The sequence below is a fragment of the Pseudomonas sp. HMSC063H08 genome, assembly GCF_001813645.1.
GTDB classification, from domain to species: Bacteria; Pseudomonadota; Gammaproteobacteria; order Pseudomonadales; family Pseudomonadaceae; genus Pseudomonas; species Pseudomonas aeruginosa.
In genome coordinates this window covers 348,172-391,519 of the sequence record NZ_KV813429.1, presented here as the reverse complement: position 1 = coordinate 391,519, position 43,348 = coordinate 348,172, and the positions used below count along the sequence as shown (strand labels likewise).

Here is a 43,348-nt window from a genome sequence, read left to right as displayed (position 1 = left end):
GGTCGACGGTTCGATCCCGTCTAGCTCCACCACATTCCAAGGCCAGCATCGCTGGCCTTACTTTTCGAAGGTTTCATTGTCCCCTTCGTCTAGTGGCCTAGGACACCGCCCTTTCACGGCGGTAACAGGGGTTCGAGTCCCCTAGGGGACGCCACTTTTTCCCGCTCTGCGGGGCTCTATAGGGCCATTCCGAATTGGAATGGCCCTTTTGTTTTTTCCCTTTTCGAATTTCCTGACAGACGGTCCGGCCGTACGCTTGCCGATTTTTATTATGCATATAATATTTCACTCATAATATTTTCGGAGATCGTCATGAGCGACAAGAAAACCCAGACCCGTGCCCGCATCCTCGGTGCCGCCACCCAGGCCCTGCTCGAGCGGGGCGCCGTCGAGCCTAGCGTCGGGGAAGTGATGGGCGCGGCGGGGCTCACCGTCGGCGGCTTCTATGCCCACTTCCAGAGCAAGGATGCGCTGATGCTCGAGGCGTTCGAGCAATTGCTCGGCAAGCGCCGCGAACTGCTCGGTGAACTCGACCCCGGATTGTCGGGAAAGGAGCGTCGGGCCTTGGCGGCCGCTTTCTACCTGTCGCGCAAGCATCGGGACGCACAGGTCGACGCCGGTTGTCCGCTGCCGGCGACCCTCGCCGAGGTGGCGCGCCTGCCGGAGGGGTTTCGCGAGGTCTTGAGCAGGCATGTCGAGATCATGGTCGCCAGCCTGGCGGAAAGTCCCGAGGAAACCGACGTCGCCCTGGCCGACCTGGTGTTGATGATTGGCGGTTTGGCGCTGGCCCGGGCATTGGGGCCGGGCGAGCTGTCCGACCGGGTTCTGCGTGCCGCCAAGCAGGCGGTGAACTGAGGAGGTACGAGATGAGCAGCCTGACCTGGATTCGCGGTTTCAACGGGACGATCGGCCGCATCGCGCCGCGTTGGACGGCCGAGCGTATGCGTCGGGCGTTCATGATGCCTGGCGAGTGGCCGCCGAAGGATTGGGAGCTGCCGCTGCTGGCCAGCTCGGAGCGCGTCACTCTGCGCTTCGGGCTGTCGGTGTTGCGCTGGGGCGAGGGGCCGGCAGTCCTGCTGCTGCATGGCTGGGCCGGCAGGCCGACACAGTTCGCCCATCTGATCGAGCAACTGGTCGGCGCGGGTTATTCGGTGTATGCCCTCGATGCGCCGGCCCATGGCCGCTCGCCGGGCAGGGAGGCGAACGTGGTGCTGTTCGCCCACGCCTTGCTGGAGGCCGCTGGCGAGTTGCCGCCGCTGCGTGCGGTGGTCGGTCATTCCCTGGGTGGCGCGGCGGCGTTGCTGGCGGCCCAGATGGGGCTGCGCAGCGAAGCGCTGGTGACGGTCTCGGCGCCGTCGCGGATTCTCGAACAGTTGCGCCTGTTCGCTCGTTTCGTCGGTTTGCCGGCCCTGGCTCGCTCGCATTTCATCCGCCTGGTCGAGCGTCAGGCGGGCATATCCGCGGCGTGCCTGGATGTGGCGCGCTACCGTCTGGAAATGCCCGGACTGGTGGTGCATGCCGACGACGACCCGCGCGTAGCGGTGGAAAATGCCGAGCGCATCCATGCCGCCTGGCCGGCCAGTCGCTTGCTGCGCCTGCCGGGCGGCGGCCACCACCGACTGCTCGGCGAGCGCAGGCTGAGCGAGTCGCTGCTGGCGCTGCTCGAGGAGCGTCCGGCGATGCGCGCTTGCCGGCGCGTGGAAAAGACGGCGAGCGCTTCCTGAGGCGCGTAGCAGAGGGGTTGTCGTTGTCCTGACCTCGGTTCTTCGGTAAAAAGCGCTGTGGCCCGCGCGGAGCGATCCGGCGGGGCGAGCCGTTTCGAATCGAGGAATGCCCATGACATTGCCGCTGGATCGGGTCCTGCTGCAGGCCAGCCCGGTATTGCCGGTGCTGGTGATCGAGGACGTGGCGCTGGCGCCCGACCTGGCGCGCGCGTTGTATGCGGGCGGCGTCACGGTGCTGGAAGTGACGCTGCGCACGCCGCAGGCGCTGGACGCGATCGCCGCCATCCATCGCGAGGTGCCCGAGGTCCTGCTGGGGGCGGGTACCCTGATTCACACCGAGCAGTTTCTCGAGGCACGCGACGCGGGCGCGCAGTTCGCCGTCAGCCCCGGATGCACGCCGCGCCTTGCCGCCGCCGCGGAGGATGCCGGCCTGCCATACCTGCCCGGGGTGATGACGCCTTCGGAAGTGTTGCTGGCGCTGGAGTACGGTTATCGCTCGCTGAAGCTGTTCCCGGCCGATGGCACTGCCAGCGTGAAAATGCTGAAAAGCCTGAAGGGGCCGTTCACCGGCATCCGCTTCTGCCCGACCGGCGGGGTCAACCTGGACAACCTGCTGAATTTCCTCCGCCTGCCCAATGTCGCCTGTGTCGGCGGCACCTGGCTGGCGCCGCCGAGCCTGATCCGGGCGCGGGCCTGGGATCAGATCACACAACTGGCCAGGGAAGCGCGCGAACTGGCCGGCAGCCTGGAGCAGCATTGATGAATTGGGACTACGCCGATCCGTTCGTGATCGACCTCAGGGTCCTCGCCGAGGACATCGACGGGCTCGGCCACGCGAACAACGCCGTCTACGTCAGTTGGTTGGAGCGCTGCGCCTGGCGCCACTCGCAGCGGCTGGGCCTGGACCTGGCCGAGTACCGCCGGCTGGACCGGGCGATGGCGGTGCTGCGCCACGAGATCGACTACCTGGCCGCGGCCTACGAGGGCGACGAACTGCAACTGGCGACCTGGATCGTCGAGTCCGACCAGCGCCTGCGGATGAACCGGCGCTTCCAGTTGGTACGCCCGGCGGATGGCGCCACGCTGCTGCGGGCGCAGACCACCTTCGTCTGCATCGAACTGTCCAGCGGCAAGCCGAAGCGGATGCCGGCGGAGTTCATCGACGGCTATGGCCAGGCTCTGCTAGCCGGGGCCTGACCCGTCGCGCGTCGGCCGGCAGGCATTCGCACTTTGTTCCGGGCGGCGGATTCTCTAGAATCCGCCGCCTGTCATTTTCGAGGTAGTGGTTCGTGCAAATCGCCCTGGCGCCGATGGAAGGTCTGGTGGATGAAATCCTCCGCGACGTGTTGACCCGCGTCGGCGGCATCGATTGGTGCGTCACCGAATTCATCCGCATCACCGATCGCTTGCTGCCGGCCACGGCTTTCCACAAGCTGGCGCCGGAGCTGCGCGACGGCAGCCGGACCCGCGCCGGGACGCCGATGCGTGTGCAGTTGCTCGGCTCCGATCCTGCGTGCCTGGCGGATAACGCCGCGTTCGCCTGTGAGCTGGGCGCCCCGGTGATCGACCTGAACTTCGGTTGTCCGGCCAAGACCGTGAACCGCTCGCGCGGCGGCGCGGTATTGCTCAAGGAGCCGGAGCTGATGCACGACATCGTCGCCGCCGTGCGTCGCGCGGTGCCGAGCGAGATTGCGGTGACCTCGAAGATGCGCCTGGGCTACGACAGTCCCGACGGCGCCCTGGATTGTGCGCGGGCCCTGGCCGACGGCGGCTCGGCCCATATAGTGGTGCATGCCCGGACCAAGGTCGATGGCTACAGGCCGCCGGCGCACTGGGAATGGGTGGCGCGGGTGGCCGAGGTGGTGCGCGTGCCGGTGTTCGCCAATGGCGAGGTGTGGACGCTCGACGACTACCTGCGTTGTCGCGAGGTCAGCGGGGTGGAGGACATCATGCTCGGTCGCGGCCTGGTCTCGCGTCCTGGCCTGGCTCGGCAGATCGCCGCCTGGCGCGATGGCGGCGAAATCCGCGAGATGCCCTGGAGCGAGCTGTTGCCGCTGCTGCGCGACTTCTGGCTACAGGCCCGGCGCAAGCTCGCCCCGCGCTATGCCCCGGGCCGTCTCAAGCAGTGGCTGGGCATGCTCACGCGCACCTATCCCGAAGCCGTCGAGCTGTTCGCGCGGATTCGCCGGGAAAGCGATTGCGAAACCATCGACCGGCTGTTGCAGGTGTCGTTCAGCCAGGCGGCCTAGCTTGCGTAGCAGGCCTAGCGGCCGCCGCTGACATCGATGAAGGTGCCGGTGCTGTAGCTGGCTTCGTCCGACGCCAGCCAGAGAATCGCCCGCGCGACTTCCTCCGCCGTGCCGCCGCGTCCTAGCGGTATGCCGCCCTTCAGGCGTTCGATACGGCCGGGCTCGCCGCCGCTGGCGTGGATCTCGGTATCGATCAGTCCGGGCCGCACCGCGTTGACCCGGATACCCTCCGCCGCCACTTCCCTGGCCAGCCCGATGGTCATGCTGTCGATGGCGCCCTTGGCGGCGGCATAGTCGATGTATTCGTTGGGCGATCCCAGCCGCGAGGCCATCGAGGATACGTTGACGATGCTGCCGCCGCGCCCGCCGTGGCGGGTCGACAGGCGCTTCACCGCCTCGCGGGCGCAGAGGAAGCTGCCGGTCACGTTGGTCGCGAATACCCTGTGCAGGCGCGCCGCGTCGATGTTTTCCAGGCGCGTCTGCGCTTCCAGCACGCCGGCGTTGTTGACCAGCACATCGAGGCGGCCGAAACGTTCGTCGATGGCGGCGAACAGCCGCTCGACATCGCCTTCCTCGGCTACGTCGGCCGCCACCGCCAGGGCTTCGCCGCCCTGGCGCTCGATGCGCTGGCGCAGCGCTTCGGCGGCCTCGCGGTTGCGCAGATAGTTGAGGACGACCGCATAGCCGCGTTCGGCGGCGAGCAGAGCGGTGGCGGCGCCGATGCCGCGGCTGGCTCCGGTGATCAGCATGACGTTGCGCATGATGATGCTCCCCAGGTCAGTAGCGAGTGAAGGTCAGGTAGTCGGCGTCCCAGCCCAGGCCCTGCCAGAACAGGTTGGACAGCGGCGCGTCAAGGGCCGATTGCGCGCGGATCAGGCCGGCGCCGCGCGAACGCAGGGCCTCCTCGGCACTGCCCACCAGTTCCCGGGCCAGGCCCTGGCGGCGGGCCTGCGGCAATACATAGAGCTCTGCGATCTCTCCGACCCGTGCCTGACCGTCCTCGATCTGCCACAGGTGGGCGAGGATGAAACCGCGGGGATGCTGCTGGGCCTCCGCCAGCCAGAGTAAGCGGTTGCGCGAGGCGGCCAGGAGCAGTGCCTGGATCGCCTGTTGGTCGCCGGCATCCAGGGTTTCCCCGGCTTCGCGGACATTGGCTTGCCAGAGCGCGGCCACCGCGGGGACGTCGTCGGCGCTGGCCAGGCGAACCCGGTGTTGCTCTGGCGTCGCATCGAGCTCCTGGCCGACCCGCAGCAGGTTGCCGTCGGGATCGACCAGGGCGAATTCGCGCATGCCCCAGGGCTGGTCTTCCAGGGCCGTGATGCGTGGAATCCCCTGGCCGCCTAGGCCGAGGGCCGCGGCCTGGCGATGCAGCGCCTGGGCGTCCTCCAGGCGCAGGTAGGCAGCGCTACAATTGGTCTTCGGTTCGAGCGCTTCGAACAGCGACAGGTGCAGCTCCAGGGCGCCGCGCTGGAGGATGGCGTAGGTCGGATAGCGAGCGCCAAGGTGGAAGCCGAGGGACTGGTAGAAGGCGCTGGCGCTGTCCAGATCGCGGCAGGGGAAGGTCGGGATTGCGCGTTCCATGGCGACGGTTCTCGAAAGGATGAGTTTCGATCTGAGCACGACGAACGGTCGTTCTCAAGGCTCTTGAAATACTTCCGACGATCCCTATCTAGTTCGTGCGGGATGCCGAAGACGGGTTCCGCATCAGAGTACTTGCTGATAATTCAGGAGATTCGCAATGAGCAACGCTTTTTCCCTCGCCCCGCTGTTCCGTCATTCCGTAGGCTTCGATCGCTTCAACGATCTGTTCGAGTCGGCCCTGCGCAATGAGGCCGGGAGTACCTACCCGCCCTACAACGTCGAAAAGCACGGTGACGACGAGTATCGCATCGTCATCGCCGCCGCCGGCTTCCAGGAAGAAGACCTGGACCTGCAGGTCGAGCGCGGCGTGCTGACCGTCAGTGGCGGCAAGCGCGAGAAGTCCACGGACAACGTGACCTACCTGCACCAGGGCATCGCCCAGCGCGCCTTCAAGCTGTCGTTCCGCCTCGCCGACCATATCGAGGTCAAGGCGGCTTCGCTGGCCAACGGCCTGCTGAACATCGACCTGGTCCGGCTGGTTCCGGAAGAAGCCAAGCCGAAGCGTATCGCCATCAATGGCCAGCGCCCGGCACTGGACAACCAGTAACCGTCAGCGGTGATCGAAAAAAGGCGCCTTCGGGCGCCTTTTTTCATTTCGTTGCGCTATCGGCCCGGGGCTCTGTCGGTTTGCCGTCAGGCACCTCGTCCAGCAGGACGTCGAGGTCGACGGCGGCCGCCATCGCTCGGTTGCCTTCGTCGCTGGGGTGCAGATGGTCGCCGGAGTCGTAGCGCGCGGCGAGCCGCGACGGCTGCTCCGGATCGCGCAATGCCGCGTCGAAGTCGATCACCGCATCGAAGGCGCCGGCATGACGGATCCACTCGTTAACCTGCCTGCGCAGGGCTTCCTTGGCGGGCTGGTAATAATCGCTCAACGGCGTGCCGGGCAGTGCGCCCTCGAACGGCGTGAGGGTCGCGCCGACGACCCGGATACCCCGGTTGTGCGCCTGTTCGATCAATTGCCGGTAGCCGGCGATCAGCGCTTCCAGGGTGGGCGGTGCGGCATTCCGGGCGAAAGCGGTACCGGGCCAGGCAATGTCGTTGATGCCGAGCATCACCACCATGCTGCTTGCGCCTGGCTGGGCCAGTACGTCGCGGTCCAGACGTGCCAGCGCGCTCGCGCCCATGCCGTCGCTCAGCAGGCGGGCGCCGGAAATCCCCGCATTGACCACGGCGACGCCATGCGGGGCCAGGCGTTCGGCGAGGAAGTCCGGCCAACGGCTGTTCCGGTCGAGGCTGGCGCTGGCTCCGTCGGTGATCGAGTCGCCGAGCGTCACCAGCGTCCGCGTTGCCGTTTCGGTTTCGACCAGGATACCTGTCAACAGCAGGCGCGCGGTGGTGCTCTGGCTGTCCGCCGCGTCCAGCCGCAATGCGTGGCTTTGGGTCTGCTCGCCGGCGACGATCCAGCCCGTCTGGCGGCCGTCCCAGTGGAAGGTTTCCATGGGCGTGGCGGCCGGCAGGTAGAGACTCACCAGCACCTGCGAGAGCGCGGCCACCGGCATCGCCACTGGATCGCTGAGTAGCGTGGCGCCGGGCGCGATGGTCGCCGTCCGGCGTCCGCCAAAGGTCACGTCATGCAGGCTGCCGGTGGCGACCGCGGCGCGCTCGGAACCCGGTTTGGCCAGGGTGGCCCGGCCGATCCGGATCGGGCGCTTTCCATAGGTATTTGCCAGGACGATGCGCACGCGCGTTCCTCCCAGGCTGATTCGCGCCAATTGCCGCACCGTCTGGTCGTGCAGTTCGGCTGGCACGTTGCTGGGAAACAGGAAGTCCTCAGCCCAGACCGGCTGCGGGCTGGCCTGCCAGCTGGCGGTCCAGGAAGCGGCCGGCGCGGCGCAGGCGTACAACAGGCTCGTCGCGAGCGCGAAAGCCCGGGTTGCGCTGGAGGTCGCGGCGGGAAGTCTTTCGATGGGTCGTTTCATGTCGTTGAATTCAGTGGTTATCCTGTAGCTGATGATGAATTCAAAGATTTAAGGGAAATAGACCATCGCGGGGAACATCATTTATGAAGCGAAATCATCAGGCAGGGCGCCATGGCCCGGCTTGAAGTCAACCGTTCCGGCGAACTGGAGGTGTTTGCCCGGGTCGTCGAGTCGGGGGGCTTTTCCGCAGCCGCTCGAGGTTGCGGCATGACGCCCTCGGCAGTCAGCAAGCTGATCACCCGGCTCGAACAGCGCCTGGGAACCCGCTTGCTGAACCGCTCCACCCGTCAATTGCAACTGACGCCCGAGGGATGCGCGTTCTACGAGCGCGGGGTGCGTATCCTGGCCGACCTGGAGGAAGCCGAGCGGTGTGCGAGCGAAAACGCGGCGCCGCGCGGGCGCTTGCGAGTCAACGCCAACGTGCCTTTCGGACATCACTTCCTGCTGCCGCTGGTGCCCGAGTTCCTCGCGCAGCATCCCGAGGTGACGCTGGATATCGTGCTGACCGATGAGGTCGTCGACATCCTCGAGCAGCGCACCGACGTGGCCGTGCGCGCGGGGCCGCTGAAAAGCTCGAGCCTGGTGGCGCGCAAGCTGGGGAGCACGCGCATGCTGATCGTCGGTGCGCCGGCCTACCTGGCCCGGCATGGCATGCCGGCCACGCCGCAGGCGCTGCTGGGGCACAACCGCCTCGGCGCCAACTATGTGCGAACGCGCTCCGGCTGGCCGCTACGGGACGCCGGCGAGGAACTCGTGGTGCCGTTGTCGGGCAACGCCCAGGCCAGCGATGGCGAGGCGCTGCGCCGTCTGGCCGTGGCCGGCCTGGGCCTGGCGCGGCTGGCCGCGTTCCAGGTGCGCGAGGACATAGCCGCCGGTCGCCTGATTCCCGTGCTCGAGGCATACAACCCGGGCGACCTGGAGGAAGTCCACGCCGTCTACGTCGGCCAGGGCGGCTATCTGCCGCTGCGCGTGCGGGCGTTCCTGGACTTTCTGGCGGAGCGCGTCGATATGAGCCAGGGTTGATCGCAGTGCTACATGAATACGCCGATTCCGCGGCCGAAAGCTTTTCTTCCTAGCGCTTCAGTAACAGGAGGCAATCCAGATGAGCGATGACATCCAGCGTTACCCCAGCAGCCTGCCGTTTCCCTTTTCCCGCGCGGTGCGGGCCGGCGGCTTCCTGTTTCTTTCCGGACAGGTGCCGATGAGTCCGACCGGCGAGGTGGTACGTGGCGATATCCAGACCCAGACCGAAGCGGTGATGGCACGCATCGGCGAGACCCTGGAGAGCTGTGGCGCGCGTTTCGACCAACTGGTGAAGGTCACCGTCTGGCTGTCGGACATGGCCCACTTCGCCGGTTTCAACGAGGTCTACCAGCGTCATGTGCAGGGGGCCTTGCCGGTACGCTCGACGGTGACCGCCGGGCTGGCGCTGGGGGTCGACGTGGAGGTCGAGGTGCAGGCGTGGGTCGGCGAGGGCTGAGTCGCGAGGGCATTGGCATGCAGGTCGGGTGAGCGCTGGCCGCGGACGGCGAAGAGGGAAGGGCCTACCCGTGGCGTCCGACCTGAATCGCTTCAGGCCGCTGGAGTGCCGTTGCCGAATGCCTGTTCGTCGAGCAGGCGCATGAAGGCGCGCGCGGCGTTCGACAGGGTCCGCTCGGTGTGCAGGATGTAGCCGAGCTGGCGGCTGAGCTGGATGTCCTGTAGCGGCAGGCGCACCACCTGGTCGTCGAGCATGGTCCGCGGCAGCACGCTCCAGGCCAGGCCGATGGAGACCATCATCTTGATGGTCTCCAGGTAGTTGGTGCTCATGGCGATGTTCGGCGTCAGCCCTTCGGCTTCGAACATGCGCCGCACGATGTGGTGGGTGAAGGTGTTGCCGCCGGGGAATACCGCGGGGTGCTTGGCGACGTCGGCGAGGAACACCGTGCCCTGTCGGGCCAGCGGGTGCTCCGGGGCGGCGACGAAGTCCAGCGGGTCGTCCCACACCGGGACTGCGCGCACCGGTTCGGCGGTTTCCGGGGCCAGGGTGATCACCGCCAGCTCCGCACGGCCATGAAGGATCTCCTCGTAGGCCACTTCCGAATCCAGGAACTGGATATCCAGCGCCACCTGCGGATGCGCCCGGGTGAAGGCGCGCAGCAGCGGCGGCAGGCGATGCAGGCCGATGTGGTGGCTGGTGGCCAGGACCAGCCGGCCGCTGACCTCGCCGGTGAGGTTGTTCAGCGCCCGGCGGGTGTCGTCGAGCACGTTGAGCAACTGGTAGGCGCGCGGCAGCAGGGCGCGCCCGGCCTCGGTGAGGTTGACCTCGCGGCCGACCCGGTCGAACAGCCGGGCATTGAGCTGCTGTTCGAGGGCGGCGATGCGCTTGCTCACCGCCGGTTGGGTCAGGTGCAGGCGCTCGCCGGCCTCGGAGAAGCTGCCGGTCTCGGCAATGGCGATGAAGGTGTTGAGGCTGTTCAGGTCCATTGCGGGCCTCCGCTGGTTTCGGCTGCCCGGAGCTTAGCGCCAATGGATTCCTGTTGGGAATGCTTTGGATGAAAAATATGAATTTGAGTTATTCGTAGACAAGCCATAGGATCATCCTCACAAGCCCTGTGGGCATAGAAATGAGCTGATGAGGAAATCCCGATGGCCGGCAAGACCCTCTACGACAAACTCTGGGACATGCACCTGGTCAAGCAGCGCGACGACGGTTCGGCGCTGATCTATATCGACCGCCATATCCTGCACGAAGTGACCTCGCCGCAGGCCTTCGAGGGTCTTCGCCTGGCCGGGCGCAAGCCGTGGCGGATCGACGCCAACATTGCCACCCCGGACCACAACGTGCCGACCACCCGCACCGAGCGCAAGGGCGGCATCGCCGCCATCGCCGACGAGGTCTCGCGCCTGCAGGTGCAGACCCTCGACGAGAACTGCGATGACTTCGGCATCACCGAATTCAAGATGAACGACGTGCGCCAGGGCATCGTCCATGTGGTCGGTCCGGAGCAGGGCGCGACCCTCCCGGGGATGACCGTGGTCTGCGGCGACTCGCACACTTCCACCCACGGCGCCTTCGGCGCGCTGGCCCACGGCATCGGCACTTCCGAGGTCGAGCATGTGCTGGCGACCCAGTGCCTGGTGGCGAAGAAGATGAAGAACATGCTGGTCAAGGTCGAAGGCAGGCTGCCGGCCGGCGTCACGGCGAAGGATATCGTCCTCGCGGTGATCGGCAGGATCGGCACCGCCGGCGGCAACGGCCACGCCATCGAGTTCGCCGGCAGCGCCATCCGCGACCTGTCCATCGAAGGGCGGATGACCATCTGCAACATGTCGATCGAGGCGGGCGCCCGCGTCGGCCTGGTCGCCGTCGACCAGAAGACCATCGACTACGTGAAGGGCCGGCCCTTCGCGCCGAGCGCCGAGCAATGGGACCAGGCCGTCGCCTGCTGGCAGGGGCTGGTGTCGGACGCCGATGCCCGCTTCGATACCGTGGTCGAGCTGGACGCCGCGCAGATCAAGCCGCAGGTCAGCTGGGGCACGTCGCCGGAAATGGTCCTGGCCGTGGACCAGAACGTGCCGGACCCGGCCCGCGAGAGCGACCCGATCAAGCGCGGTTCGATCGAGCGCGCCTTGAAGTACATGGGCCTGCGGCCGAACCAGGCGATCACCGACATCCAGCTGGACCGGGTATTCATCGGTTCCTGCACCAACTCGCGGATCGAGGACCTGCGTGCCGCCGCCGAAGTGGCCAGGGGCCGCAAGGTCGCCGCGACCATCAAGCAGGCGCTGGTGGTGCCGGGTTCCGGGTTGGTCAAGGAGCAGGCCGAGAAGGAAGGCCTGGACCGGATCTTCATCGAGGCCGGCTTCGAATGGCGCGAGCCGGGCTGTTCCATGTGCCTGGCGATGAACCCGGACCGGCTGGAGAGCGGCGAACACTGCGCCTCGACCTCCAACCGCAACTTCGAGGGCCGTCAGGGCGCCGGTGGCCGTACCCACTTGGTCAGCCCGGCGATGGCCGCCGCCGCAGCCGTCAACGGCCGCTTCATCGATGTCCGCGAATTGCTCGCCTGAGGAGAACCGAGATGAAACCCTATACCCAGACGACCGGTCTCGTCGCTCCGCTGGATCGCGCCAACGTCGATACCGATCAGATCATTCCCAAGCAATTCCTCAAGTCGATCAAGCGCACCGGCTTCGGCCCCAACCTGTTCGACGAATGGCGCTACCTGGATGTCGGGCAGCCGGGACAGGACAACTCGAAGCGTCCGCTGAACCCGGACTTCGTCCTCAACCAGCCGCGCTACCAGGGCGCCAGCGTACTGCTGGCGCGGGAGAACTTCGGCTGCGGCTCGTCCCGCGAGCACGCGCCCTGGGCGCTGGACGAGTACGGTTTCCGCACGGTGATCGCACCGAGCTATGCCGACATCTTCTTCAACAACAGTTTCAAGAACGGCTTGCTGCCGATCATCCTGCCCGAGGCCGAGGTGGACGAACTGTTCCGCCAGGTCGAGGCGAACGAAGGCTACCAGTTGTCCATCGACCTGGCGGCGCAGACCGTTACCCGTCCTGATGGCAAGGTGCTGGGTTTCGAGGTCGACCCGTTCCGCAAGCATTGCCTGCTCAACGGCCTCGACGACATCGGCCTGACGCTGCAGGACGCCGATGCGATCCGCGCCTTCGAGGACGGCTACCGCCAGCAGCAGCCCTGGCTGTTCCGCTGAGCGGCACGCGAGTCCCCTTGCCGGGCGCATCCTGGGTAGGGTGCGCCCGGTTTTTCTCCTGGAGTAGGTTCATGAGCGACCACGATGACGTTGTCCAGCGCCAGTTCGGCGCCCAGGCTGCGGCCTACCTGAGCAGCGCCGTGCATGCCCAGGGCGAGGAATTCGCCTTGCTGCGCGACGCCCTGGCCGGGCGCCCGGAAGCGCGGGTCCTCGACCTGGGTTGCGGCGCCGGCCACGTGAGCTTCCAGGTCGCCGCCCTGGCAGGGGAGGTGGTGGCCTACGATCTTTCCGCCGAGATGCTCGCCGTGGTGGCGCAGAGCGCCGCGGAACGGGGCATGGCGAACATCCGCACCGAGCAGGGCAAGGCGGAGAGCCTGCCCTTCGCCGACGGCGAGTTCGATTTCGTCTTCAGTCGCTATTCCACCCATCACTGGCGCGACGTCGGCCTGGCCCTGCGCGAGGTGCGGCGGGTGCTCAAGCCCGGCGGGGTGGCGATCTTCGTCGACGTGGCGGCGCCCGGGCAGGCCTTGCCGGACACCTTCCTGCAGACCGTCGAGCTGCTCCGCGACACCAGCCATGTGCGCAACTACTCGCCGGCCGAGTGGGCGCGCCTGAGCGGCGAGGCTGGCTTGCTGGTCACCGGAAGCCGGCGCCAGCGTCTGCGCTTGGAGTTCCAGTCGTGGGTCGAGCGGATGCGTACGCCGGAGGTGTTCCGCCAGGCGATCCGCAGCTTGCAGCTGGCGGTGGGCGAGGAAGTCAGAGAGTATTTCGAGATTGCCGACGACGGCTCGTTCAGCACCGACGTGCTGGTGCTGTGGCTGCGTCGGGAGTGACGGTTCGATCACGGCGGCGCATGCCCGCCGTTCAATGAATGAAGGACAAGAGGGTGTTATGAGCAAGCAGATCCTGGTTCTCCCCGGTGACGGTATCGGTCCGGAAATCATGGCGGAAGCGGTCAAGGTGCTGGAGCTGGCCAACGACAGGTTCCAGCTCGGCTTCGAACTGGCCGAGGACGTCATCGGTGGCGCGGCCATCGACAAGCACGGCGTGCCGCTGGCCGACCAGACCCTGCAGCGCGCGCGCCAGGCCGATGCGGTGCTGCTGGGCGCGGTAGGAGGGCCGAAATGGGACAGGATCGAACGCGATATCCGTCCCGAGCGCGGCCTGCTGAAGATCCGCTCGCAACTGGGCCTGTTCGCCAACCTGCGTCCGGCCATCCTCTATCCGCAACTGGCCGCGGCCTCCAGCCTGAAGCCGGAAGTGGTCGCCGGGCTGGACATCCTCATCGTCCGCGAACTGACCGGCGGCATCTACTTCGGCCAGCCCCGCGAGCAGCGCGTGCTGGAGAACGGCGAGCGCCAGGCCTACGACACCCTGCCTTACAGCGAGAGCGAAATCCGTCGTATCGCCCGCGTCGGTTTCGACATGGCCCGCGTACGCAACAACAGGCTCTGCTCGGTGGACAAGGCCAACGTCCTCGCCTCCAGCCAGCTGTGGCGGGAAGTGGTGGAAGAGGTGGCGAAGGACTACCCGGACGTCGAGCTTTCCCATATGTACGTGGACAACGCCGCCATGCAGCTGGTGCGCGCGCCCAAGCAGTTCGACGTGATGGTCACCGACAACATGTTCGGCGACATCCTGTCGGATGAGGCTTCCATGCTGACCGGTTCCATCGGCATGCTGCCTTCTGCCTCGCTCGACGCGAACAACAAGGGCATGTACGAACCCTGCCACGGTTCCGCCCCGGACATCGCCGGTCAGGGCATCGCCAACCCGTTGGCGACCATCCTCTCGGTCTCGATGATGTTGCGCTACAGCTTCAGCCAGGCGACCGCCGCCGACGCCATCGAGCAGGCGGTGAGCAAGGTCCTCGACCAGGGGCTGCGCACCGGCGACATCTGGTCCGAAGGCTGCCGCAAGGTCGGCACCCGGGAAATGGGCGATGCCGTAGTCGCGGCACTCAAGAATCTGTAATCTGACGGGCTTGGCCGGCGCCATGATGGCTGCCGGCCAGCTCACTTCTCTCATATAGGTGTAGTTGCGATGAAGCGTGTAGGTCTGATCGGTTGGCGCGGGATGGTGGGTTCCGTACTCATGCAGCGGATGCTGGAAGAGCGGGACTTCGACCTGATCGAGCCGGTGTTCTTCACCACGTCGAACGTCGGTGGCCAGGGCCCGGAAGTGGGCAAGGACATCGCTCCGCTGAAGGACGCCTACAGCATCGACGAGCTGAAGACCCTCGACGTGATCCTGACCTGCCAGGGCGGCGACTACACCAGCGAAGTATTCCCCAAGCTGCGTGAGGCCGGCTGGCAGGGCTACTGGATCGATGCCGCCTCCAGCCTGCGCATGGAAGACGACGCGGTGATCGTCCTCGACCCGGTCAACCGCAAGGTCATCGACCAGGCTCTGGACGCCGGCACCCGCAACTACATCGGCGGCAACTGCACCGTCAGCCTGATGCTGATGGCCCTGGGTGGGCTGTTCGACGCCGGCCTGGTCGAGTGGATGAGTGCCATGACCTACCAGGCCGCCTCCGGCGCCGGTGCGCAGAACATGCGTGAACTGCTCAAGCAGATGGGCGCCGCCCATGCATCGGTGGCGGATGACCTGGCCAACCCGGCCAGCGCGATCCTCGACATCGACCGCAAGGTGGCGGAGACCCTGCGCAGCGAAGCCTTCCCCACCGAGCATTTCGGCGCGCCGCTGGGCGGCAGCCTGATCCCCTGGATCGACAAGGAACTGCCCAACGGGCAGAGCCGCGAAGAGTGGAAGGCCCAGGCGGAGACCAACAAGATCCTCGCCCGCTTCAAGAACCCGATCCCGGTCGACGGTATCTGCGTGCGCGTCGGCGCCATGCGTTGCCACAGCCAGGCGCTGACCATCAAGTTGAACAAGGATGTGCCGCTGACCGACATCGAGGGCCTGATCAGCCAGCACAATCCCTGGGTCAAGCTGGTGCCGAACCACCGCGAGGTAAGCGTGCGCGAGCTGACCCCGGCCGCCGTCACCGGCACCCTGAGCGTTCCGGTCGGGCGCCTGCGCAAGCTGAACATGGGCTCCCAGTATCTCGGCGCCTTCACCGTCGGCGACCAGTTGCTGTGGGGCGCTGCCGAGCCGCTGCGGCGCATGTTGCGCATCCTGCTGGAGCGCTGATCGATCCGGCGCCGCCCGCAATGGGCGGCGCCTCGATTGCCTGGGCGAAGGTGGGCAAGTAAAGTGCCACGCCTATTTCGCAGACCGCCGAGGCTTTTCCCATGTCCCAGCCCCTCAATGTCGCAGTCGTAGGCGCCACCGGATCGGTTGGCGAGGCTCTGGTCGGTCTCCTCGACGAACGCGACTTCCCGCTTCATCGTCTGCACCTGCTGGCCAGCGCCGAGTCGGCCGGGCAGCGCATGGGTTTCGCCGAAAGCAGCCTGCGCGTCGGCGATGTCGATAGCTTCGATTTTTCCAGTGTCGGCCTGGCCTTCTTCGCCGCGGCAGCCGAGGTGTCGCGTGCCCATGCCGAGCGCGCCCGCGCGGCGGGTTGTTCGGTGATCGACCTGAGCGGCGCCCTGGAACCGAGCGTCGCACCGCCGGTCATGGTTTCGGTGAATGCCGAACGCCTGGCCTCGCAAGCGGCGCCGTTCCTTTTGTCCAGTCCTTGCGCCGTAGCCGCCGAACTGTGCGAAGTGCTGGCGCCACTCCTGGCCACGCTGGATTGCCGGCAACTGAACCTGACAGCCTGCCTCTCCGTCTCCAGCCTGGGGCGCGAAGGGGTGAAGGAACTCGCCCGGCAGACCGCCGAACTGCTCAATGCGCGCCCCCTGGAGCCGCGTCTCTTCGACCGCCAGATCGCCTTCAACCTGCTGGCGCAGGTCGGCGCGGTGGATGGCGAGGGGCACAGCGCCATCGAGCGGCGCATCTTCGCGGAGGTGCAGGCCTTGCTTGGCGAGCGTATCGGACCGTTGAACGTTACCTGCATCCAGGCGCCGGTATTCTTCGGCGATAGCCTCAGCGTGACCCTGCAGTGCGCGGAACCGGTGGACCTGGCCGCGGTGACGCGGGTCCTCGATGCGACGAAAGGTATCGAATGGGTCGGCGAGGGCGATTATCCGACGGTGGTCGGCGATGCCCTCGGCCAGGACGAGACCTATGTCGGCCGGGTGAGGGCGGGGCAGGCTGATCCCTGTCAGGTCAATTTGTGGATTGTGTCTGATAATGTGCGAAAAGGTGCCGCGCTGAATGCCGTGCTCCTGGGTGAGTTGTTGATAAAACACTATCTGTAAAAGATACTTACCCACAGATTTGTAGAATTATTCGAGCTTGTTAATACTGGTTCGATCCGCTGCTGCCGGGGAGCGTCCGTCCATGCATGGCTGGGCGAGCGGACAGCAAGCACCGACGCACTCCCTCTCGTGAAACGAGAAAAGATATTAAAACCAAGGGATTACACTATGGTTCGGCTTCGTACACTGGTTCGGGCAATCGCGGCGGCCTCGGTCCTGACTTCCGGCATGGCGCATGGATTGGGACTGGGGGAAATCACCCTGAAGTCGGCGTTGAACCAACCGTTGGATGCCGAGATCGAGCTGCTCGAAGTTCGTGACCTGGGTTCGGGCGAGGTGATCCCGAGCCTGGCGTCGCCGGAAGAGTTCAGCAAGGCGGGCGTCGATCGCCTGTACTACCTCACCGACCTGAAGTTCACGCCGGTGGTGAAGCCCAACGGCAAGAGCGTCATTCGCGTGACCTCGTCGAAGCCGGTGCAGGAGCCCTACCTGAACTTCCTGGTCCAGGTGCTCTGGCCGAATGGCCGCCTGCTGCGCGAGTACACCGTCCTGCTGGATCCGCCGCTGTACTCCCCGCAGGCCGCGGCAAGCGCTCCGCAAGCGCCGGTCAGCGCGCCGCGCGCGACCGGCGCCCCGCGAGCCCCGCAGGCGCCGGCTCCGGTGCGTACCACCGCGCCGGCAGGCAGCGACACCTATCGCACCGTTTCCAACGACACGCTCTGGGAGATCGCCCAGCGCAACCGTACCGATCGCGTTTCCGTACCCCAGGCGATGCTTGCGTTCCAGGAACTGAATCCGGGCGCCTTCGTCGATGGCAACATCAACCGGCTGAAGAGCGGCCAGGTCCTGCGCATTCCCACCGAACAGCAGATGCTGGAGCGCTCGCCGCGCGAGGCGCTGTCCCAGGTGCAGGCGCAGAACCAGAGCTGGCGCGGCAGCCGCAATCCGGCCGCGGGCAGCGCTGGCGCCAGGCAGTTGGATGCGACCCAGCGCAATGCCGCCGGGTCGGCGCCATCCAAGGTCGACGCCACGGACAACCTGCGCCTGGTGTCTGGCGAGGGCAAGGCCAGCAAGGGTGCCGACAAGGGCGGGAAGGGCGACAGCAAGGCGATCGCCGATACCCTGGCGGTGACCAAGGAAAGCCTCGATAGCACTCGCCGCGAGAACGAAGAACTGCAGAGCCGCATGCAGGATCTGCAGAGCCAGCTGGACAAGCTGCAGAAGTTGATCCAGTTGAAGGACGCCCAGTTGGCCAAGCTGCAAGGGCAGTTGGGCGCCGAAGGCCAGGGCGCAGCCCAGCCGAACGCAGCCCTGCCGGATGCGTCCCAGCCCAATGCAGCAGCGCAGGCGCCGGCTCAGCCCGGGACTCCCGCTGCGGCAGCGCCGACTCCTGCTCCGGCCGGAGAAGCACCCGCCGCTCCGGCGCAGCCTCCGGTGGCGCCGCCGCCCGCGCCAGCTGCCGAGAAGCCTCCGGCACCTGCCGTTCCGGCGCCCGCTCCGGTTCAGGCGGCAGAGCAGCCGGCACCGAGCTTCCTCGACGAACTGCTGGCCAACCCGCTGTGGTTGGCGGTGATCGGCGGTAGCGCACTGCTGGCGTTGCTGGTGCTGCTGATGATCCTGTCGCGGCGCAATGCGCAGAAAGAGAAGGAAGAAGCCCAGGCTTTCGCCGCGGATGCCGGCGAGGAACAGGAGGATGCGCTGGACCTGGGAAAGGACGGCTTCGACGACCTGACCCTCGACGAGCCTGAACCGCAGGTCGCAGCCGTCGCGCCGCAGGTCGAGAAGACCACTGCGCAGACTTCCGATGCGCTGGGCGAGGCCGACATCTATATCGCCTACGGGCGTTTCAACCAGGCCGCCGAACTGTTGCAGAACGCCATCTACGACGAGCCGCAGCGCACCGACCTGCGCCTCAAGCTGATGGAAGTCTATGCCGAGATGGGCGATCGCGAAGGTTTCGCTCGCCAGGAAAACGAGCTGCGCGAAATCGGCGGCGCACAGCCGCAGGTCGAGCAGCTCAAGTCGCGCTACCCGGCAATGGTCGCGGTCGCCGCGGTTGCCGGCCTGGCCGGCGCCAAGCTGGCGCAGGACGAGCTGGATAGCTTCAGCCTCGACGACCTGTCGCTCGACGACAGCGGTCACGCGGCCAAGCCGGATGCGGCAGGACAGGATCTCGACGACGCCTTCGACCTGAGCCTGGACGACCTGGGCGGCGGCGATCTTGGCAGCGACGACGTGCAGGCCGATCTCAAGTCCGACAGCGGGGCGCTGGACGACCTGACCCTGGACAGCGATCTGGACCTGGCGGCCTCGACCGCGGCGGACAAGCCTGTCGACGATCTCGACTTCGGCCTGGATTTCGCGGAGTTGGCAGAGACTCCGAGCCAACCCAAGCATGACGACCTGGGCGATTTCTCCCTGGATCTCGATGCGCCGGAAGACAAGCTTTCGGACGACGACTTCCTGCTTTCGCTGAACGACGAGGTGCCCGCCGCGGCGCCCGCCGACAACGAATTCACCCTCGATACCGAGGCTGCCGAAGAGCCGGCGTTGTCCCTGCCGGACGACTTCGACCTGTCGCTGGCCGACGAGCCGACGGAGCCGGCCGCTCCGGAGAAGGGCGAGGACAGTTTCGCCGCCCAGTTGGACGAGGTGAGTGCGCAGTTGGACGAGTTGGCCAGCAACCTTGACGAGCCGAAGAGCGCGGCGCCGAGTTTCTCCGCCGAGGATGCAGCGGTCGCCTCCGCCCTGGACGGAGACGCCGACGATGACTTCGACTTCCTCTCCGGTGCCGACGAAGCGGCGACCAAGCTGGATCTGGCTCGCGCCTACATCGACATGGGCGATAGCGAAGGCGCGCGCGATATCCTCGACGAAGTCCTGGCCGAAGGTAACGACAGCCAGCAGGCGGAAGCCCGCGAGTTGCTGGAGCGCCTGGCCTGATCCGGAAATGAAGCGACCCTCATGAACGATGTTGTTCCGCCAGCGGCAGCCGAATCGGCTGCCGCTGGCGTTTCCAGAATCGCCCTCGGCATCGAGTACAAGGGCTCCCGCTATCGTGGCTGGCAGCGCCAGGAAGCCGGCGTGCCTTCCGTGCAGGAAGCGCTGGAGCGCGCCTTGTCGAAGGTTGCCGCCGAGCCGGTCGGGGTGATCTGCGCCGGCCGTACCGACGCTGCCGTTCATGCCAGCGGCCAGGTGGTGCATTTCGACACCGCGGTGGAGCGCCCGTTGAAAGCATGGGTGATGGGCACCAACGCCAACCTGCCCGCGGATATCAGTGTGACCTGGGCGAGAGTGATGCCGGCGCATTTCCACGCGCGCTTCTCGGCCATGGCCCGGCGCTATCGCTACGCCATCTACAACGATCCGATCCGCCCGGCGCACCTGGCCGAGGAGGTCACCTGGAACCATCGGCCGCTGGATATCGGGCGGATGCGCGAGGCGGCCCAGGTACTGGTCGGCACCCATGACTTCACCTCGTTTCGGGCGGTGCAGTGCCAGGCCAAGTCGCCGGTCAAGACCATGCATCACGTGCGCTTGCTGGAGCATGGTCGGTTGATCGTGCTGGACATCCGCGGTAACGCTTTCCTTCACCATATGGTGCGCAACATCGCTGGCGTCCTGATGACCATCGGTGCCGGCGAGCGGCCGATCGAATGGGCGAAGGAGGTGCTCGAGGCGCGCGACCGGCGCGCCGGTGGGGTCACCGCGCACCCCTACGGACTCTATCTGGTGCGGGTGGAGTACCCCGGGGAGTTCGAGTTGCCCGAGCGCTACCTGGGGCCGCATTTCCTTTCCGGATTGCCCGATATCGTCGGCTGACGTCGAATCGGGCTTTTGCTACCATCGAGAATTCCCGCCGGACCGGCCGTCCGGCGGTTCGTCGCTCACTCGCCGAGGATTCTCCGTCGTTGCCAGCCGTTCGCATCAAGATCTGCGGTATCACCCGAGTCGAGGACGCCCTGGCCGCCGCCGCGGCGGGCGCCGATGCCATCGGCCTGGTGTTCTATGCGAAGAGCCCGCGGGCGGTGGATATCCATCGGGCGCGGGAAATCGTTCGTGCCCTGCCGCCGTTCGTGACCAGCGTCGGCCTGTTCGTCAACGCCAGCCGCTGCGAACTGGGCGAGATTCTCGATGCGGTGCCGCTGGACCTACTGCAATTCCATGGCGACGAGCGCGCCGAGGACTGCGAGGGACATCGGCGACCCTACCTGAAAGCCCTGCGGATGAAGCCCGGCGACGACATCGTCGGGCGCGCGGCGGCATATCCGGGAGCTGCCGGGATTCTCCTGGATACCTATGTGGAAGGCGTGCCCGGCGGCACGGGGGCGGCGTTCGACTGGTCGCTGGTGCCGGCCGACCTGGGCAAACCCCTGGTGCTGGCCGGCGGTCTGACGCCGGATAACGTCGGCAGGGCAGTCGAGCAGGTCAAGCCCTACGCGGTGGACGTCAGTGGTGGCGTCGAGGCGAGCAAGGGAATCAAGGATGCGGCGAGGGTCCGCGCGTTCGTGGACGCGGTGCGTTCGCGGCGCCGCGACGAGACATGATGTGACGACGGGCGGCCCGCCGCCGTCCACTAGCGTGTCGCCGTTTCCGCGACAACGCCCGGCCGCCGATAGGGAGGCCAGATATTTCGCGATAGCCGCTCGCCGGGTATCGCCCAGGTGACCGCGCAGGCGGGGGATGGGACAGGCCGCGAAACGTTTCGTAGCCGTGGGGCCCACCGCTGCCGGCGGTCACGAAGATGAATTTGCTCAGGGACGCCGTCACCGGATCGGTGCGGCCATCCCGACCTTGCACTGGAGAACAAAGAGCATGAGCAACTGGCTGGTAGACAAGCTGATCCCTTCCATCATGCGTTCCGAGTCCCAGAAGAGTTCGGTACCGGAAGGCCTGTGGCACAAATGCCCGTCCTGCGAAGCCGTGCTGTACCGTCCGGAGCTGGAAAAGACCCTGGATGTCTGCCCGAAGTGCGACCACCACATGCGCATCAACGCGCGTACCCGCCTGGACATCTTCCTCGATGAGGACGGTCGCGAGGAGCTGGGTGCCGACCTCGAGCCGGTGGACCGCCTGAAATTCCGCGACAGCAAGAAGTACAAGGATCGCCTCGCCGCGGCACAGAAGGACACCGGCGAGAAGGACGCGCTGATCGCCATGAGCGGCAAGCTGCAGGGTATGCCGGTGGTCGCCTGCGCCTTCGAGTTCTCCTTCATGGGCGGTTCGATGGGCGCCATCGTCGGCGAGCGCTTCGTTCGCGCGGCCAACGTCGCCCTGGAGAAGCGCTGCCCGCTGATCTGCTTCTCCGCCTCCGGCGGCGCGCGCATGCAGGAAGCGCTGATCTCGCTGATGCAGATGGCCAAGACTTCGGCGGTCCTGGCGCGCCTGCGCGAAGAAGGCATCCCGTTCGTCTCGGTATTGACCGACCCGGTCTACGGCGGCGTTTCCGCCAGCCTGGCGATGCTCGGCGACGTGATCGTCGGCGAACCCAAGGCGCTGATCGGCTTCGCCGGTCCCCGCGTGATCGAGCAGACCGTCCGCGAGAAGCTGCCGGAAGGCTTCCAGCGTAGCGAGTTCCTCCTCGAGCATGGCGCCATCGACATGATCGTGCATCGTGCCGAGTTGCGGCCGCGCCTGGCCAATCTGCTGTCGGCCTTCACTCATTCGCCGAGCCCCGTATCCGCATGACCCAGCGTTCCCTGGCCGATTGGCTGAGCTATCTCGAACAACTCCATCCGACGGCCATCGACATGGGCCTGGAGCGTTCCCGCGAGGTAGCGCGCCGGCTCGGCCTGGGAAGGCCGGCGAAACGCGTGGTCACCGTTACCGGGACCAACGGCAAGGGCTCTACCTGCGCCCTGCTCGCCGAGCTGCTGCGTGAGCAGGGGTTGTCGGTCGGGGTCTACAGCTCGCCGCACCTGCTGCGCTACAACGAGCGGGTGCGGATCGACGGCATCGAGGCCGGCGATGCGCAACTGTGCGACGCCTTCTCCGCGGTGGAGGCCGCACGCGGCGAGATTTCCCTGACCTATTTCGAAATGGGCACGCTGGCCGCCTTCTGGCTGTTCGAGCGCGCCGGGCTGGACTTCGCGGTGCTGGAAGTCGGCCTTGGCGGGCGCCTGGATGCGGTCAACCTGATCGACGCCGACCTGGCGCTGATCACCAGCATCGGCCTGGACCATGCCGAGTGGCTGGGCGATACCCGCGAAAGCGTGGCTTTCGAGAAAGCCGGTATCCTGCGCGCCGGCAAACCGGCCCTGTGCGGCGATCTCGATCCCCCGCAGCCATTGCTGGAGCAGGTGGCTGCGCTGGGGGCACCGCTTTACCTGCGCGGTCGCGACTACGACCTGGCGCTCGCCGATCATGGCTGGCACTGGCGCGGGCTGGCCGCGGACGGCCAGGCGCTGGCGCTGCACGATCTGCCGTTGCTCGAGTTGCCCATGGAAAACGCCGCGCTGGCCCTGCAGGCCTACGCGTTGCTCGAGTTGCCCTGGCAGGCGGAGCGCCTGGCCGAGGCGCTGCGGCGGACCCGGGTGACCGGTCGCCTCGATCGCCGCGACCTGTCCTGGAACGGCCAGTCACGCCAGCTCCTGCTGGACGTCGGGCACAATCCCCAGGCCGCCCAGTACCTGGCGCAACGCCTGCGTGCCGCAGCGCCACGAGGACGCTACCTGGCGGTCTTCGGCCTGCTGGCGGACAAGGACCTGGATGGCGTACTGGAACCCTTGACCGGCTTGGTGCAGGATTGGGCCGTTGCACCGTTGCCGACCCCGCGTTCGCGGCCGGCCGCGGAGCTGGAGGCGGCGCTGATCCTGCGCCAGGTTCCGGCGAGCAGCCATGCGGATATCGCCGCTGCCCTGGACGCGCAGTGCGCCAAGGCTGCCGCGGATGATGTCATTCTGCTGTTCGGATCGTTCTATAGCGTGGCCGAAGGCCTGGAGTGGCTGGCCCGTAGAACGGATAAGGGGGAGTAAACCATGGCCTTGCTGGAAAGAGGGCTGAAGCAGCGCATCGTCGGGGCGTTGGTGCTGATCGCCCTGGCGGTGATCTTCCTGCCGATGCTGTTCACCCGCGAAGACGAGTCGCGCCAGGTCGTGGTGGAAGCGCCGCCGCGCCCGCAAGCGCCGGCCATGCCCAGTGTCGAGGTGCAGCCGACCGAGGTGCCGGAACTGCAGCCCGGCGAAGAAGACATCGCTCCCGAGATCGTCGAGGAAGGCTCCCCGGCCGCCGCCGGCCAGCCCAGCCAGCCGATCGGCGGCCTGCCGGCGACCCCGCCGCCTGCCCAGACCCAGGCGCCGGCCGCCAGCCCGCCGCCAAGCCAGCCGCAACCGCCCGCTGCGCCGCCGAGCCCGCCGCCCGCGGAGAAGCGCCTGGACGCCAACAACCTGCCGCAGAGCTGGTCGGTACAGCTTGCCAGCCTGTCCAACCGGGCGCGCGCCGAGGAACTGCAGAAGACCCTGCGCTCCCAGGGCTACAACGCCTACATCCGCAGCTTCGACGGGATGAACCGGGTCTTCGTCGGGCCGGTGATCCAGCGCGCCGAGGCGGATCGCCTGCGCGACCAGTTGAGCAAGCAGCAGAAGCTCAACGGCTTCGTCGTGCGCTTCCAGCCGGAACGCGGTTGACCGCGACCCGCGGCTTACCGTCGCGGGCGCGCTCTGCTAAAATGCAGCGCCTTTTCTGCTTGTGGGCTGCATAGTGGCATTTACCTGGGTCGATTGGACGATGGTCGCCATCATCGTCGTTTCCAGCCTGATCAGTCTGAGTCGCGGCTTCGTCAAGGAAGCCTTGTCCCTGCTTACCTGGATAGTCGCCGGCGCGGTGGCCTGGATGTTCGGCGGGGCGCTGGCGCAGCACCTGGGCGAATACATCCAGACCCCCTCGGCCCGCATCATCGCAGCCTGCGCGCTGCTGTTCATCGCGACCCTGCTGCTCGGGGCGCTGGTCAACTACCTCATCGGCGAACTGATCCGGGTCACCGGCCTGTCCGGCACCGACCGCTTCCTCGGCATGGTCTTCGGCGGTGCGCGCGGCGTACTGCTGGTCGTGCTGCTGGTCGGCCTGCTCAGCCTGGCCCCGGTACAGCAGGACCCTTGGTGGCAGCAGTCGGTGCTGATGCCGCATTTCCTGATGGTTGCCGACTGGTCGAAGAACTTCATTCTCGGTTTCGCCGGCCAGTGGTTGCCGGCCGCGCCGATAACGCCGCCGAGCGGCATCGGCGGGCTGCTTCCCAGCCAGTGATTTTGGCGGGACACTGGCCGAGGCCGGGTCCCGCGGTTTTCCAGGGCGGCGCGTCGATGGCGCGGCGCCGGCGGCACAGGACGTGCCGCGAGCCAGTCGGCGGCGAAGGTCGCCGATTCGCGGGAGCCAGCGGCCCACGAGGCCCTGGTCAGCTCGATGGTCCGGGACGGACCGATCGCGCTTCCCATCTTTCCAGCTTGAGCCAAGTAGGGGTTGCGTCACATGTGTGGCATCGTCGGTATCGTGGGCAAGTCGAACGTCAATCAGGCGCTGTATGACGCGCTCACCGTCCTCCAACATCGCGGCCAGGACGCTGCCGGTATCGTCACCTGCCATGACGATAAGCTGTACCTGCGCAAGGACAACGGCCTGGTCCGCGACGTCTTCCAGCAGCGCCACATGCAGCGCCTGATCGGCAGCGTCGGCATCGGCCATGTGCGTTACCCGACCGCCGGCAGCTCCAGCTCGGCGGAAGCGCAGCCGTTCTACGTCAACTCGCCCTACGGCATCACCCTGGCGCACAACGGCAACCTGACCAATGTAGAGCAGTTGGCCAAGGAAATCTACGAATCCGACCTGCGCCACGTGAACACCAACTCCGATTCGGAAGTGCTGCTCAACGTGTTCGCCCACGAGCTGGCGGTGCGCAACAAGCTGCAGCCCACCGAGGAGGACATCTTCGCCGCGGTTTCCTGCGTGCACGACCGTTGCGTCGGCGGCTACGCGGTGGTGGCGATGATCACCGGCCACGGCATCGTCGGTTTCCGCGACCCCAATGCGATCCGTCCGATCGTCTTCGGCCAGCGGCATACCGAGAATGGCGTCGAATACATGATCGCCTCCGAGAGCGTGGCCCTGGACGTACTCGGCTTCACCCTGATCCGCGACCTGGCGCCGGGCGAGGCGGTATACATCACCGAGGAAGGCAAGCTCTACACCCGCCAGTGCGCCAAGGCGCCGAAATACGCGCCGTGCATCTTCGAGCACGTCTACCTGGCGCGTCCGGATTCGATCATGGACGGCATCTCGGTGTACAAGGCGCGCCTGCGCATGGGCGAGAAGCTTGCCGACAAGATCCTCCGCGAGCGTCCCGACCACGACATCGACGTGGTCATCCCGATCCCGGACACCAGCCGCACCGCGGCGCTGGAACTGGCCAACCGGCTCGGCGTGAAGTTCCGCGAGGGCTTCGTCAAGAACCGCTACATCGGCCGCACCTTCATCATGCCCGGCCAGGCGGCGCGGAAGAAATCCGTGCGGCAGAAGCTCAACGCCATCGAGCTGGAGTTCCGCGGCAAGAACGTGATGCTGGTGGATGACTCCATCGTCCGCGGCACCACCTGCAAGCAGATCATCCAGATGGCCCGCGAGGCCGGGGCGAAGAACGTCTACTTCTGCTCCGCCGCGCCGGCCGTGCGCTACCCCAACGTCTACGGCATCGACATGCCGAGTGCGCACGAGCTGATCGCGCACAATCGCAGCACCGAGGACGTCAGCAAGCTGATCGGCGCCGACTGGCTGGTCTACCAGGACCTGCCCGACCTGATCGATGCGGTCGGCGGCGGCAAGATCAAGATCGATCACTTCGACTGCGCCGTGTTCGACGGCGAGTACGTGACCGGCGACGTCAACGAGGCCTACCTGAACCGGATCGAACAGGCGCGCAACGATGCGACCAAGGCCAAGAGCCAGGCGGTCAGCGCGATCATCGATCTGTACAACGACTGACAAAGGGGAGAGCGGCATGACTCAGGACTGGGATGCCGGGCGTCTCGACAGCGACCTGGAAGGCGCGGCCTTCGACACCCTGGCGGTTCGCGCCGGGCAACGGCGGACGCCGGAGGGCGAGCACGGCGAGGCGCTGTTCACCACCTCCAGCTACGTCTTCCGCACCGCCGCCGACGCGGCCGCGCGGTTCGCCGGCGAAGTGCCGGGCAACGTCTATTCGCGCTACACCAACCCCACGGTACGCACCTTCGAGGAGCGCATCGCCGCCCTCGAAGGAGCCGAGCAGGCGGTGGCCACGGCGTCGGGCATGTCGGCGATCCTCGCCCTGGTGATGAGCCTGTGCAGCTCCGGCGACCACGTGCTGGTCTCGCGCAGCGTGTTCGGCTCGACCATCAGCCTGTTCGACAAGTACTTCAAGCGCTTCGGCATCCAGGTCGACTATCCGCCGTTGAGCGATCTCGCGGCCTGGGAGGCGGCGTGCAAGCCGAATACCAAGCTGTTCTTCGTCGAGTCGCCATCCAACCCGCTGGCCGAGCTGGTGGATATCGCCGCGCTGGCCGAGATCGCCCACGCCAAGGGCGCACTGCTGGCGGTGGACAACTGCTTCTGCACGCCGGCCCTGCAACAGCCGTTGAAGCTCGGTGCGGACGTGGTGATCCACTCCGCGACCAAGTACATCGACGGCCAGGGCCGGGGCATGGGCGGGGTGGTCGCCGGTCGCGGCGAGCAGATGAAGGAAGTGGTCGGATTCCTCCGCACCGCCGGGCCGACCCTCAGCCCATTCAACGCCTGGCTGTTCCTCAAGGGCCTGGAAACCCTGCGTATCCGCATGCAGGCGCACAGCGCCAGTGCCCTGGCCCTGGCCGAATGGCTGGAGCGCCAGCCGGGCATCGAGCGGGTCTACTACGCGGGCCTGCAGAGCCATCCTCAGCATGAGTTGGCCCGGCGCCAGCAGAGCGGCTTCGGCGCGGTCGTCAGCTTCGACGTGAAGGGCGGGCGCGATGCCGCCTGGCGCTTCATCGACGCCACCCGGATGGTCTCGATCACCACCAACCTGGGCGACACCAAGACCACCATCGCCCACCCGGCGACCACCTCCCACGGTCGGCTGTCCCCCGAGGACCGCGCGCGCGCCGGGATCGGCGACAGCCTGATCCGGGTCGCGGTCGGCCTGGAGGATCTCGACGACCTCAAGGCCGACATGGCCCGGGGGCTGGCCGCGCTGTGATCGAACCCAATCTGCGAGGCAACGGCAAGGTCGCCCTGGTCACCGGGGCGGCCCGGGGCATTGGCCTGGGCATCAGTGCCTGGCTGATCGCCGAGGGCTGGCAGGTAGTGCTTGCCGACAACGACCGTGAACGCGGTGCCAGGGTGGCCGAGGCGCTGGGCGAGCACGCCTGGTTCGTGGCCATGGACGTGGCCCAGGAGGGCCAGGTGGCGATGAGCGTGGCCGAGGTGCTCGGTCAGTTCGGCCGCCTCGACGGCCTGGTCTGCAACGCCGCCATCGCCAATCCGCGCAATACGCCGCTGGAGGCGCTGAGCCTCGGCGAGTGGACCCGCACCCTGGCGGTCAACCTGACCGGTCCGATGCTGCTGGCCAAGTACTGCACGCCTTATCTACGCGCGCACAACGGCGCCATCGTCAACATCGCCTCGACTCGTGCCCACCAGTCGGAGCCTGACTCCGAGGCCTACGCCGCGAGCAAGGGCGGGTTGCTGGCGCTGACCCATGCCCTGGCCGCCAGCCTGGGCCCGGAGATCCGTGTCAATGCGCTCAGCCCCGGCTGGATCGATACCCGCGAGGCCGCCGAGCGCGAGGCTGCACCGCTGACCGAGCTGGACCACGACCAACACCTGGTCGGCCGGGTCGGAACGGTGGAGGATGTCGCGTCGCTGGTGGCCTGGCTGCTCTCCGAGGACGCCGGTTTCGTCACCGGCCAGGAATTCCTGGTCGATGGCGGCATGACCCGGAAAATGATCTACCTCGACTGAGTGTTGCCATGTCGATGTGAAAAAGGCGCTGACCCGCAAGGGGCCGCGCCTTTTTTGTTGTCCTCCGCTGTCTCGCAGGAGAGCCTGAGGAACGTTACTCCGCTTTCAGGTCGCGCAGGTCGACGGTCTGACCGTCGAACAATTGTCCGGCGCTGCTCGGCAAGATGCTCCCACGGCCTTCTGGGCTGCGACGGCCGTCGAGCACGCGGATGTCGCTGTACTTCTTCCCGGAAATCGCCGCCAGGCCTGCGCCGTCGAGCACTACGGTCGGGCGCAGGAAGACCATCAGGTTGCGCTTGGTGTGAGTGTCCTTGGTCGAGCGGAATAGCTTGCCCAGCCAGGGAATGTCGCCGAGCAGCGGTACCTTGGACTCTGCCTGCACCACGTCGTCCTGGATCAGGCCGCCGAGCACGATGACCTGGCCGTTCTCGGCGAGGATGGTGCTCTTGATCGAGCGCTTGTTGGTGATGATGTCGGTGTTGCTGACCTGCTGCACGCTGGGGGCGATGGAGGAGATTTCTTGCTCGATCTCCAGGCGCAGGGCCGCGCCGTCGTTGATGTGCGGGGTGACCTTGAGGTTGACGCCGATGTCCTTGCGTTCGACCGTGGTGAAAGGATTGCTCGAACCTTCGCTGTTGGTAGTGTAGGAGCCGGTATTGAAGGGGACGTTCTGACCGACCAGTATTTCCGCTTTCTGGTTGTCCAGGGTCAGCAGGCTCGGGGTCGACAGCAGGTTGCTCTTGCTGTTCGCCGACAGCGCGGTGACCAGCGCGCCGAAGCTGCTGCTGCCGATACCGACGATGGCGCCGTCGGGAAGCGCCGGCGGCTTGTCGTCCTTGAGCGCTTGCAGCAGGGTGCCGATGGACAGCCCGGTATTGCCGAAGTTGGTCCTGGTCCCGCCCATGCCGCCCTTGTTGATCGCCCATTGCACGCCGACGGCATCCTGGATGTCGCCGGAGATTTCGACGATGGCCGCTTCCACCAATACCTGGGCGCGCGGCACGTCGAGCTGGCGAACGATGTCCTCGAGGGCGTTGACCGTATCCGGGTCGGCCAGCAGGATCAGCGCATTGGTGCTTTCGTCGGCACGGATCAGGATGTTGCTCGGTCGGCCGCCGCCGGTCTGTTCGCCGCCCTGGCCGCCGTTGTTCTTCATGCCTTCGGAGATCTGGCCGAGGGTTTCCGCGAGGGTCTTGGCGTCGTTATGGCGCAGGCGGATCACCCGGGTGTTGGCCGAGCGCGCGGTCGGGGTGTCCAGCGACTGCGCCAGTTGCACCAGCTTGGCGCGCGCCTGCGGCGGGCCGAGGATGATCAGGCGGTTGGTGCGCGCGTCGGCGATCACCTGGGCGCCCGCCGCGCCCTTGGCCTGGCCGCGGCTCATGGCGTTGTTGAGCACCTCGGCGGCGTCCATCACCCAGCCGTAGCGCAGGTTGATCACGCTGTAGTCGTGGCTGCCCTTCTGGTCGAGTTGGCGGATCACGTCTTCGATTCGCGCGATATTGGCGCTGCGGTCGCTGATGATCAGCGCGTTGGCCGAAGGCACCGCGGCGAGGTGGCCATATTGCGGGACCAGCGGACGGATCAGCGGGATGAGTTCCGATACCGGGCTCTGCTGCACCTGGATCACCCGCGTCTCCAGGCGATCCGGCGCGCTCTGGCCGCCGCCGGCCTCGGTCTTGGCCTCGGCGTTGGGCACGATGCGCGCCTGGTCGCCCTGGGTGACCACGGTGAAGCCGTGGGTGCTCATCACCGAGAGGAACAACTGGTAGACCTCGCTCAACGAGAGCTGGGCCTTGGAGACCACGCTGACCTGGCCCTTGACCCGCGGGTCGACGACGAAGGTCTCGCCGGTGATTTCGGAAATCTGGTCGATGAATTCGCGGATGTCGGCATCCTTGAGGTTGATCGTCCAGTGCGCCTCCTGCTGGTTGCCGGCCGGGACGAAGGCGTTCCCGCCGCTGTTTTCGGCGTGCGCCGCCTGGATGCCGAGGGCCAGGCTGAGAAGGACGGCGGGAACGTACGAACGACTGGAAGGGGCAAACAGGGCGCGGAGCAAAGGCTGGGACATCGGGTCAGTCGCTTTCCGTAGGCGTGGTCGTGGGCTCGCTCGAGTCTTCTTCGGCGGGTTCTGCGATGGGCGTGGCTTCCATCTGCTGGCGCAAGGCGTCCAGGCGCTCGCGCAATGCTGCAGCGTTCTCATCCTGCAGGCTTTGCAGTTGTTCGATCGAGTCGTTCTCGCTTGTAATGTCGTCCGCGCTGGCCAGCAGTCCCCCGGAACGGTGCGGGAAGGGCAGGCTTTCCAGGCGCCCGCCGCGCTGCAGTTCGACGCGGTCGCGGTAGACCGCGTGCAGCTTCACGCCGTCGCTGATCTCGCCGCCGACCGCGTAGCGGTGCGGCTTGTCGCCCTGGCGCTGGATGATCGCGCTGGACAGCTTGGGATCGCTCTGGACGAAGCTGCCCTTGAGCACCAGGTCGAGGTTGGTGGCCGGTGGCGGGGCGTTGGGGTCCTGGGCGCTGGTGCCGAAGAGGCGCGCCAGGCGGGTCGGATCGCTGCGGATCGACTCGTGGCTGACCGGCGAGGCGGCGACGGCTACCGGGCTGCGTTGCAGGCGCAACCAGCCGGCCGCCTGCCAGGCGAGGCTGATGCTCATGGCGATGATCAGGGCAACAGCCAGAAGGGCCGGGGCGTACCGCTGCAGCCAGCGGGAAGAGGCGCCGGAGAAAGGCAATACATCACTCCTGGTCTTTATCGTTATGTCTGAAGATCGCCGAGGGATCATAGCAGTTCGTTGCCGGTAGGCTACCTACTTCTATCAATAGGTGTGACTGGCCGGGCCAGGCACGCTTGTGCTTAAGATAACGGCTCGCCAGGATACTTCTGCAAGAGGAACTCGGGATCGGCCGCACAAAACGACTAACAACTAACAATACTGACGGTAACCGTTCAGTGGTCATATACGACCAAGATACTTCTGTAAGGTTACCGCTATAAGGCATCCATGATGACAGCCCCATTACCCGACATCGCCGCGCCGGCCGCACCGCCACGGCGTCTGCCGTTCAGCTTCGCCAAGCGCCAGGGCCTGTTGTTCCTGTGCCTGGAGGAGCAGTACTGGCTGGCCTGCCGGCCGCAGGTGGAGCTGGCGGCGATCGCCGAGGCGCAGCGCTTCGCCGGCCGCCGCCTGCCGCTCAAGGCGCTCGGCGAGGACGCCTTCAACCAGGCCCTGGCGGCCTCCTACCAGCACGACTCCTCGGCGGCCATGCAGCTCGCCGAGGACCTCGGCGGCAGCCTGGACCTCGCCGCGCTGGCCGACCAGGTCCCGGAAACCGAGGACCTGATGGAGCAGGAGGACGACGCGCCGATCATTCGCCTGATCAACGCGATCCTCGGCGAGGCGATCCGCGAGAACGCCTCGGACATCCACCTGGAAACCTTCGAGAAACGCCTGGTGGTGCGCTTCCGCGTCGACGGCGTGCTGCGCGAAGTGCTGGAGCCCAAGCGCGAGCTGGCGGCCCTGCTGGTATCGCGGATCAAGGTCATGGCGCGGCTGGACATCGCCGAGAAGCGTATTCCCCAGGATGGGCGGATTTCCCTGCGGGTCGGCGGGCGCGAGGTGGACATCCGCGTCTCGACCCTGCCCTCGGCCAACGGCGAACGAGTGGTGCTGCGTCTGCTCGACAAGCAGGCCGGGCGCCTGAACCTGCAACACCTGGGCATGAGCGAGCGCGACCGCAAGCTGATGGACGAAACCGTGCGCAAGCCGCACGGCATCCTGCTGGTCACCGGCCCCACCGGCTCGGGCAAGACCACCACCCTGTACGCCAGCCTGACCACGCTCAACGACCGCACGCGGAACATCCTCACCGTCGAGGATCCGATCGAATACCACCTGGAGGGCATCGGCCAGACCCAGGTCAACGCCAAGGTCGACATGACCTTCGCCCGCGGCCTGCGGGCGATCCTCCGGCAGGACCCGGACGTGGTGATGGTCGGCGAGATCCGCGACCGGGAGACCGCCGAGATCGCGGTGCAGGCTTCGCTGACCGGCCACCTGGTGCTCTCGACCCTGCACACCAACAGCGCCATCGGCGCGATCACCCGCCTGGTGGACATGGGCATCGAGCCGTTCCTGCTGTCCTCCTCCATGCTTGGCGTGCTGGCCCAGCGCCTGGTGCGGGTGCTCTGCCCGGCGTGCAAGGAGCCCTACCGCGCCGACGAGGCCGAGTGCGCGCTGCTCGGCGTCGATCCCGCCGCGCCGCCGACCCTGCATCGCGCCCGCGGCTGCGACGAGTGCCACCAGCATGGCTATCGCGGGCGTACCGGTATCTATGAACTGGTGGTGTTCGACGACCACATGCGCTCGCTGATCCACAACGAATCCTCCGAGCAGGAAATGACCCGGCATGCCCGCACCAGCGGACCAAGCATCCGCGACGACGGTCGGCGCAAGGTGCTGGAAGGCGTCACTACGGTCGAGGAAGTCCTGCGCGTGACCCGGGAAGAATAATGGCCGCCTTCGAATACCTCGCCCTCGACCCCAGCGGTCGCCAGCAGAAGGGCGTGCTGGAGGCGGACAGCGCGCGCCAGGTCCGCCAGTTGCTGCGCGAGCGCCAATTGGCGCCGCTCGATGTGAAGCCCACCCGTACCCGCGAGCAGAGCGGGCAGGGCGGGCGCCTGACGTTCGCCCGCGGACTGTCCGCGCGCGACCTGGCATTGGTGACCCGGCAATTGGCGACCCTGGTCCAGGCCGCGTTGCCGATCGAGGAGGCGCTGCGCGCCGCCGCGGCGCAGTCCACCTCGCAGCGCATCCAGTCGATGCTTCTCGCCGTGCGCGCCAAGGTCCTCGAGGGCCATAGCCTGGCCGGCAGCCTGCGCGAGTTTCCCACCGCCTTTCCCGAGCTGTACCGGGCGACGGTGGCTGCCGGCGAGCATGCCGGGCACCTCGGCCCGGTGCTGGAGCAACTTGCCGACTACACCGAGCAGCGCCAGCAGTCGCGGCAGAAGATCCAGCTGGCGCTGCTCTATCCGGTGATCCTGATGGTCGCTTCGCTGGCCATCGTCGGCTTCCTGCTGGGCTACGTGGTACCCGACGTGGTCCGGGTGTTCATCGACAGCGGGCAGACGCTGCCGCTGTTGACCCGCGTGCTGATCGGCGTTAGCGACTGGGTCAAGGCCTGGGGCGCGCTGGCCTTCGTCGCGGCGATCGGCGGGGTGATCGGCTTCCGCTACGCGCTGCGCAAGGATGCCTTTCGCGAGCGCTGGCATGGCTTCCTGCTGCGCGTGCCGCTGGTCGGTCGGCTGGTGCGTTCCACCGACACCGCGCGCTTCGCCTCGACCCTGGCGATCCTCACCCGCAGCGGCGTGCCGCTGGTGGAGGCGCTGGCGATCGCCGCCGAGGTGATCGCCAACCGGATCATCCGCAACGAAGTGGTCAAGGCCGCGCAGAAGGTCCGCGAGGGCGCCAGCCTGACCCGCTCGCTGGAAGCCACCGGGCAGTTCCCGCCGATGATGCTGCACATGATCGCCAGCGGCGAGCGCTCCGGCGAGCTGGACCAGATGCTGGCGCGCACCGCGCGCAACCAGGAGAACGACCTGGCGGCGCAGATCGGCCTGATGGTCGGCCTGTTCGAACCGTTCATGCTGATATTCATGGGCGCGGTGGTGCTGGTCATCGTCCTTGCCATTCTTCTTCCGATCCTTTCTCTCAACCAACTCGTGGGGTAATCGCGTGAATCAGAGCCGCCCATTGCAGCGTCGCCAACAGTCGGGCTTCACCCTGATCGAAATCATGGTCGTGGTGGTCATCCTCGGCATCCTCGCCGCCCTGGTGGTGCCGCAGGTGATGAGCCGTCCCGACCAGGCCAAGGTCACCGTGGCCAAGGGCGACATCAAGGCCATCGCTGCCGCGCTGGACATGTACAAGCTGGACAACTTCGCCTATCCGAGCACCCAGCAGGGCCTCGAGGCGCTGGTGAAGAAGCCCACCGGCAACCCGCAGCCGAAGAACTGGAACAAGGACGGCTACCTGAAGAAGCTGCCGGTCGATCCGTGGGGCAATCCCTACCAGTACCTGGCGCCGGGCACCAAGGGCCCGTTCGACCTGTATTCGCTGGGCGCCGACGGCAAGGAAGGCGGCAGCGACAACGACGCCGAAATCGGCAACTGGGACAACTGACCGGACATGCAGGCTTCACGCGGCTTCACCCTCATCGAGCTGATGGTGGTGATGGTCATCATCAGCGTGCTGATCGGCCTGGCGGTGCTCAGCACCGGCTTCGCCAGCACCTCGCGGGAGCTGGACAGCGAGGCCGAGCGGCTCGCCGGGCTGATCGGCGTGCTGACCGACGAGGCCGTGCTGGACAACCGCGAGTACGGCCTGCGCCTGGAGCGCGATGCCTATCAGGTGCTGCGCTACGACGAAGCGAAGGCGCGCTGGTTGCCGGTGGCGCGCGACAGCCACCGCCTGCCGGAGTGGGCGGAGCTGACCTTCGAGCTGGACGGCCAGCCGCTGGTGCTGGCCGGCAGCAAGGGCGAGAAGGAGCAGAAGAAAGGCACCGATCAGCCGCAATTGCTGATCCTTTCCAGTGGCGAACTCAGCCCGTTCCGCCTGCGCCTGGCCGAGCGCGGACCCGAGGGGCGGGCGTTGTCGCTGAGCAGCGACGGTTTCCGCCTGCCACGGGTCGAGGTGGCGCGGCGATGAGGCGCGCGCGTGGTTTCACCCTGCTGGAAGTGCTGGTGGCCCTGGCGATCTTCGCCATGGTCGCGGCCAGCGTGCTCAGTGCCAGCGCGCGCAGCCTGCAGAACGCCTCGCGGCTGGAAGACAAGACCCTGGCGATGTGGATCGCCGACAACCGTCTCAACGAATTGCAACTGGAACAGACGCCGCCCTCCAGCGGCCGCAACCAGGGCGAGCTGGAGTTCGCCGGGCGCCGCTGGGAGTGGCGCACCCAGGTCGACAGCACCGCCGAGCAGGATATGCGGCGGGTGATCGTCTGGGTCGCGGCGAAGCCCCTCGGCCGCGAGCGTGGCAGCATCGAGGAACGCGCCGCAGCGCGCCTCGTCGGTTTCCTCGGGAGCCAGCCATGAGGCTACAGCGGGGCTTCACCCTGCTCGAGCTGCTGATCGCCATCGCCATCTTCGCCCTGCTGGCCCTGGCCACCTACCGCATGTTCGACAGCGTGATGCAGACCGACCAGGCGACTCGCGTGCAGGAGCAGCGCATGCGCGAGCTGGTGCGGGCGATGGGCGCCCTGGAGCGCGACCTGACCCAGGCGGTCGAACGTCCGGTACGCGACGAACTGGGCGATAACCGTGGCGCCTTCCTCAGCGAGGGCGAGAACGACCAGATCGTCGAATTCACCCGTGGCGGCTGGCGCAACCCGCTCGGCCAGGCGCGCTCGCGCCTGCAGCGGGTGCGCTGGTCGCTGTCCGGGGAGACCCTCGAACGCCGCTACTGGCTGGTTCTGGACCGCGCCCAGGACAGCAAGCCACGGGTGCAGCAGGTGCTGGACGGGGTTACCGCGCTGAGCTGGCGCTTCCTCGACAAGGAGCACAACTGGCAGGGCCACTGGCCGACCGACGAAGGCAGCGAGGAGGAGCGCCTGGAAAGCCTGCCGCTGGCGGTGGAGATGACCCTGGAGCACCGCCACTACGGCAAGCTGGTGCGCGTCTGGCGTCTGCTCGATCCGCCGCTCAAGCAGGACCAGCCGCAGGGCCAGCCGGGCGGCGAGAATGGCGAGAACGGCGAGGGCGGGGTGCCGCAGCCGCCGGAAGGCATGCCGGGGGCGCCGGAATGAGGCGCGGGCAGAGCGGCGTCGCGCTGATTACCGTGCTGCTGGTGGTGGCGGTGGTGACCATCGTCTGCGCCGGGCTGATCATCCGCCAGCAGTTGGCGATACGCAGCAGCGCCAACCAGTTGCACGTGCGCCAGGCCTGGCACTATGCGCTGGGCGGCGAACGCCTGGCGGAAGCGGTGCTGCGCCGCGACCTGCGCCAGGGCGGCGAGAATACCCGCGAGCCGGTGGACCACCTGGGCGAGGCCTGGGCGCGACCGATGACGCCGTTCAAGCTGGACGACGGCGGCGAGCTGCGGGTGCGGATCGAGGACCCCAGCGGGCGTTTCAACCTCAACGGACTGGTGCGCAAGCGCAAGGTCAAGCCGGATTCGGTGAAGCAGTTCCGTCGCCTGCTGGCCACCCTGGGGATGAAGGAAGAGATCGTCCAGGGCTTGCCGGACCGGCTGGCCGACTGGCTCGATGCCGACCAGAATCCGCAGGGCGAGCAAGGCGCCGAGGACAACCAGTACCTGCTGGAGGCGCCGGCCTACCGCGCCGCCAACCGCAGTTTCAAGGACGTGTCCGAGCTGCGCCTGCTGAAATTGTCGGAAGCCGACTATCGACGCCTGCTGCCGTTCGTCAGCGCCTTGCCCGAGGATGCGCCGCTGAACGTGAACACCGCCAGCGTGCCGGTGCTGGCCGCCATGTTCGAGATCGATCCGGGACAGGCGGAAAACATCGTGGACGCCCGCGGTCGGGAAGGTTTCCAGAGCAAGGACGATTTCACCAAGCATCTGACCCAGTTGGGTTCGAAGACCGGAAACGTCAGTTATGCCGTCGGCACCCGCTACTTCCAGGTGATCAGCGAGGTCAGCCTGGGCGACCGCCGGCAGGTGCTGGTGAGTACCTTGCAGCGGGGCAAGGACGGCAAGATACGCGTGATGGCCCGCGACATGGGACAGGGCGGCCTGCCCATCCCGTCGACGGGCGGCGACGATTGGAAGAAGGACGAGCGATGAGTGGAGTGAGTGCGCTGTTCCTGCCGCCCGCCAGCACGGCGGGGGCCGATGGGGAACTGGCGGTATGGTGGGTGCAGGATGGCGAGTGCCGGCGCGCGCCGTTCGCCCAGGCGCTGGCGGAAATCCGTGCGCCCTGGCGGCTGTACCTGCCGGTGGAGGCGGTGACCGCCTGCGCGGTGAACCTGCCTACGCAGAAGGCGCGCTGGTTGCGCCAGTCGCTGCCGTTCGCGGTGGAGGAACAACTGGCCGACGATGTCGAGCAGATGCACCTTGCCCTTGGTCCGGCGCTGGCCGACGGCCGCCACCGGGTATTCGCCGTGCAGCGCACCTGGCTTGCCGCCTGGCTGGCGCTGGCCGAGGGCGTGGGCAAGGCGCCGGCTTCGCTGCATGTCGATGCCGATTGCCTGCCGGGCGAGGGCAGCTGCCTGTTCTGGCTGGAAGAGCGCTGGCTGCTCGGCGGCAGCGGTGCCGTACGCCTGGCCTGCGGCAGCGAGGATTGGCCGGTGCTGCGCGACAGTTGCCCGCCGCCGCAGCGGGCCTTCGCCGCGCAGGAGGTGGCGCCCCTGGAGGGGGTGGAAGTCCAGGCCCTGGCGGGCAATCCGCACGTCTGGCTGAGCGAGCAGCCGCTGGGCACCGACCTGGCCCAGGCCGAGTTCGCCGCGCGCCAGCAGAGCAGCCAGTGGCGCCGTTGGCGGCCGCTGCTGGGGCTGGTCGGGCTGTGGCTGGTGTTGCAATGGGGCTTTACCCTGGTCCAGGCCTGGCAGTTGCAGCGCGAAGGCGACCGCTACGCGGCGCAGAGCGCAGAACTCTACCGCCAGTTGTTTCCCGAGGACCGCAAGCTGATCAACCTGCGCGCGCAGTTCGACCAGCACCTGGCCGACAGCGCCAGCAGCGGCGGCGAGGGCCAGTTGCTCGGCCTGCTTGGCCAGGCCGCCACGGTGATCGGCGGCGAGCCGACGGTGAGCGTCGAGCAACTGGATTTCAGCGCGGCTCGCGGTGACGTCGCCCTCCAGGTGCGGGCTCCCGGTTTCGACGTGCTGGAACGGCTGCGTTCGCGTCTCAGCGAGTCGGGGTTGGCGGTGCAGCTGGGTTCGGCCAGCCGCGATGGCTCGACGGTCAGCGCGCGCCTGGTGATAGGAGGTTGAGATGAAGGTGATGACGCAATTCCACGAGCGCCTCAGGGCCCAGGCGGAAACCTCGCAGCTGGCGATCCGCTGGCGCGGGCTGCCGGCGCGGGACCGCCTGGCGCTGCTCTGGCTCGGCGCGTTCCTCCTGCTGGTGGTGCTCTACCTGGCGTTGTGGCGCCCGGCCGAGCGCCATCTGCAGTCGGCGCGGCAGTACTTCACCGAACAGCGCGCGCTGCATGCCTACATCCAGCAGCAGGCGCCCAACGTGCGCCAGGCCGATGCCGCGGCGCCACAGGCGCAGATCGACCCGGCGGCGCTGCAGGGCATGGTCACGGCTTCGGCGGCCCAGGCCGGACTGAGTGTCGAGCGCCTCGACAACGAAGGCGAGGGCGCCGTGCAGGTGGCCCTGCAGCCGGCGCCATTCGCCAAGCTGCTGCCCTGGCTGGAGCAGTTGAACGGGCAGGGCGTGCAGGTGGCGGAGGCCGGCCTGGACCGCCAGGTCGACGGCCGGGTCTCGGCGCGCCTGAGCCTGCGGGTCGAGTGAGCGGCCCGTGGCTGGGGCCGGCATGGGCCCCGGCGCCGACCGTGGCGACAGGCGATCGCCGAAATTTCAAAAAAAATTCAATCAGGGCATTGACTTAGGTTTTTCGGTCGGTAGAATGCGCCCCACTTCGAGAGTGAAGGGTGATTAGCTCAGCTGGGAGAGCATCTGCCTTACAAGCAGAGGGTCGGCGGTTCGATCCCGTCATCACCCACCAATCTCGCAAGTTACGCGCAGCGGTAGTTCAGTCGGTTAGAATACCGGCCTGTCACGCCGGGGGTCGCGGGTTCGAGTCCCGTCCGCTGCGCCATTCACTTCCCCTCCCGAGTTCACCACCCCGAACTCGCCGTCTTCCGCCAGAAGGCGGGCAGCCTGGCTGCAACGAGAGGAAGTCGCTTTACCGGGCATCTTGCCCAGCCGACGCGCAGCGGTAGTTCAGTCGGTTAGAATACCGGCCTGTCACGCCGGGGGTCGCGGGTTCGAGTCCCGTCCGCTGCGCCATACATCTTCACCACGCCAAGGCGGGGTGAGCCACGAAGAAAGCGGCCAATGGCCGCTTTTTTCGTTTCCGTCGTCCCCTGCGTCTTCCGTTTTCTCCTTGTTTGCCGGGTTTCCCGCTCCGTCGGTCCGCGCGCGGTAATCCCGCTGTCATCTTCCTCGTCTACAGCTGAAAGACACAGACGAACGAAAGGTGATCCGCGATGGACGACTACCAGGAAGAACTGCTGGAGCAGCATGCCGCCGAATGCGACCTGCCGGAGCCGGCGGACGACGCCACCGAGATGTGATCAGGCGCTCTGTCGCTGGGCGCGGCGGAATTCGCCGGGCGTCTGTCCGCTCCAGCGCTTGAAGGCGCGCTGGAAGGCTTCCGCCGAGGCGAAGCCGAGCAGGTAGGCGATTTCGCCGAAAGCCAGGTCGGTCTCGCGGATGTAGACCATCGCCAGGTCGCGGCGGGTGTCGTTGAGGATGCTGCGGAACTGCGTGCCTTCCTCGGCCAGCTTGCGCCGCAGGGTCCAGGTCGGCAACTTGAGGCGCGCGGCGACTTCCTCGAGGTCCGGCTCGCGGCCATTGAGCATCGGCCCCAGCAGGCGGCTGACGCGCTCGCGCCAACTGCGGGTGCGGGTCAACTGCTCCAGTTCGCGGTTGCAGAGTTCCAGCATCTGGTTCCAGGTGCTCGGACAGTGCTCGGCATTCGCCAGGGCCAGGCTGGCCTGGCTCAGGCGCAACTGGTTGGTCGGCGCGCCGAATTCCACCGGGCAGCCGAAGAATGCCTCGTAGCGCTCGGCCCAAGGCGGTGCTGGATATTCGATCTCCACCCGCTCCGCTTTCAACGGCTGCCTTGCCAGGGCGCCGAGATGGCTGATCCAGCCCGCCAGCACCGAATCGACGACGAAGCGGTTGTAGGCGTTGTAGGGGCTGATCGAATAGAAGCGCAGCCAGGCGCCGCCGGCGTCTTCCACCAGGCTCGACTGGCCCCGGTAGTTCTGCGCGTAAAGCGGTTCCAGGTGGATCATCGCCCGCGCGGCGGCGCGCAGGTTGGGCGCCTGGGCGACGCTGACGCCGGCCAGGCCCATCTGTCCGAGACGGCTCAGGCGGCCCATCTGCAGGCCGAGGGCGGGGTCGCCGCTGAGCTGTATGGCGGCATGGCCGAGGCGCATGTAGCGAGGGATCGACAGGCGCGCCCCGGGTTCGGCCAGGCGCCGCTGGTCGAGGCCGTACTGCTCGAGCAGTGGTGCGGGCTCGACGCCGGCGGCGAGCAGGGCGTCGGCCAGCGCCTGGACGAAGCCGACCGAGAGGTCGCCGAGGCGAACCCGGGGCGCGCTCATAGCCAGAGATTGACCAGTTGCGCACCGCCGCCGGGATTGGCCTGGCGCATGCCCTGCGGCGAGCCGAGCAGGCTCTGGCCGTCTTCGGTGACGTTCCACAGGCGGCTATGGGCGAAGGCCACGGCGGCGCCGCGTGCACCGCTGGCCAGCAGGCGCTCGCCGACCGCCAGGCGCTGCCAGGCCTCGGCGTTGCTCAGGCTGTTCGGCGCCAGGCGCACGTCGCCGGGAACCAGCTCGGCATCGAAGCCGGGCCAGGGTTGCTGCCAGCGACCGCTCTGGTTCAGGGCGGCGGGGATCGCCAGCAGTTCGACGCGCTGTTCGACCAGGGTGGCGTAGGTGTCCGGGTACCAGCTGTCGGTGCCGATCAGCACGCCCAGGCGTCCTGCCGGCGTATCCAGCACCTGCAGGCGCTCGCCGCGACCGTTGTTGAGGTAGCTCAGTTCGTGGTGGGTCGGGAACACCTTGCGTTGCGGCTGGCCGAGCGGCCGGCCGTCGGGACCGAAGGTCAGGCTGACGTTGTACAACTGGCCGGTGCCGGGACGCAGCTCGCCGTCCTCGACCTCGGGGTCGGGCAGGACGATGGAGCCGGCGACCACCGTCACCTTGAAATCATGGGCGAGCCCGCCGAACAGGGTCTGGTAGTCGTGGGCCATGTCCACCGCCTTCATCCGGAACAGGGTGTCGGTGAGACGCTGTTCGCCGCGCGCGGTGATCCAGCCGCGCGCCACCTTCAGCGGGTTGCTCGCGGCCATCCAGTCCATCGCCGTGGGCCAGTCGGCGGCGGCGTAGACCTCGGGCTTCTCGCCGCTGGCCACCAGCCAGGTGCCGACATGCTCGGGGAACACCACCACCGTGCGCTCGTTGAGCAGGCCCTGGCGGCGGGCATTTTCCAGGTAGGCGTGGAATTTCAGCTGCAACCGTTCGGCGCTCTGGTAGTCCGGCGTGAACAGTTCCGGCTGGACCGCCAGCAGGTTGCCGCGCTCGCCGGGCTGGCCCTGGACCACGCTGACCTGGCTGCGCAGGTCGGACAGGTAGTGGCCTACCGGGCGGCGTTCGGCCCAGCCGGCGTAGGCGGCGAAGAGGGTGATGAGGATCAGGAAGATCAGCTTGCGCATGCGGGTCTCCAAGGCAGCCCACAGGGTAGGGGAGTGGCGTCGGCTTGCCAAGCATCCCTGTGCATTCCGATCAGTAACTTGTCATTTAGGATCATTGAGCGCTCCGGTGGCGCTCCTTAGAGTCGTCGCCATACCGACCGCTGCCCGTCCCGCGCATTGCGCCCGAGGCCGCGGCATATCCGTGAACGCGTTTCGCCCGATGTGGAGACCCCCGATGACCGCCGCCGTTCCCTATCCGCACCTGCTCGCCCCGCTGGACCTCGGCTTCACCACCTTGCGCAACCGCACCCTGATGGGGTCCATGCACACCGGCCTGGAAGAGAAGCCGCAGGGCTTCGAGCGCATGGCGGCGTATTTCGCCGAACGCGCCCGTGGCGGCGTCGGCCTGATGGTCACCGGCGGCATCGGCCCGAACGAAGAGGGCGGCGTGTATTCCGGCGCGGCCAAGCTGAGCACGCCGGAAGAGGCGGAGAAGCACAGGATCGTGACCCAGGCGGTGCATGAGGCGGGCGGCAAGATCTGCATGCAGATCCTGCATGCCGGCCGCTACGCCTACAGCCCGAAGCAGGTGGCGCCGAGCGCGATCCAGGCGCCGATCAATCCGTTCAAGCCCAAGGAACTCGACGAGGAAGGCATCGAGAAGCAGATCGCCGACTTCGTCAACTGCGCCAGCCTGGCCCAGGTCGCCGGCTACGACGGCGTCGAGATCATGGGGTCGGAAGGCTACTTCATCAACCAGTTCCTCGTGCAGCACACCAACCAGCGCACCGACCGCTGGGGCGGCAGCTACGAGAATCGCATGCGCCTGCCGGTGGAGATCGTCCGCCGGGTGCGCGAGGCGGTGGGGCCGAACTTCATCATCATCTATCGCCTGTCGATGCTCGACCTGGTCGAGGGCGGCAGCAGCTGGGACGAGATCGTGCTGCTGGCCAAGGCCGTCGAGAAGGCCGGCGCGACCCTGATCAACACCGGTATCGGCTGGCACGAGGCGCGCATCCCGACCATCGCCACCAAGGTACCGCGCGCGGCCTTCACCAAGGTCACCGCCAAGCTGCGCGGCGAGGTCGGCATCCCGCTGATCACCACCAACCGCATCAACACTCCCGAGGTGGCGGAGAAGGTCCTGGCCGAGGGCGATGCCGACATGGTCTCCATGGCCCGGCCGTTCCTCGCCGACCCGGACTTCGTCAACAAGGCCGCCGCCGGCCACGCCGAACGGATCAACACCTGCATCGGCTGCAACCAGGCCTGCCTCGACCACACCTTCGGTGGCAAGCTGACCAGTTGCCTGGTCAACCCGCGCGCCTGCCACGAAACCGAGCTGAACTACATTCCCACCGCCAGGCCGAAGAAGATCGCCGTGGTCGGCGCCGGTCCGGCCGGCCTGGCCGCCGCCACCGTGGCCGCCGAGCGCGGGCACCGGGTCAGCCTGTTCGACGCCGCCGGCGAGATCGGCGGGCAGTTCAACGTGGCCAAGCG

At 67.1% G+C, this 43,348-nt stretch carries 42 protein-coding genes and 4 tRNA genes (1 of these 46 cut by a window edge); 38 read left to right on the top strand and 8 right to left on the bottom strand.

The genetic code is table 11. From position 1 onward, the window contains the following. The first annotated feature begins 78 nt into the window (after positions 1-78). From HMPREF2924_RS13860 to HMPREF2924_RS13835, 6 genes are all read left to right on the top strand, one after another. Positions 79-154: transfer RNA gene (locus HMPREF2924_RS13860), tRNA-Glu, on the top strand. A gap of 158 nt (positions 155-312) precedes the next feature. Then, positions 313-855 (top strand): TetR/AcrR family transcriptional regulator, encoded by a 543-nt coding sequence (locus HMPREF2924_RS13855; RefSeq protein ID WP_003091415.1) that lies wholly within the window; start codon positions 313-315, stop codon positions 853-855. Positions 856-866: 11 nt separating this feature from the next. After that, complete coding sequence (locus HMPREF2924_RS13850; RefSeq protein ID WP_003107646.1) at positions 867-1,724, top strand: alpha/beta fold hydrolase; 858 nt, start codon at positions 867-869, stop codon at positions 1,722-1,724. A gap of 112 nt (positions 1,725-1,836) precedes the next feature. Continuing rightward, positions 1,837-2,484 (top strand): bifunctional 4-hydroxy-2-oxoglutarate aldolase/2-dehydro-3-deoxy-phosphogluconate aldolase, encoded by a 648-nt coding sequence (locus HMPREF2924_RS13845; protein WP_003091412.1) that lies wholly within the window; start codon positions 1,837-1,839, stop codon positions 2,482-2,484. Then, positions 2,484-2,921 (top strand): acyl-CoA thioesterase, encoded by a 438-nt coding sequence (locus HMPREF2924_RS13840; RefSeq protein WP_003107647.1) that lies wholly within the window; start codon positions 2,484-2,486, stop codon positions 2,919-2,921. The genes HMPREF2924_RS13845 and HMPREF2924_RS13840 overlap by 1 nt, the downstream gene beginning before the upstream one ends. 92 nt (positions 2,922-3,013) lie before the next feature. Further along, positions 3,014-3,973 carry a tRNA dihydrouridine synthase gene (locus HMPREF2924_RS13835; RefSeq protein ID WP_003130547.1) on the top strand — a complete coding sequence of 320 codons (960 nt, stop codon included), beginning with the start codon at positions 3,014-3,016 and terminating at the stop codon, positions 3,971-3,973. 14 nt (positions 3,974-3,987) lie between these two features. On the opposite strand, the gene HMPREF2924_RS13830 is transcribed toward HMPREF2924_RS13835, so the two are convergent. Further along, positions 3,988-4,734 (bottom strand): SDR family oxidoreductase, encoded by a 747-nt coding sequence (locus tag HMPREF2924_RS13830; RefSeq protein ID WP_003091407.1) that lies wholly within the window; start codon positions 4,732-4,734, stop codon positions 3,988-3,990. A gap of 16 nt (positions 4,735-4,750) precedes the next feature. Further along, complete coding sequence (locus tag HMPREF2924_RS13825) at positions 4,751-5,554, bottom strand: glyoxalase/bleomycin resistance/extradiol dioxygenase family protein (RefSeq protein WP_003130549.1); 804 nt, start codon at positions 5,552-5,554, stop codon at positions 4,751-4,753. A gap of 157 nt (positions 5,555-5,711) precedes the next feature. Here HMPREF2924_RS13825 and HMPREF2924_RS13820 point away from each other — a divergent pair, with 157 nt between their 5' ends. Next, on the top strand, positions 5,712-6,161 hold the full coding sequence (locus tag HMPREF2924_RS13820; protein WP_003091405.1) for an Hsp20 family protein: 450 nt from the start codon (positions 5,712-5,714) through the stop codon (positions 6,159-6,161). Between the two features lie 43 nt (positions 6,162-6,204). Here HMPREF2924_RS13820 and HMPREF2924_RS13815 read toward each other — a convergent pair whose 3' ends face one another. Next, positions 6,205-7,533: an SGNH/GDSL hydrolase family protein gene (locus HMPREF2924_RS13815; protein WP_003130550.1), complete on the bottom strand. Its 1,329-nt coding sequence runs from the start codon at positions 7,531-7,533 to the stop codon at positions 6,205-6,207. 111 nt (positions 7,534-7,644) lie between these two features. Here HMPREF2924_RS13815 and HMPREF2924_RS13810 point away from each other — a divergent pair, with 111 nt between their 5' ends. After that, on the top strand, positions 7,645-8,556 hold the full coding sequence (locus tag HMPREF2924_RS13810; protein WP_003130551.1) for a LysR family transcriptional regulator: 912 nt from the start codon (positions 7,645-7,647) through the stop codon (positions 8,554-8,556). A gap of 79 nt (positions 8,557-8,635) precedes the next feature. After that, positions 8,636-9,013, top strand: coding sequence for a RidA family protein (locus HMPREF2924_RS13805; protein ID WP_003091402.1), 378 nt, complete (start codon positions 8,636-8,638; stop codon positions 9,011-9,013). A 92-nt stretch (positions 9,014-9,105) separates the two neighbouring features. Here the strand turns inward: HMPREF2924_RS13805 and HMPREF2924_RS13800 are convergent, their stop codons facing one another. Then, the gene (locus HMPREF2924_RS13800) at positions 9,106-9,999 is read right to left on the bottom strand and encodes a LysR family transcriptional regulator (protein ID WP_003091401.1); all 894 of its coding nucleotides are present in this window, start codon (positions 9,997-9,999) and stop codon (positions 9,106-9,108) included. Between the two features lie 162 nt (positions 10,000-10,161). Here HMPREF2924_RS13800 and leuC point away from each other — a divergent pair, with 162 nt between their 5' ends. The 16 genes from leuC to HMPREF2924_RS13720 all read left to right on the top strand — a co-directional run bounded on the left by leuC (position 10,162) and on the right by HMPREF2924_RS13720 (position 28,465). Then, a complete protein-coding gene (gene leuC, locus HMPREF2924_RS13795) occupies positions 10,162-11,586 on the top strand; it encodes a 3-isopropylmalate dehydratase large subunit (protein WP_003091399.1) in 1,425 nt (474 codons plus the stop codon). A gap of 11 nt (positions 11,587-11,597) precedes the next feature. Beyond that, positions 11,598-12,236 carry a 3-isopropylmalate dehydratase small subunit gene (gene leuD / locus HMPREF2924_RS13790; RefSeq protein ID WP_003091398.1) on the top strand — a complete coding sequence of 213 codons (639 nt, stop codon included), beginning with the start codon at positions 11,598-11,600 and terminating at the stop codon, positions 12,234-12,236. Positions 12,237-12,307: 71 nt separating this feature from the next. Beyond that, a complete protein-coding gene (locus tag HMPREF2924_RS13785; RefSeq protein WP_003091396.1) occupies positions 12,308-13,069 on the top strand; it encodes a class I SAM-dependent methyltransferase in 762 nt (253 codons plus the stop codon). Between the two features lie 58 nt (positions 13,070-13,127). Next, the gene (leuB, locus tag HMPREF2924_RS13780; protein ID WP_003091395.1) at positions 13,128-14,210 is read left to right on the top strand and encodes a 3-isopropylmalate dehydrogenase; all 1,083 of its coding nucleotides are present in this window, start codon (positions 13,128-13,130) and stop codon (positions 14,208-14,210) included. A gap of 69 nt (positions 14,211-14,279) precedes the next feature. Then, on the top strand, positions 14,280-15,392 hold the full coding sequence (asd, locus tag HMPREF2924_RS13775; protein ID WP_003111187.1) for an aspartate-semialdehyde dehydrogenase: 1,113 nt from the start codon (positions 14,280-14,282) through the stop codon (positions 15,390-15,392). Between the two features lie 101 nt (positions 15,393-15,493). Continuing rightward, positions 15,494-16,504, top strand: coding sequence for an aspartate-semialdehyde dehydrogenase (locus tag HMPREF2924_RS13770; protein ID WP_003091393.1), 1,011 nt, complete (start codon positions 15,494-15,496; stop codon positions 16,502-16,504). Between the two features lie 168 nt (positions 16,505-16,672). Next, positions 16,673-19,447, top strand: a complete 2,775-nt coding sequence (fimV, locus tag HMPREF2924_RS13765) for a motility hub landmark protein FimV (protein ID WP_003130552.1) — start codon at positions 16,673-16,675, stop codon at positions 19,445-19,447. Between the two features lie 21 nt (positions 19,448-19,468). Continuing rightward, complete coding sequence (gene truA / locus HMPREF2924_RS13760; RefSeq protein ID WP_003091390.1) at positions 19,469-20,326, top strand: tRNA pseudouridine(38-40) synthase TruA; 858 nt, start codon at positions 19,469-19,471, stop codon at positions 20,324-20,326. A gap of 89 nt (positions 20,327-20,415) precedes the next feature. Beyond that, complete coding sequence (locus tag HMPREF2924_RS13755; protein WP_003091389.1) at positions 20,416-21,051, top strand: phosphoribosylanthranilate isomerase; 636 nt, start codon at positions 20,416-20,418, stop codon at positions 21,049-21,051. A gap of 268 nt (positions 21,052-21,319) precedes the next feature. Further along, the gene (gene accD, locus HMPREF2924_RS13750) at positions 21,320-22,192 is read left to right on the top strand and encodes an acetyl-CoA carboxylase, carboxyltransferase subunit beta (RefSeq protein ID WP_003104199.1); all 873 of its coding nucleotides are present in this window, start codon (positions 21,320-21,322) and stop codon (positions 22,190-22,192) included. Next, on the top strand, positions 22,189-23,478 hold the full coding sequence (gene folC / locus HMPREF2924_RS13745) for a bifunctional tetrahydrofolate synthase/dihydrofolate synthase (protein ID WP_003130562.1): 1,290 nt from the start codon (positions 22,189-22,191) through the stop codon (positions 23,476-23,478). Before accD ends, folC begins: the two co-directional genes overlap by 4 nt. A gap of 3 nt (positions 23,479-23,481) precedes the next feature. After that, entirely contained in the window at positions 23,482-24,129 is a 648-nt protein-coding gene (locus HMPREF2924_RS13740) for an SPOR domain-containing protein (protein ID WP_011666600.1), read from the top strand. 73 nt (positions 24,130-24,202) lie between these two features. Then, positions 24,203-24,745 carry a CvpA family protein gene (locus HMPREF2924_RS13735; protein WP_003113932.1) on the top strand — a complete coding sequence of 181 codons (543 nt, stop codon included), beginning with the start codon at positions 24,203-24,205 and terminating at the stop codon, positions 24,743-24,745. A gap of 222 nt (positions 24,746-24,967) precedes the next feature. Continuing rightward, positions 24,968-26,473: an amidophosphoribosyltransferase gene (gene purF / locus HMPREF2924_RS13730; RefSeq protein WP_003091383.1), complete on the top strand. Its 1,506-nt coding sequence runs from the start codon at positions 24,968-24,970 to the stop codon at positions 26,471-26,473. A 16-nt stretch (positions 26,474-26,489) separates the two neighbouring features. After that, entirely contained in the window at positions 26,490-27,701 is a 1,212-nt protein-coding gene (locus tag HMPREF2924_RS13725; RefSeq protein WP_003110062.1) for an O-succinylhomoserine sulfhydrylase, read from the top strand. After that, positions 27,698-28,465: an SDR family oxidoreductase gene (locus tag HMPREF2924_RS13720; RefSeq protein WP_003130406.1), complete on the top strand. Its 768-nt coding sequence runs from the start codon at positions 27,698-27,700 to the stop codon at positions 28,463-28,465. Before HMPREF2924_RS13725 ends, HMPREF2924_RS13720 begins: the two co-directional genes overlap by 4 nt. Positions 28,466-28,559: 94 nt before the next feature. Here the strand turns inward: HMPREF2924_RS13720 and xcpQ are convergent, their stop codons facing one another. Together xcpQ and xcpP are read right to left on the bottom strand one after the other, a co-directional pair. Continuing rightward, positions 28,560-30,533: a GspD family T2SS secretin variant XcpQ gene (xcpQ, locus tag HMPREF2924_RS13715; RefSeq protein WP_003130407.1), complete on the bottom strand. Its 1,974-nt coding sequence runs from the start codon at positions 30,531-30,533 to the stop codon at positions 28,560-28,562. Positions 30,534-30,537: 4 nt separating this feature from the next. Further along, positions 30,538-31,245, bottom strand: coding sequence for a type II secretion system protein N (xcpP, locus tag HMPREF2924_RS13710; RefSeq protein WP_003119750.1), 708 nt, complete (start codon positions 31,243-31,245; stop codon positions 30,538-30,540). Between the two features lie 219 nt (positions 31,246-31,464). On the opposite strand from xcpP, the gene xcpR reads away from it, so the two are divergent. The 12 genes from xcpR (at position 31,465) to HMPREF2924_RS13650 (ending at position 39,429) form a co-directional block, all read left to right on the top strand. Beyond that, positions 31,465-32,973, top strand: a complete 1,509-nt coding sequence (gene xcpR, locus HMPREF2924_RS13705) for a GspE family T2SS ATPase variant XcpR (RefSeq protein WP_003130408.1) — start codon at positions 31,465-31,467, stop codon at positions 32,971-32,973. After that, positions 32,973-34,190 (top strand): GspF family T2SS innner membrane protein variant XcpS, encoded by a 1,218-nt coding sequence (gene xcpS / locus HMPREF2924_RS13700; RefSeq protein WP_003091376.1) that lies wholly within the window; start codon positions 32,973-32,975, stop codon positions 34,188-34,190. Before xcpR ends, xcpS begins: the two co-directional genes overlap by 1 nt. Positions 34,191-34,194: 4 nt before the next feature. Then, complete coding sequence (gene xcpT, locus HMPREF2924_RS13695) at positions 34,195-34,641, top strand: GspG family T2SS major pseudopilin variant XcpT (protein WP_003130409.1); 447 nt, start codon at positions 34,195-34,197, stop codon at positions 34,639-34,641. Between the two features lie 6 nt (positions 34,642-34,647). Further along, the gene (xcpU, locus tag HMPREF2924_RS13690; RefSeq protein WP_003110066.1) at positions 34,648-35,166 is read left to right on the top strand and encodes a GspH family T2SS minor pseudopilin variant XcpU; all 519 of its coding nucleotides are present in this window, start codon (positions 34,648-34,650) and stop codon (positions 35,164-35,166) included. Next, complete coding sequence (xcpV, locus tag HMPREF2924_RS13685; protein ID WP_003091373.1) at positions 35,163-35,552, top strand: GspI family T2SS minor pseudopilin variant XcpV; 390 nt, start codon at positions 35,163-35,165, stop codon at positions 35,550-35,552. The genes xcpU and xcpV overlap by 4 nt, the downstream gene beginning before the upstream one ends. Next, positions 35,549-36,262, top strand: coding sequence for a GspJ family T2SS minor pseudopilin variant XcpW (xcpW, locus tag HMPREF2924_RS13680; protein ID WP_003110067.1), 714 nt, complete (start codon positions 35,549-35,551; stop codon positions 36,260-36,262). The genes xcpV and xcpW overlap by 4 nt, the downstream gene beginning before the upstream one ends. Next, positions 36,259-37,260, top strand: a complete 1,002-nt coding sequence (gene xcpX / locus HMPREF2924_RS13675) for a GspK family T2SS minor pseudopilin variant XcpX (RefSeq protein WP_003091371.1) — start codon at positions 36,259-36,261, stop codon at positions 37,258-37,260. The genes xcpW and xcpX overlap by 4 nt, the downstream gene beginning before the upstream one ends. After that, the gene (gene xcpY / locus HMPREF2924_RS13670; protein ID WP_003130411.1) at positions 37,257-38,405 is read left to right on the top strand and encodes a GspL family type II secretion system protein XcpY; all 1,149 of its coding nucleotides are present in this window, start codon (positions 37,257-37,259) and stop codon (positions 38,403-38,405) included. The genes xcpX and xcpY overlap by 4 nt, the downstream gene beginning before the upstream one ends. 1 nt (position 38,406) lies before the next feature. Then, a complete protein-coding gene (gene xcpZ, locus HMPREF2924_RS13665; RefSeq protein WP_003091369.1) occupies positions 38,407-38,931 on the top strand; it encodes a GspM family type II secretion system protein XcpZ in 525 nt (174 codons plus the stop codon). Between the two features lie 138 nt (positions 38,932-39,069). Continuing rightward, a tRNA-Val gene (locus HMPREF2924_RS13660) sits at positions 39,070-39,145 on the top strand. Positions 39,146-39,161: 16 nt separating this feature from the next. After that, a tRNA-Asp gene (locus HMPREF2924_RS13655) sits at positions 39,162-39,238 on the top strand. 114 nt (positions 39,239-39,352) lie between these two features. After that, a tRNA-Asp gene (locus HMPREF2924_RS13650) sits at positions 39,353-39,429 on the top strand. A gap of 287 nt (positions 39,430-39,716) precedes the next feature. Here the strand turns inward: HMPREF2924_RS13650 and HMPREF2924_RS13645 are convergent. Both HMPREF2924_RS13645 and HMPREF2924_RS13640 read right to left on the bottom strand, forming a co-directional pair. Beyond that, on the bottom strand, positions 39,717-40,754 hold the full coding sequence (locus HMPREF2924_RS13645; RefSeq protein WP_003130614.1) for an AraC family transcriptional regulator: 1,038 nt from the start codon (positions 40,752-40,754) through the stop codon (positions 39,717-39,719). Then, positions 40,751-41,869 (bottom strand): carbon-nitrogen hydrolase family protein, encoded by a 1,119-nt coding sequence (locus HMPREF2924_RS13640; protein WP_003130615.1) that lies wholly within the window; start codon positions 41,867-41,869, stop codon positions 40,751-40,753. The genes HMPREF2924_RS13645 and HMPREF2924_RS13640 overlap by 4 nt, the downstream gene beginning before the upstream one ends. A gap of 214 nt (positions 41,870-42,083) precedes the next feature. Between HMPREF2924_RS13640 and HMPREF2924_RS13635 the strand changes: the two genes are divergently transcribed. After that, positions 42,084-43,348, top strand: the 5' portion of a protein-coding gene (locus HMPREF2924_RS13635) for an NADPH-dependent 2,4-dienoyl-CoA reductase (protein ID WP_023094584.1). 775 nt of this gene lie beyond the right edge of the window; only the first 1,265 of its 2,040 coding nucleotides appear in the window; the start codon lies at positions 42,084-42,086; the stop codon falls past the right edge of the window.

What these genes read in the sequence shown, in the direction of transcription:
- HMPREF2924_RS13785 (WP_003091396.1), top strand. Translation starts at nt 12,308, where the DNA reads ATGAGCGACCACGATGACGTTGTCCAGCGCCAGTTCGGCGCCCAGGCT.
- HMPREF2924_RS13640 (WP_003130615.1), bottom strand. Translation starts at nt 41,869, where the DNA reads ATGCGCAAGCTGATCTTCCTGATCCTCATCACCCTCTTCGCCGCCTAC.
- xcpY (WP_003130411.1), top strand. Translation starts at nt 37,257, where the DNA reads ATGAGTGGAGTGAGTGCGCTGTTCCTGCCGCCCGCCAGCACGGCGGGG.
- leuC (WP_003091399.1), top strand. Translation starts at nt 10,162, where the DNA reads ATGGCCGGCAAGACCCTCTACGACAAACTCTGGGACATGCACCTGGTC.
- truA (WP_003091390.1), top strand. Translation starts at nt 19,469, where the DNA reads ATGAACGATGTTGTTCCGCCAGCGGCAGCCGAATCGGCTGCCGCTGGC.
- fimV (WP_003130552.1), top strand. Translation starts at nt 16,673, where the DNA reads ATGGTTCGGCTTCGTACACTGGTTCGGGCAATCGCGGCGGCCTCGGTC.
- HMPREF2924_RS13810 (WP_003130551.1), top strand. Translation starts at nt 7,645, where the DNA reads ATGGCCCGGCTTGAAGTCAACCGTTCCGGCGAACTGGAGGTGTTTGCC.
- HMPREF2924_RS13805 (WP_003091402.1), top strand. Translation starts at nt 8,636, where the DNA reads ATGAGCGATGACATCCAGCGTTACCCCAGCAGCCTGCCGTTTCCCTTT.
- HMPREF2924_RS13725 (WP_003110062.1), top strand. Translation starts at nt 26,490, where the DNA reads ATGACTCAGGACTGGGATGCCGGGCGTCTCGACAGCGACCTGGAAGGC.
- leuD (WP_003091398.1), top strand. Translation starts at nt 11,598, where the DNA reads ATGAAACCCTATACCCAGACGACCGGTCTCGTCGCTCCGCTGGATCGC.
- xcpW (WP_003110067.1), top strand. Translation starts at nt 35,549, where the DNA reads ATGAGGCTACAGCGGGGCTTCACCCTGCTCGAGCTGCTGATCGCCATC.
- purF (WP_003091383.1), top strand. Translation starts at nt 24,968, where the DNA reads ATGTGTGGCATCGTCGGTATCGTGGGCAAGTCGAACGTCAATCAGGCG.
- xcpP (WP_003119750.1), bottom strand. Translation starts at nt 31,245, where the DNA reads ATGATCCCTCGGCGATCTTCAGACATAACGATAAAGACCAGGAGTGAT.
- accD (WP_003104199.1), top strand. Translation starts at nt 21,320, where the DNA reads ATGAGCAACTGGCTGGTAGACAAGCTGATCCCTTCCATCATGCGTTCC.
- HMPREF2924_RS13645 (WP_003130614.1), bottom strand. Translation starts at nt 40,754, where the DNA reads ATGAGCGCGCCCCGGGTTCGCCTCGGCGACCTCTCGGTCGGCTTCGTC.
- xcpQ (WP_003130407.1), bottom strand. Translation starts at nt 30,533, where the DNA reads ATGTCCCAGCCTTTGCTCCGCGCCCTGTTTGCCCCTTCCAGTCGTTCG.
- xcpS (WP_003091376.1), top strand. Translation starts at nt 32,973, where the DNA reads ATGGCCGCCTTCGAATACCTCGCCCTCGACCCCAGCGGTCGCCAGCAG.
- HMPREF2924_RS13840 (WP_003107647.1), top strand. Translation starts at nt 2,484, where the DNA reads ATGAATTGGGACTACGCCGATCCGTTCGTGATCGACCTCAGGGTCCTC.
- HMPREF2924_RS13855 (WP_003091415.1), top strand. Translation starts at nt 313, where the DNA reads ATGAGCGACAAGAAAACCCAGACCCGTGCCCGCATCCTCGGTGCCGCC.
- HMPREF2924_RS13740 (WP_011666600.1), top strand. Translation starts at nt 23,482, where the DNA reads ATGGCCTTGCTGGAAAGAGGGCTGAAGCAGCGCATCGTCGGGGCGTTG.
- HMPREF2924_RS13825 (WP_003130549.1), bottom strand. Translation starts at nt 5,554, where the DNA reads ATGGAACGCGCAATCCCGACCTTCCCCTGCCGCGATCTGGACAGCGCC.
- folC (WP_003130562.1), top strand. Translation starts at nt 22,189, where the DNA reads ATGACCCAGCGTTCCCTGGCCGATTGGCTGAGCTATCTCGAACAACTC.
- HMPREF2924_RS13830 (WP_003091407.1), bottom strand. Translation starts at nt 4,734, where the DNA reads ATGCGCAACGTCATGCTGATCACCGGAGCCAGCCGCGGCATCGGCGCC.
- leuB (WP_003091395.1), top strand. Translation starts at nt 13,128, where the DNA reads ATGAGCAAGCAGATCCTGGTTCTCCCCGGTGACGGTATCGGTCCGGAA.
- HMPREF2924_RS13845 (WP_003091412.1), top strand. Translation starts at nt 1,837, where the DNA reads ATGACATTGCCGCTGGATCGGGTCCTGCTGCAGGCCAGCCCGGTATTG.
- HMPREF2924_RS13820 (WP_003091405.1), top strand. Translation starts at nt 5,712, where the DNA reads ATGAGCAACGCTTTTTCCCTCGCCCCGCTGTTCCGTCATTCCGTAGGC.
- HMPREF2924_RS13815 (WP_003130550.1), bottom strand. Translation starts at nt 7,533, where the DNA reads ATGAAACGACCCATCGAAAGACTTCCCGCCGCGACCTCCAGCGCAACC.
- xcpZ (WP_003091369.1), top strand. Translation starts at nt 38,407, where the DNA reads ATGAAGGTGATGACGCAATTCCACGAGCGCCTCAGGGCCCAGGCGGAA.
- HMPREF2924_RS13800 (WP_003091401.1), bottom strand. Translation starts at nt 9,999, where the DNA reads ATGGACCTGAACAGCCTCAACACCTTCATCGCCATTGCCGAGACCGGC.
- xcpX (WP_003091371.1), top strand. Translation starts at nt 36,259, where the DNA reads ATGAGGCGCGGGCAGAGCGGCGTCGCGCTGATTACCGTGCTGCTGGTG.
- asd (WP_003111187.1), top strand. Translation starts at nt 14,280, where the DNA reads ATGAAGCGTGTAGGTCTGATCGGTTGGCGCGGGATGGTGGGTTCCGTA.
- xcpR (WP_003130408.1), top strand. Translation starts at nt 31,465, where the DNA reads ATGATGACAGCCCCATTACCCGACATCGCCGCGCCGGCCGCACCGCCA.
- HMPREF2924_RS13850 (WP_003107646.1), top strand. Translation starts at nt 867, where the DNA reads ATGAGCAGCCTGACCTGGATTCGCGGTTTCAACGGGACGATCGGCCGC.
- xcpU (WP_003110066.1), top strand. Translation starts at nt 34,648, where the DNA reads ATGCAGGCTTCACGCGGCTTCACCCTCATCGAGCTGATGGTGGTGATG.
- xcpV (WP_003091373.1), top strand. Translation starts at nt 35,163, where the DNA reads ATGAGGCGCGCGCGTGGTTTCACCCTGCTGGAAGTGCTGGTGGCCCTG.
- HMPREF2924_RS13770 (WP_003091393.1), top strand. Translation starts at nt 15,494, where the DNA reads ATGTCCCAGCCCCTCAATGTCGCAGTCGTAGGCGCCACCGGATCGGTT.